Source organism: Gracilibacillus ureilyticus (genome assembly GCF_900111195.1).
GTDB lineage: Bacteria > Bacillota > Bacilli > Bacillales > Amphibacillaceae > Gracilibacillus > Gracilibacillus ureilyticus.
Map to the genome: position 1 here is coordinate 60,987 of NZ_FOGL01000012.1, position 57,671 is coordinate 118,657.

A 57,671-nucleotide genomic window follows, 5' to 3' on the forward strand; every position below is an offset into this window, starting at 1 on the left:
GGCTTTCAGATCACCTCCGAACCACTTCGCTCAAATTTTTCCGGGCGCCACGGCTTTCAGCGACCCTCCGAACGACTTCGCTCAAATTTTTCCAGACGCCATGACTTTCAGACCTCCTCTGAACGACTTCGCTCACACTTTTCCGGGAGCCATGGATTTCAGACCACATCCGAACGACTTCGCTCCTGTAGCTGTGTTTTTATTATATTTAAAAAGTTTTCTAAGCTTTTCACATAATCCACTGTTTTAGGTGGTGCATCACAGTGATGTCCCATCTTCTATTCTCTTTATTTATCTTTCAATTTGGCGAGTGCTTCTGCCAATGCATTGTTTGTGAATCCTTCATCTTGTTTTTTCAGATATTTATTAACATCCCGTTTTGTCGCTTTATTTTGTCCCTGTTTGTCTTTTCTTTTCTGGAATGCGGACAGTTTCTCTCGGTAACCACAAGCACAGGAAAATGTCTGCGCCTCCCCTTGCCCACGCATTTCCATACGCTTATGACAATTGGGGCACCTTGCATTAGTTTTCTTCGCTATCATTTTTCGCTCACCGCAATCTCGATCCTGACAAACCAGCATGCGGCCATTCTTCCCATTAACTTCGAGCATTAATTTGCCACAATTCGGGCATTTCGTTCCCGTCATGTTATCATGCTTGTATTTTGCCTCACTTGTTTTCACCTGGTGAACTACTTCTTTTGTATAGGATTTAATTTCCTTAAGAAAAGCCTCTTTTTTCAAATCACCATTTGCAATTCTAGCTAACTTTTCTTCCCACTTCGCTGTTAGAAGCGGTGAACGCAAATCACTTGGTACTAATTCTAATAGCTGTTTTCCTTTGGATGTTAAATAAAGATACTTACCCTTTTTTTCCATATAAAAAGTATTAAAGAGTTTTTCAATTATATCTGCTCTCGTTGCAACTGTTCCAAGCCCGCCTGTTTGCTGTAAGGTTTTTTGAGCATGCTTTTCATCTTTCTCAAGAAATTTAGCAGGATTCTCCATTGCATGCAACAATGTCCCTTCCGTCAATCGCTCTGGCGGCTTTGTTTCCCCTTCTGTTAGAGAAAGCTTCGGATTATTCCATTCGTGTGTTTCTGCAATATTGGAAATGTGCTGTTCTTCCTCCTGATCATCCTCTGATGACTGGTCATATACCGCCTTGAAGCCTTGATCAATAACATTTTTCCCGCTGGCAGTGAATGTTTCCCGGTCTATTTCTGCTCTTAACTGAATATGTTCAAACTGAAATGGAGGTAATAAAACAGCTAAAAATCTTTTAATTACAAGATCGTAAATTTTGCGTTCCTGCTCATTAAGATTGGAAAGATAAACAGGTTGTTCTGTTGGTATAATTGCATGGTGATCAGAGACTCTTTTATCATCCACAAATGATTTATTTGCTTTTATTGGCTGCCTTTTTATCTTCGCAGCAACAGAAGCATACGGCCCCACACCACAGCTGTCAACCCGTTCTTTTAATGTTGGTACAATATCTGTGGAAATATATTTAGAATCTGTTCTTGGATATGTTAAAATTTTGTGCTGCTCATACAATTTCTGCATGATTGATAAAGTTTGCTTTCCGGAATAACCAAAGATACGGTTGGCATCCCTTTGTAAATCGGTTAAATCATATAATGTTGGTGCATAGCTCTTTTTCCGTTTCTTTTCAACCTTTGTAACTTTCAGTGGCTTATTCTTCAATTGATTTAGTAAGCTGTTTGCTTTCTGCTGATCAAAAATTCTTGATTCACCTTTCGCATTTTTCCATAACAGGGTGATTCCGTCATTCGTCCTAGCTTTTATCTGATAAAACGTCTTGGGATGAAACTGTCTGATTTCTTCTTCTCTTGCTGCAATCATAGCAAGAGTTGGTGTCTGTACTCTTCCACTTGAAAGCTGGGCATTAAATTTTGTCGTTAAAGCACGTGTTGCATTCAAACCAACATACCAGTCAGCCTCTGATCTTGCCGCAGCAGAATGATATAAATTATCATATTGCTTTCCTGGCTTTAAGTTTTGAAATCCTTGTTTAATTGCCTGATCCGTTACAGAAGAGATCCACAATCTCTTCACAGGCTTATTGATTCGAACTTTATCTAAAATCCACCTAGCGACAAGTTCCCCTTCCCGACCCGCATCTGTTGCGATGACAATATCTTTTACATCTTTACGGATTAATTGTGATTTAACGGTCTGAAATTGTTTTCCTGTCTTTTTAATAACGACAAGCTTCAACTGCTCAGGAAGCATAGGCAATTCTTCTAATTTCCATGATTTATATTTATTGTCATATGCCTCAGGATCAGCTAATGTAACTAAATGCCCCAGTGCCCATGTCACAATATATTTGGAACCTTCCATAAACCCATTTGCCTTTTTTGTACAGTTAAGTACACGGGCAATATCCCGACCTACCGAAGGTTTTTCTGCGATAACTACTGTTTTGCTCATACTTGACAATCCTTCCTCAATTTGCGATACTTCCTTTTACTTTAACTCATTGTGCCGAAAAAAACAAAAGGTACTTCCCATTGCCTTCTTCATCCTAATGCTACATCCAATATCATCATCACAGTAAAACCTATCATTAAACTCATTGAGGCAAGATCCTTGTTCCCTTCTTCCTGAGATCCCGGGATGACTTCTTCTGCCACAACAAATATCATAGCTCCTGCAGCAAAACTTAGCGCATAGGGCAGCAGTGGTTCAATGGCAGTAACAGCTAAAACACCGATAACGGCGGCAATGGGTTCAACCATCCCCGACAATTGACCGTAAAAAAAACTTTTTCTTCTTGACATCCCATCCCTTCTTAAAGGCATTGCCACTGCAACACCTTCAGGGAGATTCTGGATACCAATCCCTAAGCCTAATGTTACTGCCGCTGTAACAGATGCCGAGGAAAGGTCCGCAGCCACTGCACCAAATGCAACACCAACCGCCAATCCTTCGGGAATATTGTGCAAGGTGATGGCAAGTACCATCAATGTGCTTCTTTTTCGATTTGTCGGCTGATACCCTTCAGCATCTGCAACTTGTGAGGTTGGATGAAGATGAGGGATCAGCTTATCAATCCCCACAAAAAAAATCCCACCGAGCATAAATCCAATTGCTGCTGGTATCCATGCCGCCACATCATCCTCCTGAGCCATTTCGAGTGCAGGCGACAGCAATGACCAGAAACTTGCTGCAATCATTACACCACCAGCAAACCCAAGCATACTGTCCATTAACTTTTGGTGGAAAGCCTTTGCAGCAAAAACTAATGCCGCACCAATTGCCGTCATTCCCCATGTAAATAATGTAGCGATGATGGTTTGTGTTAACGGACTTAGTTCCATAAAGTGATTTAACATAATGATACCCCTTTTATATTTCCTGCATTGTCCATTTATAAAATAGTTTTGCTTGCAACTTCAAATGAAAATGGTATAGTAAATAATTATTAGCCATACTACTTATTCCCCTGTTTCCATCCTTTCAATCTTCCCGACAAATCTCACAATATATTAGAAAATTTCATAACAGGGTGTTACTATGTTTTATAAATGGAATTTTCTTAACCGTTTTTATTATGGTTGGGTTGTCTTAATAATTGGCGGACTAGGTGTCTTTTTCTCGGGTCCCGGCCAAACATATTCTAATTCACAATTTATTGATTTGTATATTCAGATTTTTGGCTGGTCAGGGTCACAAGTATCTTGTGTTTACTCTGCCGTTACATTAGCAGCCGGTTTATTAATGATGTTTGTAGACGATTCATAGACAGGTTCGGTAATGATGGGAAAAATGATAATAAGAGTAATTCTCCTTCCATAGAATCACACGAAGATGACTGGACATTAAATGAAGCGATTAAAACAAGATCTTTTTGGGCGATACTGATTTGTGTAGGTATTCCTGCCATGGTGAATACAGGGATTACGTTTCATATTGCCTCTATTTTTGATACGAATGGTTTGTCTTTAGAGGTGGCATCCCTTGTATTAAGTTTAATGGCATTAGTTGGGATTCCTATTTCTTTTGTATTAAGCTTTGTTCTTGAAAAGGTAAAAATTTAACAAAGCATGATGAGGTGAGTAGTTTTGAATATAAAAAAAATGTTGTTAGGATGTTTTATATTAGGTATCGTTACAGCCTGTTCCAGCAACTCGGATCCATCTTCTTTTGAGCAGGAATTAGACGGGCCTCTGACTCATGTCCATGGCATGGGCTTTAATGAGGAGGGGAACAGATTATTATTCGGTACACATGAAGGGCTGAAATTTTCCGATAATGGCACATGGTTTGAAACAACAGAAAACTTAAACGATTATATGGGATTTACCGTAGTAGATAAGGGATTTTATACTTCAGGACATCCCGGTCCGGAGTCTGATCTGCCTAATCCTTTCGGGATTCAAAGGAGTTTTGATGGTGGAAAGACATTAGAGAGTATCGGATTTACTGGAGAATCAGATTTCCATTTCCTTGCGGTCGGTTACTATAGTCATGATATCTTTCTTTATAATCCGGATACCAACTCTGAATTAAAGCAAGGGTACTATCTAAGTGAGAATAACGGCGAAACATGGTCACAATTAAATGGGGCAAATATTAAAGGAGATCTCTTTAATGTAGCGATCCATCCAAATGACCCGCAGTTTCTTGCTGTCGCTTCGTCTACCGGGATTTATTTTTCTAATGACAAAGGAGAGACATTTGAGCTCATTTCAAACAATCAGGAAAATGGGCTTGGGGTTTTCTTCAATGAGGATACATTGTACTATTCAACATATAACGGGAAACCTTCACTCGTTTCTTATGATTGGGATACCGGCAAAGAAACGATGCTGGGATTGCCTGATTTAGGAGAGGATGCTCCTTTGTTTATTTCCCAAAACCCGCAGGCTGAAGAAGTGTTTGCAATCTATACCTTAAATGGATCGGGCTTTATCAGCACAGATGGCGGAGACTCCTGGCAAATGATTATTAATGAAGAGACTGTGGAAGACGGCCATGCCCATGATCATTCCAATAACAGTAATGAAAGTGCCCATCAGCATCATTCCAGCTCCGGAGAAGTCCCTGAGCAACTGGAAGCTGCTGAAGAACCAACCTTTGAACAAGGGAGTACAGCAATTATCCGGACAGATCATATGCCGGGAATGGATGGAGCATTGGCTACAATTACTGGTGCGTATAGTACGGTCGTATATGCTGTTTCTTATAACCCAACTGATGGAAGTGAACGTGTCGAAAACCATAAATGGGTCATACATGAAGAGCTTTCAGGGGTCGGTGATGAACCATTATCAGCTGGAGATACGGCAGTTATTAATACAGACCATATGCCTGGAATGAAAGGTGCAACAGCGACCATTGACCTTGTTGAAGAAACTACAGTATATATGGTGGATTTCAGCGCAACAGACACCGGTGAGAAAGTCAGCAATCATAAATGGGTTACAGAAGATGAGCTGGAGCCTACTGAATAATCCAGCAAAAAAAAAAGAAGCGCATCTATCAGAAAACAAGATCGCTTCTTTTTGGCTATTTTACTGAAACTATTATGTTAACAATCTATGATGGGATAATAACTATTCCAGCTTTTCATATTCTTCCATCATCCTGTCAAAAGTCAATGGCCCATATGTACGAAATTGGATAATGCCATTAGAATCTATTAAATAGGTAGCAGGTATAGGCACAATGCGGTAAATATCGGCTGCTTTGTTGCCATTATCTAATAATACAGGAAAAGTCAATTCGTTTTCCTGCCGAAAATTCTCAATCACCTGATAACTCGTTTCCGTTTCTACCAGATTGATTGCTAAAATTTCAATATTAGTATTCTGGTAAAACTGTTCCATTTCTGGCATTTCCTCACGACAAGGAGGACACCAGGTTGCCCAAAAGTTAAGCATCACTTTTTTTCCTTTAAAATCAGATAATTGGATAAACTCCCCTCCCATTGACTGCAGTTCAAAGTCTGGAGCTTTATCACCTATATCCAGGCCAATACTGTCATCAACTATTACAGACCCGTCAGCTATTTGAAAACTGTTTTCCAATCCCCTGTTACGGTCATTGATAAAATCATATAAAGCAAAACCCAGCATCCCGGCCAGAATGGCAATAATAAACAGATTTTTCATCGAGAGCTCCTCCTGTTAGTGATCTACTATATAATTATGGTAAGGAATGTCCTCTTATACAAAGCATTTTGGTTTTTAACAGATGTGAAATTTTTCACTATCTGTTATGCCGTTTTTTCTGTATACTATGATGGTAATCAATACACCAACAGGAGAGAGATATGAAAAACATAACATGGCTTCGCTTTAATATGATGATAATAGGAAATTTGTTTATTGGTATTGCAGTTGCACTACTGCGAATTAGCGAACTGGGCACAGATCCTTTTTCAACAATAAATCTTGGTTTGAGTGGGTTTTTAGGAATTTCATTTGGAGTCTATCAGTTAGGATTTAATGCAATTCTCTTAATTGTTATACTTGTTCTTTACAGGAGTTCGATCGGAATTGGAACATTAGTTAATATGGTTGGGATTGGTTTTATATCAGATTTTTTCGTTTACGGATATTTCTTCATCTTTGAGGATCCCGCTTTCTTGTTTATTCGAATAGTAATGATGCTCAGTGCTGTATTTTTTGCCAGTATGGGTGTGGCCCTTTATATCACACCTAATCTGGGGATGGCGCCATATGATGCGTTAGCTTTTGCTATTGAGAAGGTTTCAGGGAACAAAATTCGGTTTCCTGTCGCAAGAATTGCAACAGATATTACCTGTGTTGTAATCGGTTTCTCATTTGGTGCAATTGTGGGTGTGGCTACAGTGATCTTTGCTTTCTTCACAGGCCCTTTTGTACAATACTTTCGCAAAAAAATTGCCGAACCTTTGTTAGCTGCAGATAAGTAAACAGAGACTTTTGCTCAGCCTGGTATTCGTGATAAAACTATATCCAAACAGAAAGCAGGGCAATGTCATCATGCCCTGCTTTCGATTATTGCTTATTAAGGACGAATAAACGGGAAGCATAATCCCCTTCTACATTGTGCTCACCATTTTTCCGGAAACGTTCATGATCTAATGGAATACCAGCTTCCATTAATTCATCACCATTATACTCTCCATCAAAACCTTCAATCGTATACGTATAATCTTCGTTTAATCCTTTCAATATAAGGCGGTTAAAACTCCGGTTTGGTTTACACAGGACATGGTAATCAGCAACAATCGCCTGCGACTTATCTTTTGAAACAACTAGCCAAGTTGTTCGATTGCCATCCTTTTCGAAGGGGCTGTTAATCCGGTAAAAGGTTCCAAACTGGAATAATTCGCGGTGCTTTTTATAAAAGGCAATCTGGTCCTTCATTGCCTGTTTCTCGTCCTCTTCCATTTTTGTAACATCCAACTCATAGCCAAATGCCCCAAAGTAAGCAACGTTTGCTCTTGTTTCCAGACTTGTTATACGTCCAACCTGATGATTTGGCACAGCAGAAACATGCGCTCCCATTGAACTGATTGGATAGACGAAAGATGAACCGTATTGGATTTTTAATCGCTCTACCGCATCGGTATCATCACTTGTCCAAGCTTGCGGCGCATAATACAGCATCCCTGGATCAAAGCGGCTGCCACCACTTGCACATGATTCAAATAAAATATCAGGAAATTCAGATGTTAGACGTTCATATAAGTCGTACACTCCTAAAATATAGCGGTGAGCAACTTCTCTTTGACGATTAGCCGGCAATTGTGCTGATCCAATCTCTGTCATATATCGATTCATATCCCATTTCACATAGGAAATCTTCGCATCTCTCAAAATAGCTGACATCATTTCATATAATGCATCAACAATTTCCTTTCTTGAGAAATCAAGCACATATTGGTTTCTTCCGTGGGATAAATTCCGATCAGGAACATGTATCAGCCAATCTGGATGTTTCTTATATAACTCACTTATTTTTGAGACCATTTCCGGTTCAAACCAGAGGCCGAAGTCCATGCCTAATGCAGTTATTTTTTCTGCTAAGCCGGTAATCCCATTTGGCAGCTTATCATAATCAACAAACCAGTCTCCTAATGAAGTCGTATCATCATTCCGTTTCCCAAACCACCCATCATCTAATACAAACAACTCTACACCTAGTTCCTGGGACTGTTTCGCCATTTCGACGATCTTTTCTTCATTGAAATCAAAGTATGTTCCTTCCCAGTTGTTAGTTAAAATCGGGCGAACCTGATCACGCCATTTCCCTCTCGCAAGCCGTGTCTGGTATAAATTGTGATAACGCTGGCTCATTCCGTTTAACCCCTCATTGGAATAAATCATCACCGCTTCCGGTGTCTGGAAGCTTTCCCCTTTTTCAAGCATCCAGTTAAAATCGAATGGGTTGATTCCAATACTGACACGTGACACCTCCAGATAATCCACCTCTACTTGTGCAAGGAAATTACCACTGTAAACAAGACTGAAACCAAAAACATCCCCATGAAATTCGTTTGTATGAGGTCTTTTTAGCGCAAGAAACGGGTTTTGATGAACACTGCTGGTCCCCCTTGTACTTGAAATATTCTGAATTCCGGTTTCTAACTTCCGGGTTTTCACATGCCGTTCCCTTGCCCATGCTCCAGAGAGCTGGATCATTTCATAGTCAGAATCAAGCAAATCAATGTTCGCACTCATTGCTCTCGTTAAATTTAACTTTCCGTTCCCGTTATTTGTAAACCTGGCACTTCTGGCAATTGCGTCCTGTTCCTCAAAAACCGAATATAAGAGGATTAATTTTGCATCAATCACCTCATCATAAAGAGTGATTTCAAGAGTTTCTGTATTATCTCCATCCTCCACATATGTTGCAGGCAATCCATCCAGTTTAGGCTTACCTTGAAAAATACGATGGCTCTCATATTTAAAATCTGTTATTCGACTGCCATTTTCCTGCAATATTTGAAATGCAGGCTCCCGAAAGTCTGTCGTTCCATAGGATGGATATTCCTGTTTCGTTTGTTCTAATGTAAAGGTCATATCACCTTCCTTTAAGTAAGGGGTGTTTGGCCGATCTCCTTTCTCAAATAAGTGTTCGAAAGAGTTCTTGTGACGAATTTTCTTTCCGTAATATAATTGACCCAGCTGGTCATTTTCTAAAACGTGTAAAATGTAACTGGAGTTTTCTGTTTGTAAATGAAATTCTTTTGTCTGTTCATTGTATAATATAGCCATGTTCATGCTCCTTTTTTGTAAAATGTTTCAGCTGTATGCCGGTAGCCAATCTCCATGCGCTTCAATTAAATCATCACAAAGTGAAATAATATCATCCAGCGACAGTTCCGCCGAAGTATGAGGATCCAGCATTGCTGCCTGGTAGATTTTCTCTTTCTTTTTTGTTAGGGCAGCTTCTATTGTTACAAGCTGTGTATTAATATTTGTCCGATTGAGCGCGGCAAGCTGTACCGGCAGGTCACCAACATACGTAGGAGTAATACCGCTGGCCTCTACGAGACACGGAACTTCCACTACCGCATTCTCTGGAAGGTTACTTATTAATCCTCCTTTATTTGACACATTCCCGCCAATTTTAATCGGTTTATTTGTCTCCATCGCCTCGATAATATAGGAACCATATTCATGGGTTCGCTCATGGGTAAGATTCTGATCGTTTATTAAGTCATCGCGCATTTTTTTCCAGCCTTCAATCTGGTTCACACACCTGCGCGGATATTCATCTAACGGAATATTATATTTATCAATTAATTCCGGATATTGACTCTTAATAAAATAAGGATGGTATTCTGCATTATGTTCAGATGATTCCGTCACATAATAGCCAAACTTATCCATCAGTTCAAATCGGACCATATCGTTATGTTTCTCTTTTTGCTTTTCTTTCGCTCTTTTCTTAATTTCCGGATACAGATCTTCGCCATTCCGGGTAATTTCCAGTAACCATGCCATATGATTAATTCCGGCAATTTTCCACTGAACATTATCTTTTGGCATTTCTAATGACTCAAGTAAATGGTCAGCACATACTTGCACGCTGTGACATAATCCAACTGTCTTTATTCCTTCTTTCAGCATGATGCTGGTTAAGACAGCCATTGGGTTTGTATAATTTAAAAACCAGGCATCAGGGCAAACCTCTTTTATGTCTCTTGCGAATTCCTGCATTACCGGAATTGTTCGTAAATTTCGAAATATCCCGCCAATACCTAATGTGTCAGCAATGGTTTGACGTAATCCATATTTTTTCGGTATTTCAAAATCGGTTATCGTACATGGATCATATCCACCAACCTGAATGGCATTGATAACATATTTAGCGCCTCTTAATGCTTCTTTTCGATCATGATAAGCTGTTATTCTTACGTTTGCATTCATACTATTTCTTAAATTATTTAACATCATTTCTGAATCTTTTAATCTTTCATGATCAATATCAAATAAAGCAAATTCAAATGATTGTAATGCTTCTGTCTTCATACAATCCCCCAGGACATTTTTCGCAAAAACCGTGCTTCCTGCACCTAGAAATGTAATTTTCGACAATTCATACGCCTCCTCTTTCTCGCAAAATATTGCGAAACTAGAAACTCTTATATTATGTATAATATCGGGGATTGTAACCATTTACAATCGTAAATAAAATTGAAATGAGTAAAATATTGCTATTATTTTCAATCAATAAACAACTGATCTACCGGCATATATGACTGGTTATTACGGTACTCACTTGGAGTAATGTTTAAGATACTTTTAAATACTTTACTAAAATAATTCCCATTCCTGTATCCAACTTGCTTTGCTATATCCTCAATAGATAAGCTGTTGTCCTGTAATAATTCTACCGCTTGCTTCATTCTAATCTTTGTTAGAAACTGAATCGGTGTTACTTGCATTGTTCTGGCAAATAGACGGGTAAAGTGATATTTGGACAAACCTGAAACCTTCACAATATCATCCAATGTCAGGTCATCAGCATACTTTTTTTCTAAAAAACTAACAGCCTTTGCTATCGCTAGCGGTAGTTCCACTTCTTTGCTCTGATCATGTTCAATGTACTGCATAAATTCCATCAGAAATGAATATGCATACCCTGAAGCTTCATAGCCATGCAGAATACCCGTCGTTTCTATTTTTTCAAGCAAGCGAAAGATCTGTTTAATCGGCCGGGAATTTGTTGGAAATTGAAAAATATGGCCATATTTTTCCGTTATTAGCGTATAATAATGAAGAGCTTCTGTACCAAATAGAGTAATGTAAATAAATTCCCATTGATTCGATTCAGCTGGTAGGTAGTAACAGTGATCACTGGGGAGTTTCACTAAAAAGGCTTGTCCTTTCATCAAGGAGTAAGTTGTGTCTTCAATTCGAATTGCCCCATTTCCATTTAACGTATATTGAAAGACCACTTTCCCCTCTTCAGATCGTTTCAATCCGTCCCATATATACGTATGCTCTGTTCTTATTTCCTTCCCAATTGTATAAATTCCTGCTACCCGTTCCTGATGTTCACCTTTAAAATGGAAACCATATGCTTTATGCGAGTTATTACGATTCAATTTGGAGTCCCCCACAAATAATATTTAATATGAATTTTACCATAGGAATACTTGTATTATGGTAAAATAAGGTTTAGATAAGAAAGTTATTAAAAGGAGTGAGTTGATGATTGCATCAGGTGTTTTAAAATTGATTGGAGCAGTATTTGAATTTTTTCTGGGAATTCCGCTTATTGGTGGTTCATTTATTTTAAACTTGTTATGGACTCCGCTTATATTTATGCTTATTTACCATATCATTACGCTTGCAATTTCCAAGTCAGGTCGAGCACCGATTTGGGGTCCTGCAGTCGGTATTATCGCAAGTACAGTCGGAATTATTCCAGGTGTCGGAATGCTGCTTCACTGGGCTGCATTTTTCTGTTTATTAGTTGACGGGATACTGACATTAATGAAAAAAGAGGACTCCTCTACAATAAATCTATAGCTATCCAGGATTGACTTCCACCTGCAAATTGTTTAAGCTTGCAATATGATGAGATAATGGAGGAATTATGACAATATGCTACAAGCTACAAATGTAAGTTTACGTTTTGGTGATAAAAAATTATTTGAAGATGTGAATATTAAATTCACCGCAGGTAATTGTTATGGATTGATCGGGGCAAACGGTGCAGGTAAATCAACTTTTTTAAAGATTTTATCAGGTGAATTAGAACCGCAATCAGGCCATGTTTCATTAGGCAAAGATGAACGTCTAGCTGTATTAAAACAGGACCACTTTGCTTATGAAGAATATGAAGTGTTAGAAACAGTCATTATGGGCCATGCACAGCTTTATAAAGTCATGAAAGAAAAAGACGAAATTTATGCAAAAACCGAATTTACTGAAGAAGACGGTATGCGTGCGGCTGAGCTGGAAGGCGAATTCGCTGAGATGAACGGTTGGGAAGCTGAGTCAGATGCCGCTATTTTGTTAAAAGGTCTGGGAATTGGAGAAGACCTTCATACTAAGAAGATGGCAGAATTAACAGGTTCCGAAAAAGTAAAAGTATTATTAGCACAGGCTTTATTCGGCAACCCGGATATTCTTTTACTTGATGAGCCAACAAACCACTTGGATATTCAGGCAATTCAATGGTTAGAGGAATTTCTAATCAATTTTGACAATACAGTAATCGTAGTATCACACGATCGTCATTTCTTAAATAAAGTATGTACCCACATTGCTGATGTGGATTACGGGAAGATTGAATTGTTTGTCGGAAACTATGATTTCTGGTACGAATCAAGTCAGTTAGCGTTACAGATGGCGAAAGATCAAAATAAGAAAAAAGAAGAGAAAATAAAAGAATTACAAAACTTTATCGCAAGGTTCAGTGCCAATGCATCCAAATCCAAGCAGGCAACTTCACGTAAGAAAATGCTTGATAACATTTCACTGGACGATATTAAACCATCATCCCGCCGCTATCCATATGTTGCCTTCCAGCCGGGACGCGATATCGGGAATGACTTACTGCGGGTAGAAGGAATCTCGAAAACGATTGATGGAGAAAAAGTATTAGATAATGTGAGCTTTATTTTAAAGCCATACGATAAAGTTGCTTTTGTCGGAAGAAACGAGTTAGCGAAAACTGTGTTATTCGATATTCTAATGGGTGAAATGGAACCAGATGAAGGAACGTATACATGGGGCGTAACAACTTCCCAATCCTATTTCCCTAAAGATAACTCGAAGTTTTTTGAAGGAAATAATATGACACTTGTAGAATGGCTCCGCCAATTCTCACCAGACGACCAGACAGAAACTTTCTTACGTGGATTCCTTGGACGTATGTTATTCTCTGGAGAAGAAGCTTTAAAGAAAGCAAACGTATTATCAGGTGGAGAAAAAGTGCGCTGTATGCTTTCTAAAATGATGCTCAGTAATGCGAATGTGTTAGTATTAGATGAACCTACAAACCACTTAGATCTGGAGTCCATTACATCTGTGAACAATGGACTAATCAACTTTAAAGGCTCGATTCTTTTCACATCACATGACCATCAGTTTATTAACAGTATCGCAAACCGCCTAATTGAAATTACACCAACAAAGGTTATTGATAAAGAAATGAGCTATGACGAATATGTAGCAGACCAGAAATTACAGAAAGAGATTGCCGCATCATACGCTTAAAGATGAAAGAAGTCAGCCAGGAGCTGACTTCTTTTTTAATTCCGCTTTTTTTGCAGATTTCTGCTTCTTATTTGCAACTTCTGCTCCCTTCTTGCAACTTTTGCTCCCTTCTTGCAAATTCCGCTCTCTTCTTGCAACTTTTGCTCCTTTCTTGCAACTTTTGCTCTCTTCTTGCAAATTCCGCTCCCTTCTTGCAACTTTTGCTCCCTTCTTGCAAATTCCGCTCTCTTCTTGCAACTTTTGCTCCTTTCTTGCAACTTTTGCTCTCTTCTTGCAAATTCCGCTCCTTTCTTGCAACTTTTGCTCTCTTCTTGCAAATTCCGCTCCCTTCTTGCAACTTTTGCTCCCTTCTTGCAAATTCCGCTCTCTTCTTGCAACTTTTGCTCCTATCTTGCAACTTTTGCTCTCTTCTTGCAACTTTTGCTCTCTTCTTGCAAATTCTGCTCTCTTCTTGCAACTCTGCTCTCTTCTTGCAACTCCGCCCGCTCTTTTCATAGAAAAAATCCCCGCTCCATATCGGTGCAGGGACTTCTGATTAATTAATTATTCACTTTAGAAATTTGTGCTGATTGAATTAACTCACGAATCGTATCTCGTTCACCTTTATACAGTAAATCTACAATTCTGCTTCCTACTACAACACCATCACAATGTTCTGTTAATAAGGTGACATGTTCTGGCGTAGAGACACCGAACCCTGCCAATACAGGTACATTACATGCTTCACGCAACTTTTCAAGGTGTTGTCCCAAATTTTCTTTAAAGACTGAACGCACTCCGGTTGTACCAGTAACGGTAACTGCATACAAGAACCCTTCCGTGCGCTTCGCAATTTCTGTTAATCTGTCTTCTGTACTAGTTAATGCTGCAAGCCGGATTAATGCTATCCCGTTTTCCGCCAATGAATCTGTCACTAATCCTTCTTCCTCTAATGGCAGATCTGGGATGATCAGACCATCAACTCCTGCTTCTGCACAGCTTGAAGCAAATTCTGTTACGCCATATGCATGGATCGGATTAATATAAGTCATCAAAACAATAGGAATATTCCGCTCATCTTTCTTCTCTTTTAATTTATCTAAAACAGATCTTAGCGATACACCATTTGCTAATGCCCTTAGTCCAGCTTCCTGAATAGTTGGACCATCTGCCACAGGATCAGAAAAAGCAATCCCTAATTCTACTGCAGTTGCTCCTGCTTCCTCTAAAAAAGAAAGTTGATCATCTAATTGATCAAGCCCGCCATCACCAGCCATAATATAGGGAACAAAAGCTTTATCTCCTCGTTTCTTCACTGTTTGAAAAGCTGCAGCTAGTTTTTCTTTACCCATTTGCTTCACCTCCGAGCGCCTCACGTACTGCTTCCACATCTTTGTCACCGCGGCCTGATAAACAAATTACCATTATTTCATCTTCTTTCATTTCTTTCGCCAATTTCATTGCGTAGGCAATCGCGTGCGAGCTCTCTAATGCCGGGATAATACCTTCCGTTCTGGAAAGTACCTGCAATCCTTCTAATGCTTCATCGTCCGTTATATTAACATAATTCACTCTGCCAATATCCCGGAGGTGGCTATGCTCCGGACCTACTCCAGGGTAATCAAGACCTGCAGAGATAGAGTGTGCTTCCTGAATCTGGCCATTTTCATCCTGTAATAAATATGTCATTGTCCCATGAAGAATCCCTTTCCGGCCATATTCGAGTGTGACAGCATGCTTGTCTGTATCGACACCTTTTCCTCCAGCCTCAACACCATATAAACGGACTTCTTCATCCTCCACAAAAGGATAGAACATTCCCATTGAGTTACTTCCACCGCCAATACATGCAACAACCGCATCTGGCAGGCTTCCTTCTTTATCTCTTATTTGTTTCTTCGTCTCTGTTCCGATCATACTCTGGAAGTCACGGACAATTTGCGGGAATGGATGCGGCCCGACAACAGAACCGATAATGTAATGCGTATCCTCTACGTTGCTAACCCAGTAACGTAATGCCTCATTTACTGCATCTTTTAATGTTCCGCTACCCTGATCTACACTCTCGACACGAGCTCCTAACAACTCCATGCGGAATACATTCAACTTCTGGCGGCGAACGTCCTCTTTACCCATAAAGATGACACATTCCAAGCCGAGCAATGCACAAACTGTTGCCGTTGCTACCCCATGCTGGCCTGCTCCCGTTTCTGCCACAACTTTTTTCTTACCCATCCTTAGGGTTAAAAGTGCCTGGCCAAGAGCATTATTAATTTTATGGGCACCAGTATGGTTTAGATCCTCACGCTTTAAATAAATCTTTGGTCCACCTAATTTTTTTGAAAAACGTTCTGCATAATATAATGGCGTTTCGCGTCCGACATATTCCTTTAAGTAATAGTTAAACTCATCCAGAAATGCTTCATCATTGATTGCTTCATTGTACGCCTTTTCTAATTCCAGCACTGCAGGCATTAACGTTTCCGGAACAAATCGTCCGCCAAAATCGCCGTAATGCCCTGTTTCATTTGGTACATTATATGATCCCATTTGTCTCACCTTTCTTTGCAGCTAATATAAATTCTCTTATTTTGTCCAGATCTTTCACACCATCTGTTTCTACACCACTTGATACATCGACCCCTGCTGGATTCACTTCATCAATTGCCGCTGCTACATTGTCCGCATGCAAGCCTCCGGCAAGTAAAATTTTCTTATTTAAAAAATCCCGTTCCTTTACAATCGTCCAGTCAAATTTTTCTCCATTGCCGCCTCTGTATTTGCCAGCTGGACTGTCTAATAAATAGTAGTCACAATCATATCGGGCAACTTTATCAAGATCTTCTGGCGATGCTACATGAAATGCTTTAATTACCGGCAAACCAATTTCCCTGCAAAAATCAGGGCTCTCATCACCATGAAGCTGGACATAATCCAATCCGGCTTCCCGGGCTATCTCCTGAATGACTTCCATCTCTTCATTAACAAATACCCCTACCTTCTTCACATTTGGCGGAATATATTTTGCCAAATCTGCCGCTTCTTCCTTCGTAATACGTCTTTTACTTCTGGCAAAGACAAAACCTATCAAATCTGTCCCTGCATCAACCGCTGTTAAAATCGCTTCACGATTCATTAATCCACAAATTTTCACCTGTACCATGATTACTCTCCTAACGGAATGCGTAATTGATCAAATGTTGTCTTTAAATCGTCCGAGCGCATCATTGTTTCTCCAACCAGAATCCCTTTAGCCCCCGAATGCGCCACTCTCTCTACATCTTCTCTGACTTTCATTCCACTTTCACTGATCAGTAATGTTTGATCAGTATCCACCATTTTCGCTAACCTCTCTGTTACTGCCAGATCCACATGAAAAGTTTTTAAATCCCGATTGTTTATTCCAACAATTTTGGCACCAATTCTTTTCGCTGTTTCCATTTCTTCTTCATTATGGACTTCAAACAAAATTTCGAGGCCTTTTTGCTCCGCATAGTTGTACAGCTGTTGCAATCTGGCTTCAGGAAGCGCTGCTGCAATTAACAGAATTAAGTTGGCTCCTGCATCGTACGCTCTGTCAATCTGTATTTCATCGATAATGAAATCTTTGTTTAGAACCGGAATATTAACAACTTCCCGTACATCCTGCATATCTCTCATAGTTCCCTTAAAAAAGGGCTGGTCTGTTAAAACAGAAATTGCTCCTGCACCACACGCTTCATATAGCTGTCCTTGATCGGCAGGTTCTACACCATCATTAATTAATCCTTTTGATGGTGAAGCACGCTTCATTTCTGCAATGATGCTCATTTTTTCTGATTTCATAAAGCTGTCATATAAAGAGATATTGACTCTTTTCGCTTGGATTGAGCCCTGCACATAATTCTCTTTTAATTCAGCTACTTCCTTTTCTTTTTCAGCTAAAATTTTATCTAAAATCGTCATATTACACCTCTTGCTTAATCTTTTTGCTTATCGTAATAAGATTCTCTAATTTCGCTAATGCTGCACCAGAATCAATCGATTCACGGGCCATCTCTACACCTTTTTGCACCGTTTCGGCTTTTCCATCAGCAAAGATCCCTAATCCGGCATTTAATAATACGGTATCACGATGCGGTCCCTTTTTTCCTTCCAGAACAGCGCGGAGTATTTCGGCATTTTCCTTCGCATCGCCACCTCTGATGAGATCATTTTCAACTACGGGTAAATTCACTTCTTCCGGTTTTAAAGTAAATCTCATAATTTCCCCTCGTTCTAATAATACCAAATGATTCTCCCCAGCTAAAGAGGCTTCATCCATATACCCGGCACCATTAATGATCAGTGCGCGTTTGCGTCCTAATTTATGCAATACACCTGCCATTGTTTCTAAAGAGTCACGGCGGTATGTCCCCATTAATTGGGAGGTTAATTTCACAGGATTTGTTAATGGTCCAATCACATTAAAGATCGTGGGAACTCCCAGCTCTTTTCTTACCTTCATCACCCGTTTCATTGCAGGATGAACATTTGGTGCGAATAAGAAAGCAATTCCGTTCTCTTTTAAAATTTCATACGTTTCCGGACGAGTGAACTCCAGCGGAACTCCAAGATGTTCTAATACATCTGCACTGCCTGTTTTACTGGAAATACTTCGGTTCCCATGCTTCGCGACAGTAATACCTGCACCCGCAATTACAAAAGCAGACGTTGTACTGACATTGAAGCTTTGCGAACCATCTCCACCTGTTCCACAGTTATCCATCGCATCTGTCAGTTCATCTGGTAAGGCAAGCGGAGAAATCTCCAGCAGGACGTTAACAAGAGCCGTAATTTCATCAACTGTTTCCCCTTTTGTCTTTAATGCGGCTAAAAACGCACCTATCGCTGTGTCACTAGTATCCTCCGAAAATATAAGCCTTGCCGCTTCTTCCATTTCGGTTAAAGTTAAGTTCTCTTTTTCCATTACCTTTTTTAAATATGCTTTCATGCTTTTTGCTCCTTTCTTATTGCTTCAAAGAAATTGTTTAGTAGTTTTTTTCCTTTTCCTGTTCCGATCGATTCTGGATGAAATTGCAATCCATATACAGGTAAATACGTATGTTTTACTGCCATGATTTCACCGTCGTCCATTGCTGTCGCTGTAATGAGAAGTTCTTCCGGGATTGTTTCCCGCTCAATTACTAATGAATGATATCTCATGACTTCTAAAGGTTGTTCCAAATAACTGAACATTTCATCATTATTATGGCGAATCATCGATGTTTTCCCATGTTTGATTTGCCCTGCATGAATGACCCTTGCTCCAAACGCTTCTCCTATTGCCTGATGACCTAAACATATACCAAGAATGGGGAATTTCGTTGCAAGCTGCTTCACTACATCAATGCAAATCCCTGCTTCATCCGGGGTTCCAGGTCCCGGTGATAAAATAATGGCTTGAGGATTCATCTGTTCAATTTCTCTAATGGATATTTTATCGTTTCTGATAACTTCTACTTCTTTTCCTAGCTCTGATATATATTGATACAGGTTATATGTGAAGGAATCATAATTATCTATTAATAAAATCATTTTTTGCTTACCTCCAATAATGATTTGGCTTTATTTAATGTTTCCTGATATTCCGATTCAGGATTCGAATCATAAACAACTCCTGCACCTGCCTGCACATATGCTGTATTGTCTTTAATCACCATTGTGCGGATTGCCAGTGCTAAATCTAAGTCACCGTTCATATTGATATAGCCGACTGCTCCTGCGTACACACCACGTTTCATATCTTCCTGATCATTAATAATTTGCATTGCCCGGATCTTCGGTGCCCCGGAAACCGTACCCGCCGGCAATGTGGAGACCAATGCATCCAATCCTGTATACTCGGCTGTTAACTGTCCGTGAACCTCTGATACGATGTGCATTACATGCTGATATCTTTCAATTGTCATATATTTCGGTATGGCAATCGAACCTGTCTCACATACCCTGCCTAAGTCATTTCTGCTTAAGTCAACTAACATTTTGTGTTCTGCAAGTTCCTTTTCATCTGCCAGCAGTTCTGTCGCTAATTGCTGATCCTCTTCGACTGTTTTTCCACGCGGCCTTGTTCCTGCAATCGGGTTTGTGACAACATGCTTGCCTGTTGTTTTAATCAAGCTTTCAGGTGATGCACCTAGCACAATATAGTCATCAAAATCAATAAAATACATATATGGCGAAGGATTAGCTACCCGTAATTTTCTGTAAAAAGTAAACGGATCTGCATCGAATGTTGCTCTCATCCGTTGTGACAGCACTACTTGAAAAATATCTCCATCCACAATATGCTGTTTTGCTGTTTCTACCATTTCAAGAAATCTCTCTTTTTTAATCGATGTCTCAAAGTGAATATTCAATTCTTCCTGCTGACTAACTGCCTCTGGTGTTGCTATTTGTTCTGTTAAGGATTCCAGCTTACCTGCTAATATGCTGTCACTTCTTGTTCCATCTAGATCGATAGTTAGCAGGGTTACTTTTTGCTGCATATGATCGAATACGATAACATCCTGATAGAAAAGCATATGAACATCCGGCATATCAATTTCATCTTCCAACAGTTCGCCTATATACTCGTATTGCCTGATCGCATCGTATCCGATATAACCAATTGCTCCTCCATAGAATGCAAAAGGTAAATCTAACGCTTCATTTGGGATATGGTCTTTTACAACTTCCAATGGTAATTGCTCAATAGTTTCTTCCGTTTTAGTCGTATGGTCTACTACTTTAGTATATTTGGATGTACCAATAATTTCTTTATAGGGATTTAACCCAATGAAAGAAAAGCGACCTTTTTCGTTATGGTTTCCAGAGCTTTCTAATAAGAACTTTTTCTTTCCGTTAATGCGATTGAAAACAGATATCGGTGTCAATGTATCTCCATTTAATGTTTTGCTTTTAAAATTCACCATTTTGCCTGACTCCTTTTAAATTAATTTCATGTATTCTATATAAAAAATCCCTACATATACCACTGGGATATATATAGGGACGGTAATTTCTAACCGCGGTGCCACCACTATTTGAAGTAATCACCTGTATTGATGATATACTTCCTCTCTTCATCTGTTAACGGGGATAAGCCGTTCCTCTGTACTTACCTTCCAGAGCACTCTCCAAGGTCCATTCAGCCTATGATGTATACTGGTTTCCAGCAATCCCAGCTCTCTTCAATACATTACATAAACTTACTCATCCTTATCAGCGATTTTTCTATAATTTCAACTAAACAAAAAGGGTCTCCTGTCCTGAAAAGGACGAGGAAACCCGTGGTACCACCTTTATTAACTGTAAAAATTAACAGTTCACTGTTCACGTCAAGCTATGTCGCTTATAACGCTACCCCTTTGCAACGAGCGGGTCTCTCGCCAAAGCCTACTTAGCTTAAGCTGTTCGGTTTGGAGCTCGGAAGTCCATTCACTAATTTCCGCACACTGGTTTTCACCTGCCACCAGCTCTCTTCAGTGCTTCCCTTTAGTTACTCTTCTTCGTCTTAGCTAACGTTTATAAATGTTGTTACTATCATAGTACGGAAACATACTGTTTGTCAATGCCTTTAATTAAATTTTCAGAATATTTACAACTCCGTTATCTCTTCCTCGATTTTTTCGCCAAGGTGTCTCCCCGGCTGATCCGTCTTAACCATAATTCTGTCACCAGGCTGTAACTGAAGGACCTGCTTTTCGGCACCTTCCTCCCCCAATACATGGACACTGTCAGCTTTCTGTACAGTAGCCGATATTTCTTTCCCGTTTACATTCACCACAAGACGAAGGAAAGGTCTTTTCTCTATTTTGATTCTTCCTATTGCAACTTTTCTTATCTTTCCATCTGCTGACATGACCATCACACGCTCACCAGGCTTCAGTTCAGCTAAATATGCCGTTTTCTCTTCATCCACCATCGTATAATGATGAACAGCTCCGACATTTACACGAAATGGACGAGCCGGATAGGTTTCCGTCGTTCTATTTTCCGCAAGCATAATAATATATCCATTACCAGTATTACCAACGAGTACCCCTTCTGATGGTTTTAAATTATCAATAAAATCTAAACATACACGTGTACCCTCTCCTAACGGTTCCACGCTAATTACTTCCGCATATTGTAAGGTTGTCTCCATCTTGATCTCCCTTCCAGCTTACCCCATTGCTAAGCATCCTGATAAGTTCGCTAACGACCAGACTAGCGTCAATAACCACCGCTGATCATAAGTCTCACTTTATACAGTTTTTCCATAATTTTTTCATAGCTATTTACTGGACAATCATATACAATAAAACTTGATTTTTCAAATGGGAGGGATACTCATTGCGGAAGTTTTTAGTAATGTTATTTCTTCTATTAATAGTAAGCTTTAGTGTTATTGGCTATAGCAATTCAAGTCAATCCGCCGGTGAGGAAACCATCGAGATTGAGGAATAGAAGAAAATAATGATGAAGAAACAAAAGGAGATTCGAAACTACGAATCTCCTTTTTGATACAGACCTGCAGTCCGCCTTACCTCTTTAAATTTACCAGTTCGTCTACTTTAACCGCCTGGCCTGTTTGCAGTGATTTATTTCCAGCTATTCCTGTAAGAATAGAGATTGCTCCATCGATATGGGAGGCAGCTCTGTTAAATTCATCTTCTTTCGGCACACCGAACAGATCATTTAATAATTCCGGATCACCGCCGCCATGACCGCCTTCTTTTTCTTCCACTTCTACTTCATACGGCTCGCCAAACATTGGGATAACGCGGAGAACTTTTTCCTTTAACTTACCTTCATCCCCTTTTTCTCCACCAGAGTTGATATAGGATTGTTCTCGTACTTGCACTTCAATCCGTCCTTTGGAACCATTGAAAGCAATCTGGAACCCTTCCCACGGTAAGTAGGCATTTAATGAGTAAGTTAAAATGGCTTTATTTTTATAGGTTACGACAACACCTAATGTATCTTCAATATTAATTCCATCACCAAAAACACTCTGGTCACGCTGGTAACCATCTTCCTTTTCCGCTTCTAAGTACATTGATTTTAAATGTTCATTTGCTTCTAAATCAATTGCGAACGGGTCATTCTTAGCATGTTCACTGCCATGTGCTCTCTGATAAAATTTCGTTTCCCCGCGGCGTTCCGCATTTTCTTTGCCATAAAAACGAAGTCCGCCTGTTGCATAAACAGTTTCGGGTTCCGTATTTAACCAGAAATTCACTAAATCAAAGTGGTGAGTTGATTTGTGAACAAGAAGCCCTCCACTGTTCCGTTTATCCCTGTGCCAGCGACGGAAATAATCTGCACCATGCTGAGTATCTAATGCCCATTCAAAGTGAACAGAATTTACTTCACCAATTACCCCGTCACGGATTAATTCCCGAATTTTTGTATTATGAGGGGCATAACGGTAATTAAATGTCACACGAACTTGTTGTCCTGTTCGTTCAATTGTATCTATAATCGCCTGTGTTTTTTCCGCATCAACTGTCATAGGCTTTTCAGTGATAACATCGCAGCCTAATTCCATCGCGCGAATAATATACCGGTGATGTGTTCTGTCCACAGATGTAACAATGACAATATCCGGTTTTTCCGTTTCAACCATTTCATCAAAGCGATCTGCAGTATATGTGTTAATTTTCTCCACATTGTACTTTTCTTCTAATAATTTATTCGCATAATTTAATCTCGTCTGGTTTGAATCGCAAAATGCAACTAATGAACATGTTTCCTGGAAGTCCCGTACCATTGCTCCATAGAAAAATTCTGCTCGACCGCCAGTACCAACTAATACATATTTTTTCTTCAAAGAAAACACTCCCACCCATTTTGTAATCGTTTGCAAAAATATAAGGATAATAACAACGTTGTTATTATTATAAATCATCTATTCTAAAATAGCAACTACTAATCTTTGAATTTGTTTGTCTTTTTTTGAATATCTTTGATTTTGGAGAAGGATAATGCGGGGTTATTAGTATTAAGGAAGATTATCATTTTAGATGATTACACTTATGTGAAATGGGTAAAAGTATTATAGGAAGCCGAAAATCCGCTTCCCTAAAACAAATAAATAACCCTCTCAAAATTGAGAGGGCGTTACAGCTAGTCCAATATAGTTACTTGTACTTGTCTTCTGCCCCAGTTGAGCGCATCTTGCTTAGTTGGAACATGAAGGTCAATTTTATTACCGTTAATTGCACCACCGGTATCGCCAGCAATTGCCTCACCATAACCTTCGACATATACTCTCGAACCGAGCGGAATGACGTTTGGATCGACAGCAATTACTTTCATATTTGGATTTTCCAGCAAGTTAATTCCTGTTGCTGTCACACCTGAACATCCAGCACATTTCGCTGTATAGGCAGTTGCTGTTACATTAATTGTCTGGCCTGATTGTTCCTGATCGTTTGATGACTGTGCAGCAACTTCAGCTGTTTTTATTTCGGCTGGGTCTGTAGCCACCGGTGTAGCTTCTACCGACGCTTCACTGTTATTTTCAGTTTCCTTTTGCGACTCTTCCCCATCCGTTTCTTTAATTGATAATTCTTCACCGACAATAATTAAATTAGTCTCAAGGTTATTCCATTCTTTGATATCGTCTACAGTTACATTATGTTCTATAGCAATCTCACTTAATGAATCACCTTTTTTCACTGTATAAGTAATTTCATTTTCTATATTTATAATTTGCTTAGGGATAATGATATCAGATTCTAAGCTGTTCATTTCTCTTAATTTAGCAACAGATGTATTATGTTCCTCCGCAATATCCCATAAACTGTCACCTTGCTTTACCTCGTATTCAGCTGCAGACAATGTCGTTAATGGAACGATAGTTAGAAAACTAGTAGCGATAAACGCTGTGGACAATAATAATTTTTTCATCCATGTTGCCTCCTTTCATGTTGACAAGCTACAATATAACATAAAAGAATACCCTTTGTGGTTACAGAGAAATTAAGAGTCTGTAACAAAGATTACGTTATAATCAGATGCTTGTCACATTTGTCATTATGGGGCAACATTTCCTGTTTTTATACGTCAAGATGTAATATTTTCTACTTTTTTACTAAATTTCTAATCTATTATTTACCAGTTAATCACTAACAACAGAATAATTCTGATTACATGAAGCTGTTAACTTTCCCTTTTTAAGTAAGTTATCAGCAATTAGTTCTGTCATATCAATCGGAATATCTTTGACTATCTCTTTTCCCTGGAACATAAAATAGTTTCCTCCGCCACTTGCACGGTAATTATTCATTACTACGTCAAATTCTTTATCTAATTCCAGCGTTTCTCCTTGGTAATTGAGCTTTGTTACACGTTCGCCTTCAGGGCGTGATATATTTAATTCGTACGTAATTCCTTCCCACATGTCATAATTATAATGTTGCGGTTTCGGTTCAATGAATGCTGGGTTTACCGTTATTTCTCCATTACTGTCTATTGTGAAATAACTTGCTGATAATTCCAATGCATCTTTTATATCTTGCCCTTTCAAGCGTAATACCTTCAGTGTGTTCGGGTAAATATAGTTAGAAACAATATCTCTCATCGTAACTTTTGCAGGAAAACCAGGGGATTGGTCATGAAAGAGTGCTGTACAGGAGATATTTACTCCCGCTGCTTCCATTTGCAATAAATTGATATATTCAATAAAAGGGTGTTCTTTCACCCGAGCCTGAAAAGTGCTATGGATACGCATATCTCCATCTACAGTTGTTATTGGCTGATCGAGCCACTCTTGTACTCTTGCTTCCTCGTTTTTTATTAATTCTATAATCTCGGCATCTGCCTCAATCTCGTCTGTCACGTAGTGAAGCTTACTGTCGATAGTAGTTACTGCCCCACCGTTCCACTCAACAGACACTTCTCCAACTGCCTGTCCTTTACTACCTGGCTGGATAACTGTGACACCGTTTATTTTAGTCGTAATTAACCTGTGCTGGTGTCCGGTAATAAGTATGTCAATTCCATCCACCTCCTGGCAAATCTGATAACCCTGATTTTCACCAGTAAGCGGCTCAGTCGGTTCTCCATTGTCAGGATCTCTTTCTAAACCACCATGATAACAAACAACCACGAGATCAGGTTTTTCTATTTCTTTGACTTTACTTACCCATTTTTTTGCTGATGTGCAGGCATCCTCAAAAACTAATCCTTTTATATGGTCAGGATCCTCCCAATTAGGAATATAGTGTGTCGTAATTCCGATAAATGCTATTTTCTGTTCATCAATTTCTTTTATAACATACGGTTTTCCAAAATAGGGTTCATTCGTTTTGCTATTTAGAATATTAGCTGACAGCCATGGAAATTCCGCCTGCTCCACAGTCGCTTCTAAATAATCCAACCCATAATTAAATTCATGGTTTCCGAAGACAGAGAAATCGTAGGGTAAACGGTTCGCAATATCAACTAATGGACTCGTTTGTTCTTTATGATATTTTGCAAAGTAATATGTAAATGGACTTCCCTGAATAAAATCACCATTATCCAATAAAACAACCTGGTTCTCTGCTCTTATCTTTTTTATAATAGCTGCTGTTTTAGCAAGTCCCTGGTTTTCCTCTTTTGTATCCCTGTAATTGACCGGCGCAATATAACCATGTATATCACTAGTTATACAAATTGACAGTTTCTGCATGTGATCACTCCTTTCTCTCATTATAGCGAAGAAATAGGCTGATAAGGAAAAAGTTTACACTATCTTTACTTAGTTTTAACACCAGGTTTTCATTCATTTGATATATTAAGAGTGTTCCAAATTGAGCAATGCTGCAAAGATTGCTTTCTCACAAAATGATAGCCCCTTTTTCTTGTTTGCCGATGAATCTTTTCATCGGCATCTTTTTATGTATATCTCAAGATTCACCGTTCTTTTTCCCCACTGACCAAAATTATTAATCAATAAAAAAATAGCCACACCTTTGATAAGATGTGGTTATTGTTACGGTAATTCTGTAATTCGTTCTGTTGCGGGTATTCTCGGAACAGGTGTCTGGTCTTTCGCAGGATATCCTACCTGCAATAATCCTACCACACGTTCATCGTCTTTTAAGCCAATTAATTCGGCTGTCTCTTCACAAAAAGTCAATTTGCCCGTTTTCCAAAATACACTCATGCCTTCTTCCCATGCTAGTAAACTAAAATTTTGAATGAGACAGCTGGCAGAGGCATAATCTTCCTCAATTAATTTCTGAATTGGATTAATCTTATTAATAACAAAAATAATAAAAGGTACCTTCATTATTTTTTGATAGCCTATTTCTCCTATTTCATCCAGCTTCTCTACTGGAGCAGTATTCGCTTTCTCTTTTGCTATTTCACGGTTAATTTCTGCAAGTTTCCTCTTTGCTTCTCCATTGACAAAAACAAAACGCCAAGGTTCCGTCATTTTGTGATTCGGTACCCAGACAGCAGTATTCAGTAATTCTTTCATAAGGTCTGCGGATACCGGTTCTTCTTTATATATAGAAATTGAGCGACGTTCTTTAATCAGCTGTTTGAGATTCATACCCATTCCCCTTTCCGACTTTAATTGAGAATCATTTTCAATGGTAACATATTCTTTTTTTGAAAACAAGATATTAATATTTTTAGGTGAAATATTCAAATTTTTTCAAAAATATCTTGATAAACATTTTCAAATCATGTAATATGTTGACAGCGAAAACTTTATAGCATTCTCTTATCAAGAGAGGTGGAGGGACTGGCCCTGTGATACCTCAGCAACCGTCTATTTAAAGACAAGGTGCTAATTCCAGCAAGCAAATGATGCTTGAAAGATGAGGAACAAGGATTATTCCCATTAAGGGCCTTCATCAATCAAGGATGAAGGCCCTTTTTAATTTATTCGGAAATAGAAAAGAGGTGAAAAGAATGAAAAGTCTCCAGAAAGAATTACAGGAAAAAATCCTGATTGCTGATGGGGCAATCGGGACATTACTTTATGCACATGGCGTAGATCAATGTTTTGAATCATACAATGTTTCAAAGCCGGAAGAAGTTCTGCAGGTACACCGTTCTTATATCGAAGCAGGTGCGGACATCATACAAACAAACACATATGGTGCCAACTATATTAAACTCTCACGTTTCGGTTTAGAGGAACAGGTTCACCAGATTAACGTTAAAGCAGTGCAAATTGCTAAACAAGCAGCAAGGAATAATACATTTGTATTAGGAACAATCGGAGGCATCCGGGGTGTACAGAAATTAATTACATCAAAAAAAGAAATCACCCGCAGTTTTAAAGAACAGTTATTTACACTACTATTGGAAGGTGTAGACGGAATCTTATTGGAAACGTATTATGATCTGGAAGAATTACGTACCGTTTTAGAAATCGTTCGAAAGGAAACCGAACTTCCTGTCATAACCAATGTGTCCATGCATGAGCCCGGAATCCTGGAAAATGGCACCCCGTTAACAGATGCATTCTATCAATTAGAGGAATTAGGAGCAGATGTTGTTGGGATAAATTGCCGTTTAGGACCACATCATATGATTGAATCACTAGAAAGTGTCCCATTACTTGATAAAGCTTACTTATCCGCTTTTCCAAATGCCAGCTTGCCTGCATATGAAAATGGCAGACTTGTTTACAGTGAACAAACTGATTATTTCAAACAATGTGCTATAAAGTTTCGCAATCAGGGAGTAAGGCTTATTGGCGGATGTTGTGGGACGACACCAGAACATATTAAAGCACTAAAAGAAGGAATTAACGGACTCGATCCAGTTACAAGGAAAGAAATTAAGGAAGAAAATCCGCTTATTATCACGCGAGACGAACCTCAACAAGAAGATCATAACCCTACCATACTCGATACTGTTAAGGAAAGACAGACAGTTATTGTCGAATTGGATGCGCCTAAACATTTAGAAATTGATGAATTTATTGAAGGTGTGAAGCAATTAGAGAAAGCTGGTGTCGATGCCATTACTTTAGCAGACAACTCGCTTGCAACACCAAGAATTAGTAACTTTGCAATGGCTATGAAAATGAAAGAACTGAATCTTAACGTGAAACCGCTCATTCACCTAACCTGTCGCGACCGTAACTTAATTGGACTACAGGCACATCTCATGGGTCTGCATACATTAGATTTCCATGATATTTTGGCGATAACAGGTGACCCAACCCGAATTGGCGGATTCCCTGGTGCATCTTCTGTTTTTGATGTCACTTCATTTGAATTAATCCGCCTGATCAAACAATGTAACCAGGGTCTATCCTTTTCTGGTGCGTCATTGCGGAGAAAAACAAACTTCCAAGTTGCTGCAGCATTTAACCCGAATGTTGCCAACTTAGAAAAAGCTGTAAAGCGGATGGAAAAGAAAATCGAACATGGTGCAGATTACTTCCTAACCCAGCCAATCTTTAACCATGAACAGATTATCGCTTTATACCGTGAAACAAAACACTTAAACACACCGATTTTCATAGGAATTATGCCATTAGTGTCGCATAAGAATGCCGAATTTCTTCATCATGAAGTTCCTGGCATGAAGCTTTCTGATGAAGTAAGGGCAAGAATGCAAGCACATTCCAATCGCAATGATGCAATACAAGAAGGTATACAAATTGCTAAAGAATTAATCGACACAGCTATTAACTATTTTAATGGAATTTACTTAATTACGCCATTCATGCATTATCAAATTACGACAAAATTAACCAAATATATTATAAAAGTGAATAATGAGAGAAAAATTCTACATTAAATTACAAATTATAGGAGTGTGTTATCATGACAACATATATCAGTTCGAATTTAGGATACCCTCGTATCGGGGAAGACAGAGAGTGGAAAAAAGCGCTGGAATCGTATTGGAAAAGTGAAATTACAGCAGATGAATTAAAATTGCAAACAAAAAAATTAAGGCTTGCCAGTTTGAAGAAACAGCAGGAACTTAACATTGACCTTATCCCTGTTGGAGATTTCTCTTTCTATGACCATGTACTTGATACTGCCTTTTCTTTCGGTATCATTCCTAAGAGATTTCAGCATTTAGATGAACAGTCAATTGATACTTATTTCGCTATTGCCAGAGGAAACAAAGAGGCTGTAGCTGCCGAAATGACGAAATGGTTTAATACCAACTATCATTATATTGTTCCTGAATTAAATGATGTAACACCTAGATTAGTAGAGAACCGTGCATTAACTTATTACAAAGAAGCTAAGGAAGAACTAGGCATTGATGGGAAGCCTGTACTTGTCGGACCCGTTACTTTAGTAAAATTATCAAAAGGATATGATTCCGGACATTTGGAATCAATTGTTGATTCATTTATTCCGCTATATATCCAGGTTCTCCAGGAACTTGTGGAAGCTGGAGCAGAGTGGATCCAAGTCGATGAGCCTGTCCTTGGTACGAACCTGTCAGAAAATCAAATCGCGCTAGTCGAAAAAGTATATCAGAAAATAACCGCTGAGGTTCCTGAAGCGAAAATTATTTTGCAAACCTATTTTGAAACAGTACAGCATTACGAGAGAGTCGTTAAATTGCCTGTCACTGCAATCGGATTAGACTTTGTTCACGGTGACCATTTACCGGCAATAAAAAAATGGGGCTTTCCGAAAGAAAAGATATTAGCTGCAGGTATTATTAATGGCCGGAATGTGTGGCGCTCAGATCTTGACAGCAAATTATCATTAATTCAGGAGATTCAATCCGTTACAGATGCAGATACAATTATTATCCAGCCTTCCTGCTCTTTACTGCATGTACCTGTTACGAAGAAAACGGAAAAGAAAGTGGACCAGGTGATTCTTGATGGATTGAGCTTTGCTGATGAGAAGTTGGCGGAAATTCAAATATTAGTTAAAGGAACGAACGAAGGAAAAGCTGCAGTAGAAAGTGAGCTGAATGAAAGTAAAACAGCAAGAACCGTACTCGCTGAATCACCTTACCGCCAGAACCATCAGGTGGCTGAGGAACTGAAGCAGATTGGTGACGAAGAAGTAAAACGAGCATTGCCTTTTGCAGAAAGAATAAAACTGCAGCAGAAACAGTTGAATTTACCTTTACTGCCAACAACGACAATCGGCAGTCTCCCGCAAACGAGTGAAGTAAAAGGAACTCGTACAAAATGGCGGAGAGGTGATATTACCGATCAAGAGTATAATAAATTCATTGAATCAGAAACGAAGAAATGGATTGAAATTCAGGAAGAGTTAGAAATAGATGTACTTGTTCATGGTGAATTTGAACGTACCGACATGGTAGAGTTTTTCGGTGAGAAACTGAACGGTTTTGCTGTCACAGAATATGGCTGGGTACAGTCTTACGGGTCACGCTGTGTGAAACCACCATTAATTGTAGGCGATGTTTCGTGGGGCGGACCGATGACAGTAAAGGAAATCGTTTTTGCCCAAACACTTACAGATAAACCAGTAAAAGGCATGTTGACAGGACCGGTAACTATTCTGAATTGGTCATTTGTTCATGAGGAATTACCTCGATTTACTATTCAGGATCAAATTGGCTTAGCATTAGAGAAAGAAGTTTTAGCACTTGAAGAAGCGGGTGTAAACATTATTCAGGTTGATGAGCCTGCATTGCGTGAAGGCTTACCACTTGATCACTTAAAATGGCCGGAATATTTTGATGCTGCAACGAGGGCTTTCAGAATATCTACTTCATCAGTAAAACCATCTACACAAATTCATACACATATGTGCTATTCAGAATTCAGTGAAATTTTTGAAGTTATTGATTCACTGGATGCTGATGTGATTTCCATCGAAACATCAAGAAGTCATGGGGAATTAATTGATACTTTTGAGGTGAATGATTATGACAAAGAAATTGGTTTAGGTGTTTATGACATTCACAGCCCACGAGTTCCTAGTGTAGAAGAAATTAAAGCGAATATCGATAGAGCTTTGCGTACGATCGATGTAAAACAGTTCTGGATTAATCCTGACTGCGGGTTGAAAACAAGGGGGAAAGAGGAAACTGTTGCCGCATTACGCAATATGATTGAAGCCGCAAGGCAAGTCCGTGAAGAAGTTACTGCAAAGGTTAGCGGATAATTTATCTGCTATACCTGGTGCCATCCCTTGTATTGTATAGCAAGCCGGGTACTACAATAACGTGACCCCTAAGAACGAACAAGAAAAACCGAACTACTCGAATGTCACAGACATTCGATCATAGTTCGGTTTTTACTTTAGCTTAGGCTCATCTTTTGCATTTATCTTGGGAAGCGAGACCAATCTAACAATCCAAAAATGTAATCAGTCAGTTCATCTACAAAGGAATCTATTTCTTCCTTAAACGGATTTTCGCCAATCCCCCAGTCTGGGTTTCCTCTTTTGGCTGATACAATAGCTGATGAATTTGTTGGTTTCAACTGATAGGTGTCATTAAATTTGCTTGCTATCCCAGTAACATCAACCTTGTCACCATTTTCATACTCAAAGTCCTCATAACTCAAGCCTGTACGATTGTCCACACGTACAACTGCTGATTTATTGCCTTTTTTTGCAATAAACTCAAATGTTCCGTAAGTCCCAACTTCTGTTAATTCAGTAATAGTAACACCTTTCAATATTACAAGTTGACCCTGGTTACTTTCATTTAATTTACCTGGGTGTATAATTTTCGGTTTCGGGAGGTCATCCTGTCCAATAACTTCAATGGAGGAAACCTGACCTAATTGTTTTTCACCATTATACTCTCCAGTAATTGCAGTGACTTTTACTATATCTCCTGGTGATACCTTATCATCACCAAACACATAAATTCCTGCCTTTTTGTCCTGGATGTAAAAGCCATTTCCTCCCCAGGCACCAGGTGTTGTAGTCACAACTCCTTCAACAGTTACTTTTGTTCCGATTGCTGCATTTCTTGCTTCAGCTATTGATACTGCCCCTAAATCCTCTTCATGTTCATCTCCAGATTCAGTGATTCTCCCTTGCGGGCCGATCACAAGAGGATTCCCTTCTGAAGTATTTAAATATTGGACATAATCAACGAATGCATCTAAATCAACAGGTCCCATCTCTTCATTTTCTCCAAGTTCCCCTATTGGGCGGTATTTATCACCTGATGATGTACCCATAAAGTTATTTACAACCAACGTATAAGTTGCGGTCTTATCAATCGGTGTTCCATCAGGTAATGTGATTTCTGTTACTTTTGATGTTGCTGTATCCCACTTATAATGTAAGCCAGCAACACTGTAATCTGGACCATATACTGGTGAAAGCTGTGCATCCAGAATGGTATACAGGTCTTCTCCTGTTACTTCAAACTTCATAAGTGTATTACCAAACGGCATAATATTGTAAAGATCACCCCATGTAACTTCACCTGCTAATAAATCGTCACGAATTCCTCCACCATTCATCATAGCGAAATCTGCATCCATTGCCCATTGCATTCCGTCTGCAATTAAATTCCCTAATCCATGATCACCATCATTTGTATAATCACCTGTTAAATCTTGTGCATTATATCCCAATACCTGATTCATTTTCGGTTCAATCAGTTCCTGATATTTATTAAGAATCGCACCAGCTGCGGAATCTGGCTCTATTTGACTTTGATCAACCCATACGATTTCTGCTTCCTTCTTAACAATATCACCTGTTTCCCTGTCAATTTGAATATCAATATCCGCAAATGCTTTTCCGTATTCACTTGCCTGGACTATTAATTTATTATCGACAACGCCATTTACTACCTGATGGTTATGTGCCGCAAAAATGATGTCAACTGCATCATTTACATTTCTGGCAAGGTCGGCCGATTCCCCTGAAACACTGTCTCCATCCTGCTCAGCCGGCATGTGTGCGAGGACCACAATAGCTTCCACACCCTCTGCCTGTAATGCAGCTGCAGATTCATTAACCGCTGTTACTTCATCCGTAAATTTAATGTCTTCAATACCTGCAGGCATTACCATTCCTGCAGATGCCTGTGTATTAATCCCGATAAACCCTATTTTTTCTCCATCAATTTCTGTGACGGCATACGGCGGTAAAACCGTTTCACCTGAGTCCTTATAAACACAGTTTGCACAGAGATTAGCAAAATTCATGCCATCATAATTTTCTGTCCCTAAACCTTCCGGATGTTCTCCGCCATTTACCATTCTCAACAATTCGGCAGTACCTTCGTCAAATTCATGATTACCTACTGTACCAAAGTCAAAACCGATCTCTTCCATCATTTCTACTGTTGGTTCATCCTGGTACAGGCCGGAAACTGGTGAGCTTCCGCCAATCATATCCCCTGCATGGACAATAAGAGAATTAGGATGTTGCTGATCACGAGCCTTTAAATAGGCTGCGACATAATCCATCCTGCCGTATACTCCGTCAATTTCTCCGTCACCATTAATATCTAATTCATACTGCTGATCAATTTTGCCATGAAGATCATTCATACTAAGCAATTGAACATCAAGCACTTCTCCGACCGGTTCACCAACAGCTGCTGTATACCCCTGTGCTTTTGCTTCTTCAGCACTTGCAAAGAAAATGCGGTGTTCTACTGGAACTTGGTTATATTCTGCTGGCTCAACATATTTCTTTGTATCAGAATTACCGACATACCGGTGGAAATCCCCACCTTCGGTAATTGCACGGTATTCAAAAGGTAATTCTTTTAGTGGATTCTCTGAATTCCAAATCCCCAACCCTGCATCAATCGCTGTTTTCACTGTATTTTGGTAAGTTTGGTATGTTTCCTCATCACCAATTGGCCAGATGAAATATGTTGTTGCCAAACCTTCTTCGACAAGCTGAAGATTCGTATTCACTCCATCTTCATTTATTACTTCTGCTAATAATCTTCCATACGCATCGGCAGGTTCCTGACCAATTTTCAAAGTGACTTTTGAACCTTCAGGTAACAACTCTTTTAAACGGTTGGTCGCATTTTCACCATGTTCTTTCTGATTTGCTTCATCTGCCCCATTCGCACCAGGGACACTTGTTTCTGGTGTGTCAATGTTAACAAAACGAACGCGGTCCGCGCCTAATACTGGTGTTGTTAAACGAATGGTATCACCATCTGTGACATACTCTACCGTGGAAGTATATTCCCCGCTGGCATCCGGAGCTTCAGGCTGATCTTCGGCCAAGACAATATCACCAGCATTCCGCGGCAGCAGCTGGTAACTATTATACTGGCTCAAAATCGCTGTAATATCATACCACTTTCCTTCTTCCAGGCTTTCTACATCCATTGTTCCTTCCATTACTCTTAATGTCGTTCCATTGAAATCCTGATCCATTAATGAGATATTATAACCGCCACCCGCTGGACTTTCCGGGATATTTTGGATGTAACCAGCAAGCGAAACAAGCTGGCCTTCCAGAGGTTCTACTGTTGCCTCATTGCTGAGATCAGCAAGTGTTATTAAGGCTGGTTCGGGCAACTCTGTGTTATTTGCCAAAACTTCCACATCTTCCGGACTCTGTGGAATGATTTCTGTTAACCCATTATAAATATCTATCTCCCCTGTCAATTTAACACGGTCACCTTCTTGTAATTCCGGGAAGCCAGCGCGGTCAAAAACGAAAATATTTATACCGGCTGTTCCATCCTGCAAATAAACAGACAATTGGCTGCTGGCTGGATTTGCCAGGTTGTCCGAAGTAATGACACCTTCGATCGTAGCTATACTTCCTTTTGAAAATTGGCGTGCTTCCGCAATGGTTGTTACATCACCAGGTTCTTCCTCTTCCGGATTTTCAGAAGGTGATTCGCTTGCCTGTATGTCACTTGCTTTGGTTGGCTTCAACTGATAAATCCCATTATAAATACTTGCAATACCTGTTATATTAATGGAGTCTCCTGACTGATATCCAAACTCCTGATAAGTTAAACCAATCCTGTTATCCACTCGGACAAGAACCGATTCGCCATTTTTCGTTGCCTTAAATTCAAAAGTTCCGTAGCTGTTCACTTCTTGCAAATCAGATATTTCCGCATCTTTCACCATTACTAATTGCCCCTGGTTCGTTTCATTTACCTGATTCGGCGATATTTCCTTTCCTTCAGGAATTTCTGATTGTCCAATAACATCAAGAGAAGCAATCTTACTTAACTGAATCTCTCCATTATATTCCTGTACCTCTGCTGTCACTCTGACTACATTACCTGGCGTCACAGAGTCATCCTCAAAAACATAAATGCCCGCCGTATTATCCTGGAGGTAGAAACCACTTCCGCCCCATGCTCCCGGAGATGTTGTAACAACGCCTTCTACTGTAACTGTTTCACCAACTAATGATCTTACTTCACGAATGGTAGAATCATTATCCACCGGTTCTTCAACAGCTGCTTTATGTTCACCCAGATTTTCAAAATAATCTTTCCCCTGATCTGTCCACTCTGCGGCATCATAGGCTGGATTAGGACTTGTGACATTATCATTTCTGATTAATGTTTTATCCTTTCCAAAATTATTACGGAGCCCAATTTCTCCTATGACATCAATGATGGTATCACCTTTTATTAAGGCAAATGCATCATCCCCATTAAAATTTATTACCGTACTGTTCGTTTCATCCGCCACTGCAAGTATTGGCTCATCAGCCTGGTTGTGTGATATAACGAACACTTCCCCACTAGCGAGATTACCTGATAATGTGGCAGATTGAGATACTTGTTCAGCCCCATTGGAATATAGTGCAATACTGTAATTAGATAAATCGATGTCAGTGCCTGTCCCATTGTAAATCTCTATTGCTTTGTTGTAGCTGCTCCCCTCGATATACTCCGAAATAAACAATTCATTTGTGTTTGCCCCGGATTCTGCAGCTTTCACACTAATGAATGGAATAAATGCATTCGTTATTTGTGTAAACATGACTACCAAAGCAATGATCAAAAAACCAACTGATTTCTTCTCTCTTTTCATCAAAATCCTCCTTATTATTACTTAAAATAGTTTATACCTACATTCTAACAGCTAAAATTTGTTATATTATTAATTAAATGTAAATAGTATGTAAGTTTACTTTCACATTAATTTCTGAAAATACTCTTGTTATTTTTAAAATAATCCGATAATATTAAGTTAGTAAATTAAATTAATTAAGTCTTTAACTTTTATTAACAGGAGGATATAAAGAATGAATCTATCTGCATTAATTAGCAAGTTTCACGATGTGTTCCGTACAACATCTTCACCTAGAGCTTTTTTTGCTCCAGGTCGAATTAATTTGATTGGTGAACATACAGATTACAATGGTGGTCACGTCTTCCCTGCAGCAATCTCCTTCGGGACTTATGCCGTTGCCGTTAAAAGAAAAGACCGGAAAATGCAGTTTTACTCCGAAAATTTCCCTGAAAGAGGAATAATTCAAGGATCATTAGATCAGCTAGAATACAGGAAAGAAGACGACTGGGCGAATTATCCGAAAGGGATGGTCGATTATTTTATTAGGGAAGGATATGCCATTGATCACGGTTTTGACGTATTATTTTACGGTAATATCCCTAATGGCGCAGGGCTGTCCTCTTCTGCATCGATTGAACTGGCAACAGGAGTTTTACTGGATGGTTTATTCTCATGTAATATTGATCGTGTCCGTATGGTACAACTAGGACAAATGGTGGAGAATCATTATATTGGTGTGAACAGCGGAATTATGGACCAGTTTGCAATTGGTATGGGGAAAGCGGACAATGCCATGTTATTAAATTGCGACACCCTGGATTTTGAATATGCACCAATTATGTTAGAGGATCATGACATTATCATAATTAATACTAATAAACGACGGGAACTTGCTGATTCGAAATATAATGAACGAAGAAGCGAATGTGAGCAGGCATTAGCTGACCTTCAGAAAGAACTGTCCATCAACAGTCTTGGGGAGCTTACTCCTGAACAGTTTGAACAGCATAAAGCATTGATTCATAACCCGACTCATCAGAAGCGGGCAAAACATGCCGTCTATGAAAATGCAAGGACGATAGAAGCGTTAAACCGACTTAAAGCAGGTAAATTAAAAGAATTTGGTGAATTAATTAACCAATCCCATATCTCTTTACGAGACGATTATGAAGTGACGGGACTTGAATTGGATACAATTGCTGAAACAGCATGGCAACTTGATGGTGTACTTGGATCCCGGATGACTGGTGCAGGATTCGGTGGATGTGCAATTGCGATTGTCGAAAAGTCAGAATCAGAGATATTTCAAGCAAGACTAACAGATATTTATAAAAAGAAAGTAGGTTATACGCCATCCTACTATATTGCAGCAATTGGCGATGGTGCAAAGGAATTAAACATTGGGGAGGCTGAATAATATGAGAATTTTAGTACTAGGGGGCGCAGGTTATATTGGGTCACATGCTGTATACCAGCTGCAAGACCAGGGGCATGAAGTGATAGTTATTGATAACTTGGAAACAGGCCACGCTGAAGCGATTCATCCGGAAGCTGCTTTCTATCAAGGTGATATTCGGGATATCGAATTTTTGCGGGAAGTATTTTCACACGAGCAAATTGATGGAGTACTCCACTTCTCTGCTAATTCTTTAGTTGGAGAGTCAATGGAAAACCCGCTGAAATATTTTGATAACAATGTTTATGGTACCCAGGTTCTATTAAAAGCGATGACAGAATTCCATATCAAACATATTGTTTTCTCATCAACTGCCGCAACATATGGCGAACCGGATCAAGTACCGATTACAGAAACAATGCCGACACTGCCTACAAATGCTTATGGTGAAACAAAACTGACAATGGAAAAAATGATGCGCTGGTGTGAAGCCGCACATGGTATCCGCTTTGTGTCACTTCGTTATTTTAATGTCGCCGGTGCCAGAAGTACTGGTGAAATTGGTGAAGACCATCGTCCGGAAACACACTTGATCCCGATTGTTCTGCAAGTTGCACTTGATCAGAGAGAACATATTTCTATATTCGGGGATGATTATCACACTCCTGATGGAACGTGTATCAGGGATTATATCCATGTGGAGGACCTAATTGATGCACATATTCTGGCACTTAACTATTTAATAGACGGTGGGGAGAGTAATATATTCAATCTTGGCAGCAGCCAGGGGTTCTCTGTTAAGGAAATAATTGATACAGCACGCGAGATTACCGGCCATGACATCCCGGCAAAAGTTGCACCAAGACGTGCCGGAGATCCTAGTACATTAATTGCATCTTCGGATAAAGCAAAAGACGTGTTAGGCTGGAAACCATCCAGAACTGATATTAAGAGGATCATTTCAGATGCATGGAACTGGCATAAGAAAATGCCACACGGTTACAGTGAGGAGGCATAATTCATGACAGATATCTCTCAACTGGTAGAGTCCCTTGTAGCCAAAGCACTTGAGAAAGAACTGATTCAACCTAGTGACGCCATTTATACCAGGAATCAATTACTCGGAATACTGGAAATTAACGGCTTCGAAGAAAATGTCTCTCCAAATTTCGATAGAGATATTCCTGATTTGCTGGACGCATTGACAGATGATGCAGTTCACAGAAAAATTATTGATAATTTATTAGATGAAAGAGAGAAGCTCCAGGCGCTTTTGATGAATGTTTTCTTATCAAAACCGTCTGAAGTTAATCACTTATTCTATCAAAAGTATAAACAGGCACCCGAAAAAGCAACAGACTATTTTTATCAGTTAAGTAAAGACAGCAACTATATTCAAACGAAAAGAATCGAGAAAAACATTCAATTTAAGACAGAATCTGAATATGGGGAACTGGATATCACTATTAATCTATCTAAACCCGAAAAAGATCCTGAACAAATAAGACGCGAACGTGAACTAAAACAGGACTTCTCCTATCCAAAGTGCCTTCTTTGTGCGGAGAATGAGGGGTATGCAGGAAGGATTGGCCATCCTGCACGCTCCAATCACCGAATCATTGAAGTACCGTTGGAAGGAGAAAAGTGGTTCCTGCAATATTCTCCATATGTTTATTATAATGAACATAGTATTGTTTTTGCGAGAGAACACCGGCCAATGAAAATAAACCGTGATTCCTTCTCAAGGTTAACTGCATTTGTAGAAAAGTTTCCACATTATTTTATCGGTTCAAATGCAGACTTACCTATTGTTGGGGGAAGTATCCTTTCACATGATCACTATCAGGGAGGGAATTATACGTTCGCCATGACGAAAGCGGATGATGAATTCACCTTTAATTTAGAGTCATTTTCCGATGTGGATGCTGCTGTAATTAAATGGCCTATGTCTGTTATTCGTTTACGCCACCGTGATCGCCAAAGATTAATCGAGGCCGCTGATCATATTTTAAAAAATTGGCGTGAATACAGTGATGAAGATGCTGATATTTACGCATTTACAGGGAACACCCCGCATAACACTATTACACCGATTGTCCGTAAAAGGGATCAGCAATTTGAAATCGACTTAGTATTGCGTAATAACAGGCAAACAGATGAACATCCGATGGGATTGTTCCACCCTCATGAAGATGTTCATCACATTAAAAAAGAAAATATTGGATTGATTGAAGTAATGGGTCTCGCTGTTCTTCCTCCACGCCTGAAAGATGAAATGGATGATATTAAGAAACATTTACTTGATGAAACTGTTAACATTGCAGAATACCACTATAATTGGGTACAATCTATAAAGGAGAGGTATTCCAATATAACGGATGAAAATGTCCAACATATTATAGAAAAAGAACTAGGGCTCAAGTTTGCTAGAGTATTAGAGGATGCTGGCGTTTTTAAAACATCTGCAGAAGGAAGACAGGCATTTAAGCGTTTCCTCAAACAATTATAAACTTAGCCGGCAGTTGATCAGGAGGAATGACAAATGGAAATGAAAACAGAAGTAATTACAGTAAATGACCAAAAGTGGAAAGAGTATACACTTGTGAACAACAATGGAATGGCAGTGTCTATTCTTGATTTTGGCGGGATTATTACAAAAATTCTCACACCAGATCGTGATGGCAAGTTAGAGAATGTTGTCATTGGTTTCGATAACTATAAGGATTATCTCGATAATCCCGGGTACTTCGGGGCATTAATCGGCCGGGTAGCGGGACGAGTGGAAAACGGTCAATTCGAAATTAACGGCAAAACTTATCAGCTCCCTAAAAATGAAGGAGAAAACCACCTGCATGGCGGAGAACCGGGTTTCCATAAATCTATCTGGTCAGTCGTACCATTTGAAAATACCGAAGAAATCGGATTAACGTTAACATTAAACAGCCCTGATGGAGAAAACGGCTATCCTGGTAATCTTCGTATGACAGTTACTTACACTTTAACAAATGATAATGCACTGTCCATTACCTACGAAGGTGTGGCAGATCAGAAAACTGTTTTAACATCAACGAACCATTCTTACTTTAACTTAAGTGGAAATCTGGAATCAGACATTCAAGAGCATGAGATTACCCTTGACAGCAGTAAATTTGTAGAATTAGATGAGCAATTAATTCCAACTGGTGACATTGTAAATGTTGATAACACAGCATTTGATTTCCGCCAGGGAAGACAAATGAAAGATGGTGTTTCTTCATCATATAAGCAAAATCTAGTAGCAAATCACGGTTATGATCATTATTTCTTATTTGATCATTCCAAGGATGTGAGCGCGGTCGTTCGCGACAAAGAAAGTGGACGTGAATTAAAAGTTATTACAGACCAGCCTGGTGTGGTGATGTATACTTCTAATAATCTGCCGGAAGGATTGAAATTGCGCGAACGTGAATCTGCGCAGTACTTAGGTTTATGCTTAGAAACACAAGCATCTCCTGCCTCTATTCACCATGATGGTTTCCCATCGGTCTGGTTAGAAAAGGATGAGAAATACTTCGCTAAGACTACTTTTGTATTTGGTGTATCTGAATAAGGATAGCTTGTTAATGTGAGGATTATCATTTTAATCGTTCACTACTCAAGTTAAGAATTTAAGAAACCACCCTGATTCTATATCAGGGTGGTTTACATTTGCAAAAAGGAGGGTAATAGTTAAATATTATTCTCTGGTCTGTCTTTTAATAAATATTTGTCTAAAGCTTTTTGCAGGGTTCCCAGTTTTTCTGTCTCTACACCAAATTGTATTCCAGATTCTGTAATTTCTTTAACAACTTCTTTCCGTAATCCCGTAAGGACTGTCGAACATCCCATCATCGAAATCCCATTAATGATATTTAACAGTTCGAGAATAACTTCTTTTTCTAAAGTTAAAATACCTGATAAGTCAATTATTAATGTTTGAATTCTTACATCTGATACCTCTGTTAGAACTTTCTCTTTTACAAAAGAAATGCGACTATTGTCAATCGAGCCGATTAGCGGGAGGATACTAATACTGTCATCGATAGGGATAATCGGTACCGAAAGATTTTCAACTAACTTTTTCTGCTCCTGTATTAAAGCATCTTTATATGTAGAGTAATTTATGAAAAATGTATTTAAAAACATATCTACTCTATTATTGTAATCTGTTTCTAAAGTGAATATTTCGTCAATATTTAATTTTCCGGATAGATCCTGATATTTCTTTATATAGATCCATAGTGCTCTACGAATAGCCTGAATCCATTCTAGCTTAAAAGTTAACTCTATTGACTGGGACGCCCATGCTATCCCTTCTTTTTTTGCAAAGCGCTTCAGATCATCTACTTCCCCATTAATTATATAAGCAACTACCTGATGTGCATTATTAACTAAATCTATATTTCCAATTGTTAAAATCTCATCGATTTTATCTTTTACATTTACGGCTTCGGTAAGTAAAGTTTCTTCAAAATTATTCTTATTGGCATTAAAAAAATCCTTTAAATGAAATAAAGAATCGTATGCAATATCCATTCATAACGCCCCCTGTATTTATAATTTTCCTAAAAATATAAATAATAATACCCTTTATTGGCAATGCCTAAACTTAATTCTTTCATTATTGACGTTAAAAAGCAAATGAACTGCAGACTTTAATATATATAAAGGCAAATTCCTTCCTTTTCCATTCTAACTTGAGAATAAATAGGAGGAGAGAGGTGTTATCCTCTCTCCGGTAACCTGATTTCCGTTTTTGCTAATTCCGCTGCACTTATTTCATTTTTTTGATAGGGAACTAATCTTATCGAAAACCGGAAATCTTCTGTTTTTAATTGGTACTTCTCTAAAACATCTGGTCCACAACTTGCTGAACCAATACCATGTTGTTTGTAGTCAAGATTTAGTGTAATACAACCATCTTCCAATAATTCATACGTATGTTTAGCATGATCTAAATTTCTCATATCAAATGGATGTGCGCTGAAGTCAAATACAGGGGCACCAATAACCATAAGTCCTGTACCACTTTCCTCGTAAAGGGATGCCCATTTAACTTGGTGGCGATTACCGAATTCCTGTGGATACGCATAAGGAGTATACATCTCCTCAACTGTTCTTTTCCATATACCGAACCTGCTCGCCTGCTTACTGTCAAAGTATGCTTCTCCCGGTCCTCTGCCAGACCATGTCACCTGATTCATCTTATCAGGAATCTTTAACTGCAATCCAATTCTAGGTAGGGTTTCAGGTATATTACCGTGAAAGGACCCTTCCGTATTTATTACAATATCACCACTGGAAAAAATCTGATAGGAATAGAATGCTTTTAATCCCCAGTCCAGCTTTGGCGGTGCAATTCTTACCTGGACTTTAACTGTTATACTTTTTTTATCATTACTTATCTCATACTGAAAACGATCTAACCGTTGCGTGAGCCAGTGTAAACCAAATTGCTGCCAATAGGATTTATTACTAACAGGCTTCCATTGACCGGTTGTATAGATATCATTATCAATTAACGCTCGCCAGAAGTTTAATCTTGGTGGCTGCTCAATTAATTTGCGTCCACCTGCAGTCCAATCAGTCAGCTCCCCAGTAATCTTGTTAAATACTACGTTGAAATTATTTCCAGTAACGCTCACCGCTAAGCTGTCTTCGTCAATTTCTATATAACCTGACTGTGGCCGCTCAACAGCCAATGACTTCTTCTCTGTAGATATTAATTCAAACTGTTCCCAGGCTACTTCATGGCCTGCATTTGCCCAATCTGTTTCTTTTGCTGTAACAACTCTTAGATTGAGCCAGTAATCTGTGTTTGCTTCTGCCTCTCCTTGCAGACAGCATGGAATCTCCAGTTCCTTTCTATCTCCTGGACCAGCCTGAACGAGAGGGGTAACTCCACTATTCAATATTTCCCCATCGGCTTCCACACTCCATACTAGTTGAAGATGGTCTAATGATACAAAATCATATCGATTGGTAACTTGCACTATGCCTTTACACAGATCAACTTCTTCCAATTTAACAGGTTCCAACACTTTTTTATACTCATATAACGAGGGCGATGGCGAATGGTCGGACATAACAAGCCCATCCATTACAAAGTTTCCGTCATTTGGCTGATCACCAAAATCACCACCATAAGCAAAAAATTCAATGCCATCCTCAGTAACGGCCCTTATCCCATGGTCCATCCACTCCCAGACAAATCCACCCTGTAATCTTCTATACCGGTAAATGGTGTCCCAATATTCTTTCAGTGCCCCAGGGCTGTTCCCCATCGCGTGCGCATATTCGCATAGGATGTGCGGAGTGGATAGCATATCCTTTTTCCCTAAACGTTCCAGTATCGCAATATCTGTATACATTGTCGTAAATACATCGGAAGATATCGGATCTTCCTGAGGATCCATCCCGCTTTTGTTCATAATTTCGCGGCATTCTCCTTCATAGTGTACAAGTCTTGAAGGATCACGTTCTTTAGTCCACTGATACATCACATCCTGGTTTCTACCGTAACCGGACTCATTGCCAAGTGACCACATAATTATAGATGGATGGTTTTTATCCCTTTCCACCATGCGAATGATTCTGTCCAAATAGGCTTCTTCCCATTCAGGGTCCTTGCTGATCCGGTGCCAGTCCCCCAAATAATCAAATCCGTGACATTCTAAATCAGCCTCATCAATTACATATAAACCATATTCATTACACAGATCATAGAATCTGGGATCATTTGGATAATGAGCCGTTCTAACTGCATTAATATTAGATTGCTTCATCAGTTTTACATCTTCTTCCATCCACTCATAGGGAACAGCTTTTCCAAAGTCGGGATGATGATCATGGCGATTTACACCTTTTAATTTAATTGCTTTCCCATTAAACAGAAAGACTCCATCTACTAATTCAACAGCTCGGAACCCGACCTTTACAGGGATCACTTCAATTATTTTTTCGTCCTGCTTTAATGTAATCAGTAAATGATAGAGATATGGATCTTCTGCACTCCACTTTCTGGGGTTGGTCACCGCTATCTTTTCTTTGATTTCCATGCTGGCAGCTCTTCTGCTCTCATGGATCATTTGCCATTTATGATCATAAAGAGAGAACTCCACAACGTAATCAGCATTTATTTCCTGATTAAACACTGTATTGATACTTAAATAGGCATCCTTGTATTCTTTATCCATGGCAGTTTGTATGAAATAATCATAAATATGGGTTTCCGCCCGTGATAATAAGTAGACATCACGGAATATCCCGCTTAACCACCACATATCCTGGTCCTCAATATAGCTCGCATCAGACCACTGATAGACTTTCACTGCTATTATATTTTTACCTTCCCGAACAAAATCGGTGATCTCAAACTCTGACGGTATTCTGCTGCCTTGACTGTATCCAACCTCCTGCCCATTAACCCATAAATGAAAAGCACTATCCACCCCTTCAAAGCGCAGAAACAATTTTTCTGTTAACCATGATGGATCGATTATAAACTCCCTGCGATAAACACCTGTGGAATTTTCGGAAGGGACTCGTGGCGGATCGACCGGAAAAGGATACTGCTTATTTGTATATTGCGGAATCCCATATCCATTCATCTGCCAGTTAGATGGAACCTCAATCCTATCCCAATCCTCACAAAAATATTTTTCCTTATAAAAGTCATCAGGTACTTCTTCCGGTGCAGAATAATATGCAAATTGCCACATTCCGTTTAAGAGCTGAAAACGATCAGAATTAGCCCTTTGGTAAGTCTTTGCTGCAGACGTATTAGAAAAAGGAACATAGTATGCACGTGCAGGCTGTCGGTTTCTTTGTAAAACGGCAAGGTTTTCCCAATCTCTTTTCTGTTGTTGAACCATTATTCCCAACTCCTTATTAACTGCGGATTTTTGCTAATTTATCCACATATGCTTTTGCCCGTTTTGTTAATTCTGCTAAATCCGATTTACTGTATTTATCCTTCATTTGGACAAGTGAACCTCCCAATCCTGCAGCAACTGCCCCAGCTTCAAAATATTCAGTTAAATTATCCAGTCCTACACCTCCTGTTGGCATAAGCGGTATATGTGGCAGCGGACCTTTAATATCTTTAATATAATCAGGACCAGCCGCCCGTGCAGGGAATACTTTAATTACATCCCCTCCCGCTTCATATGCTGTCAGTATTTCTGTTGGCGTCATTGCACCGGGGATACTTACAATGCCATAACGTTTTGTTATCCGGATTGTTTCTGTATTTACAACAGGGGAAAAAATAAACTGTGATCCAGCCATAATGGCTGCTCTGGCTGTTTCCGCATCTAATACTGTTCCTGCACCGACAATCACTTCTTCTGGTAGTTCATTTCTTAATTGTTCAATCACTTGTAATACTGCTGGTGTATCTACAGTTATTTCTAACGTGTGAATACCTCCATCGTGAAGTGCATTTGCAACAGATAAAATATCTTTAGGGTTTACACCCCGGATAATTCCTACTAATCCATTCTCATATATCTCGTTTAAAACATTCACTCGATTCACTCCTTTATCTGCTTACATCTTCTTTTTCCGGCTTAATGAACCGTTCAATTTCTTCTTTTTCCGGTAATCCTTCGACATCACCATTAACCATTGTCACCATTGCACCGACTGCGTTACCTCTTTTTACCGCTTCTTTCAATTCCAGGCCATCTAATAATCCGGAGATAAAACCAGCTGCAAATCCATCCCCTGCACCTACTGGATCAACAACATGTTCAACCGGAAAACTTTTCACAAATCCAGAGTCTTCTTTTGTAAAGTAATGAGTTCCTTCTTTTCCTGCTTTTAAAATCACCATATCAGACCCTGTTTGAAAGAAATCAGCTGCATAGCCATCCGGCTCTTTATCACCAAAAAGAAATGCTGCTTCACTTAACCCCGGCAATACAATATCTGATTGTGAGGCAATGTGAAGAATAACTTGACATGCCTTTTCCTTATCCTGCCACAGCTTCATTCTTAAGTTGGGATCAAAGATAATCTTCACCTTATTCTTTTTCGCCAGACTGATTGCCTCCATCACTGCTTCATAGCAATTGTCACTTAATGCTGGCGTGATTCCGGTAATGTGTAAAAATTTAGCCTGTGAAATGTATTCCTCGCTAATATCTTCCTTTTCAATCATACTTGCAGCTGACCCTTTACGATAGTATTGCACCCGTACATCTGAGCTATTGCGCAGTTCTTTAAAATAGATGCCTGTAGGAGCATTATTATCTGTTTTCACATACGAGACATCCACACCTTCACCTCTTATAAATGAAGTCGTCGCCCTGCCAAATTCGTCATCGCCAACTTTACTGATCCAGCCTGTTTGATATCCGAGTCTTGCCAGACCAATCGCCACATTGGATTCAGCACCGCCAATTTTTCTCGAAAAAGTTGCAGCATACCTCATCAGTCCATTTGATTGTGGAGTTAACAAGATCATTGACTCCCCTAACGTCACTACATCCATTTACGCTTCCTCCTCTCTACCATTCAGCAACTGTCCCATCCTTGTGGCGCCATACCGGGTTCTTCCAGTTGTGTCGTTTTTCAGCCATTTCCTTTACTCTCTCTTCATTAATTTCTATTCCAAGGCCAGGACCTTGCGGAATTTTAACATGACCGTCCTTATAGTCAAATACAGACCTGTCTAACATATAATCTAATAAATCACTGCCCTGGTTGTAGTGAATACCAAGACTTTGTTCCTGAATAAATGCATTGTGAGCGGTTGCATCTACCTGTAAACAAGCTGCTAAAGCAATAGGCCCCAATGGACAATGTGGTGCGATTGCAACATCATAAGCTTCTGCCATTGACGCAATTTTCTTTACTTCAGTAATCCCACCGGCATGGGATAAATCCGGCTGGATAATATCCACATATCCATCAGATAATAGCTTTTTAAAATCCCATCTTGAATACATTCTTTCACCAGTTGCAATCGGAATACTCGTATGATTGGCAATTTCTCTAAGTGCTTCATTATTCTCCGGTAAAACCGGCTCTTCAATAAACATTGGTCGAAACGCTTCCAATTCCTTTGCCAGTATTTTTGCCATCGGCTTATGGACTCTGCCGTGGAAATCAATACCGATACCAACATAATCCCCTACCGCTTCACGGATTGCTGCAACACGTTCAACTGTCTGGTCAATTTTTTCATAAGTATCTACATATTGTAATTCTTCTGTACCATTCATTTTCACTGCCGTAAAACCTGCATCAACAACAGCCTTGGCTGCTTTTCCGACGTCACTTGGTCTGTCTCCGCCAACCCAGGAATAAACACGGATTGAATCACGGCATGCACCGCCAAGCAATTGATAAACAGGTGCATCAAAGTACTTTCCTTTAATATCCCACAATGCCTGGTCAATTCCTGCAATTGCACTCATCAAAATAGGACCTCCGCGGTAAAAACCTGAGCGGTACATTACATTCCAGTGATCCTCAATACGAAGCGGGTCTTTACCGATTAGATAATCAGCTAATTCAAGTACCGCAGCTTCCACCGTAGCAGCACGACCTTCAACTACCGGCTCCCCCCATCCGACAATCCCTTCATCTGTTTCCACTTTGACAAAACACCATCTTGGTTCAACTAAATAGGTTGTTAGTTTTGTAATTTTCATTTGTTACACACCTTCCTATTTTAGATATCCTAATTTTCTTGAAATCATTTGACTTTGTGCTAAAATTTCTTTTGCAAGTTCACCATTGACCCTGTCTTTTGTCACACGGTCTGCTGGGCCGGCAATACTGATAGCAGCGACTACATTTCCTTCATGATCGAAAACCGGTGCGGCAATACAGCGAATTCCCAGTTCGTGTTCCTGCTCATCAATGGCATAGCCCCTTTCCCGTATCTCTGTTAATTCTTTTCTCAATGCATCTTTTTCTGTAATAGTATAATCGGTAAATTTTCGAAGTCCTTTTTCATCAATTAAATGATTTAGTTTCTTATCAGTGAAACCTGAGAGTAACGCTTTTCCAACTCCTGTACAATGCATAAAGGCCCTTCTTCCAATCTGGGAATACATACGAAGTGTCTGGTCACTTTCCACTTTATCAATGTAAACGACTTCATTTTTATCTTCGATACAAAGATGGACAACTTCACCCGAAGAGACAGCTAAGCTGTTCAGAGATTCTTTTGCTACTGTTCTTATATCGAGATTATTAAGCAATGAGCTTGCAATTACGAGACATTGGATACCTAACTGGTAATGTCCATTTTGCTCATTCTGCTGAACATATCCTTTAGAGACGAGAGTACTAAGCAAACGATGGACCGTACTTTTTGCCAGCTCCATCGTCTTAGACAGTGCTGTCACACTTAACCCTTCAGGAGAATCAGCTAATATTTCCAAAATCTTTAATGTTCGTTCTACTGATTGTACATGAGACATCATCATTCTCCTTCGTTCCATAATACGGAACATGATTCTTCTTTGTGGAACAACTTTATTTTACCGCTCATGACTGATACTCGTCAAGATTTTTATATAGAACGTAAGTACAATTTTGGCTGATAAACAAAAAGGTATTGCGAGCTCCTCTTAAAGGAAGTCCCTCAATACCGGTAACATTTCTAAAAATTCAACCTAATCTATTTAATAAGATAGGTGAAACGGTGCTGGCTAATAACTTAAACTTTTGAACGGTGGCTATTACATACATTGAGCGCTATAAAAAATCCACCTCATTCCATCTTGTGTATTATATATATCTATCTATAAAACTCCAAATAGTTTCCCAATATAATTTTGGATTAACTAATACCGCTTCACCATGCCCTGCCCCTGGAATAATCAGCTTTTCCTTTTCAGTGTCAGCTGCTGCAAACACTTCCTCTACCATCTTAAATGGAACAAACCGATCGGCATCTCCATGAATAAATAACATGGGTAACTCACACTTTCTAAGCTTTTCTAACGCAGAAGCTTCACTCAAATCAAAGCCTGCACGTATTTTAGTAACCATGTTTGCAGCATTAAGTACTGGGAATTTTGGCAACTTAAATAGATCTTTTAATTGGTAAGCAAATATATCCTGAACTGAAGTATAACCACAGTCTTCCACAATGACTTTGACATTAGCTGGCAGATTCTCTCCAGAAGCCATCATTACCGTCGCTCCACCCATTGATATACCAAACAATGTGATCGTCGCATTTTGATTTTTTGCTAAAATCTCATCGATCCATTGCAGAATATCTAAACGGTCGTGCCAGCCCATACCAATATAATCCCCTTCACTTTCTCCGTGTCCACGCAGATCTGGTGCAAGCACATGATAGCCCTTCTCGTAAAAGCCACGAATCCATCTAGTCATAACCGAAGCCCTCGCTCCATAGCCGTGGACGACAATAGCCCACTTATCCGTCATCTGTTCCTGCTCATATATATTCGCATGTAACTTCAGCTGAAGTTTATCTCTGGAAAGAATAGAAATACTTGATGAGGGAACTTGCTTTCTAAATGCATCATCATTATAATTTTCCAACTCAGCAACATCTGGCATCACTGCTTCACTTCTCGCTAAGTTGGGATTGTCCTGAATAAATTTCTTTTCCTTACGGGCATTTAATGCAAAATTGTAAAAATAGTTACCTAGCCAGAAAAAAGCTGCTGTTATTATTACAATAGCTAATAATATGTACACTACTATCATATATTAATCAACCCTCCACCTCTTAATCATCAGATTCATTAAAAGGATAGATATCCATCCCTTTATAAATTCATTTCAAAATACCTCTGTATTTCTCCACATAATTCCATTTATTTCTCTGATTATATCTTACTTTCATTAGAAGCATTTTACCAATAGAAAGATTTGCAATGGTGATAGATTGCAGAAAATTATATAGTATAAGAGCTGGCAGACAGAGATGAATAAGGAACCAGCATTTGGCCAAGTGACCTTTTTCATCTTCGATCCTTTAATAATCAGTTATAATTAGTTATAATCAGTTATATTTACTTATAAAAAAGGGGCATCAATATGTCGAAAAAAATAGTTATCTTCGTCATTACAGCATTCTTCTTTCTCACTAGCTTAGCAGGGTGCACTCAAAATTCAGTATCTCCAGAAGAAAAGGTGGAAATTACTGTGTCCGCTGCTGCAAGCTTACAGGATGCACTAATAGAAATAGCAGCATTATTTGAAGAAAATAACCCTAATATAGAATTGAACTTAAATTTCGGTGGTTCCGGTTCCCTTCAGCAGCAAATATCACAAGGGGCTCCTGTCGACATCTTCTTTTCAGCAGCTGAAGATAAATTTAATAAGTTAATAGATGAAGGGCTGATCGAACAAGAAAACAGTATAAAATTGCTGCAAAATGAACTAGTTCTAATCATTCCTTCCAGTTCTGGTGTCCCTATGACTAGTTTTGAAGATCTATCTTCCGCAGATAAAATCTCAATTGGAACACCTGAGTCCGTACCTGCAGGAAAATATGCGAAGGAAACATTAGAAAATCTGGGAATATGGGATAAACTAGAAAGCAGAATGGTATTTGCAAAGGATGTTCGTCAAGTGCTTACATATGTAGAAACAGGCAATGTGGATGCAGGTATCGTCTATCAAACAGATGCAATGATTTCAGATAGCGTTAAAATAATTACTGCAGCGGAAGCAAATTTACATACTCCTGTTATTTATCCTGCAGGACTTGTCAAAAGCAGTTCGAAAAGAGATGAAGCTGAGCTTTTCCTTACCTATCTTCAATCCGAAGAGACGTTGAAGATTTTTGAAAAATACGGTTTTAAAGGATGGAAACAATAACATGCCGTCGGATTTTTGGTCACCTGTCAAATTATCATTAGAAGTAGCTTCCGTTTCGATCCTCATTGTTCTAATAACAGGTTTATTATTAGGAAGGTTTATGGCCAACAGGAGGTTCAGAGGAAAGTCAGTTGTCGAAACTGTATTTCTGTTGCCATTAGTGTTACCCCCCACAGTAGTCGGTTTCTTATTAATTATTATTTTCGGCAGAAACAGTCTGGTTGGGCAAATGATTGAGGCGGTATACCAGCAACCTGTTATGTTTACCTTTTGGGCAGCAGTGATTGCTTCTACCGTTGTTGCTTTTCCATTGATGTATCAATCATTTAAAACCGGATTGGAAGCAGTCGATCAGGATATTGAGAACGCTGCACGTGTGGATGGTGCAGGAGAATTCAAATTATTTATGTATGTTTCTATCCCGCTAGCTCGCCGGTCAGTGATTTCGGGGGCAATATTAAGTTTTGCTAGGGCATTAGGTGAATTCGGTGCAACACTTATGTTTGCAGGGAACATTCCCGGAAAAACACAAACCACACCGACTGCCATTTATATTGCGATAGACTCCGGTAATATGCAAATGGCATGGTTATGGGTAGCTTGTATGATTGGAATATCCTTTATTATGCTGTTACTGGTTCAACAAACGAAAAGTTAAAAAAGAAATCGAGGCAGAAGTACTAGACTAGTGAAAACTCCAATGCATATAATATGGATTATGTGCAGTAAATGTGTAGAATTGATGTGTGGATATATTGTCGCTCCGGTCTAGTATCCCTCTACAATACTTGTGATAAAATAACCCTTTGTAACATCACATAAGATCTAATATCACCTTTTATCTTGCATTGGAAAGTTATACTTAAAATTAAAATACTCATGAACAGGCCACGTATAAAATGTTCATGAGTATTTTGATATGTTGCTATAATCTTAACTTTCTTACAACAATTGTAGAGTATCATTCCAGCGTAGGCCGATTGTGTTGACTCCTATGGGAACAGGACGAGCTGAAGATCCACTTGGTGAAGCGGGTTTCTTCATCAAGTTAGCTGAAGCCGTCCTCATGGTAAAGAAGACACTGCGAAAGCACATTTTGCTTGAGTAGATGTCGCACTTATGCCCTTGGGTGAAAGCGAAGCAATCGGACGTAGCGTCATACTTGCAATTTAGATATTCCAAAGTTACTGTATTCGTGTTACTGCACATAATCCATATTAGGTGCATTTCATTATTCTTTTTTAGTGTGAAGGCGTGGGGATGCCTTGCTTCTTTATTATTTTTCTACTTCTCTGATCCATACTGTCATTTCGTTTTCGCCTCTGTTACTCCATGCATAGTAAGGGATAGCTTTTACTTCTTTTTCTACCACTGGGACCACTTCTGTTGTATACAATTGATTTTTCACTTTTGTTTTATCTGTCGCTAAAGCTTTTGCCTTAATCGTTGTCACACCTTTCAGTAAATCTGGTTCAAAGGCCGCCTGGAATATTTGATTGGTAAAAATCCGAATATCCTGTAAATTCGCCCCATTATCAGCTTCCTCCATACAGTAAACAAGCGGTCCGCGTTGCAATGCCACTTTACCTGCGTTAACACGAACTTCAGGGTGGGATCGAACAACTTCCACAGGCATGTCAAACAACACTTCCACCACATCGCCATTTTTCCACTCTTTTTCTAATTTGGCATACCCTTTTACAACAGGTGCTTCCATTTCTTGCCCATTCACCTGGAACTTCACTTTATTACACCAGCCGGGAATTCTTATTGCAACAGAGAATTCTGTTGGCTTATCCAGTGACAGTTCAAATTTCACATCCCCAAGCCAAGGATAATGGGAAGTTTGATTAATATTTATCTCCTGATTATCGATTACAAAGGATGTTTTACTGCCAATAAACAAATGAACATATATTTCTGAATTGTTAGCAGAATATATATATTGGCCGAGTGATGCTAAAAGTCTTGCTATGTTCGGCGGACAACAGGCACAGCCAAACCACTGCTGTCTAGTCGACTTTACAGTTCCCATATCATGACGGCAATTAGCAGTGTGAGGCCATACCTCTAATGGATTTACATAAAAATAACCTTTTCCATCAAGTGATATCCCGCTCAGTGCTCCATTGTATAATGCCCTTTCCAAAACATCTGTATATTGATGATCTGCCTCAATCTGTACCATTCGGTGACTCCACATAATCAACGCGATTGCCGCACAGGTTTCCGTATATGCACGATCATTTGGCAAATCATAATCAACTGTAAAACGCTCTTCATATGCCGAAGATCCAATTCCAGCCGTAATATACATTCTTTTATTCACAGTATTCTCCCATAAAGTCCGGCAAACTTCCAGCATTTCATGGTCATTCAATTCATTCGCTAAATCGATCATGCCACTGTATAAATAAGTCGCTCTTACAGCATGCCCTTCTGCTGTTGCCTGCTCTCTTACAGGGAGATGTGCCTGATAGTAATCATATGTTCGTCCACTTGGGTTATCAGGTCCACTTCTCTCTTCCAATTCCCTGTCATAATAATGAACAGGATTTCTTTTCCCTCTTTCCTCAATAAAAAACTGGCATAGGTCGATATATTTTTGCTCTTTCGTAATTTTATATAATTTCATCAATGCTAATTCAATCTCCGGATGACCAGGATAACCCCGTTTCTGACCTTCTCCATCACCCAATACTGTCCGGATATGATCAACCAGTTTACTAACAACCTCCATAATTGCCATCTTCCCTGTTGCTTCGTAATACGCCACTGCTGCTTCAATCAAGTGTCCGGCACAATATAGCTCATGGTCATCTTTTAAGTTGGTCCATTTTTTATCAGGACGGTTGACTGAGAAATAAGTGTTCAGGTAACCATCTTCTTCCTGCGCTTCCTGAATTAATTCTATTACTTCATCCAATATTTTCTCCCATTTCTCATCTTTTTCTATCGACAGAGAGTATGCAACGGTTTCCATCCATTTGTACAAATCACTATCCTGAAAAACCATTCCATAATGCTTACCCTCTTTCCTGCCTGCAGCTATTTCAAAATTTTCAATTGTATGGCTGGGATCAGCACCAGGAATTCTGTCGTTCAGTGCATCCCACTGATATGGGATAATGGATTCCTTGACAAGACCTTTCCATGGGTTCCAAAAGGAGTCATTGATTTTTACATTTTTGTGTGACACAGGATCCATTTTTGCCAACCTTTGTTTCATTTCGATCATTTTCCATACACTCCTCTTTTCGATTAAATTTACTCTTCCTATGATACTATCATTAAAGCCTCACACTGTAAGTAGTGTAAACGTAAGAATAGGTGGACTTTTCTGACATACCCTCATTCTTTGAACTTTAACAAGTTAGCAAAAAGTGATATGATAAATGAAAATATATAGCTAAAGGACTGTCTAAATGGAATATCTGAAATTGAATATCGAAAAACCTGTCCAGTATATTTCAGGTGGACAATTCATTACGAACAAAGAATGGAAACATGAAAAAAGAGTGATTGACAGTTATGAAATGATTATTGGGGTGAATGACACATTATATATAGAACAGGATGGTATAAAATACGAAGTGAAGCCAGGTGAAGTATTATTTATTCTTCCGCATACGATACATAAAGGCTATAAGATTTGCAATAAATTCATTTCATTCTACTGGTTTCATTTTATTAGTGATACCATCTACAGAGGAAAAGAAATTAATGATACTACAGTTTTAAAGATTCGGACTACCCCTGAAATAAGTCACTTAATAAAAGATATATATCTTCCCAGATACGGTTCTCCCATAGCTGTTCAGCGGCTCAATATTTTAGCAAACCAGTTACTGGACGTGGATAATTCCAATTATTACACAAGGATGAGTCTGAACTATTTAATGACTTCTTTACTTATTGAATTGTCCGAACAAACCTTTCTCCATTCCATTAACAGACAAGATAGTTTATCAGAAACTGATATAAACATTCATTTCATACTTGAGTGGACAAGAATCAATGCCTTTGACGGGATTACGGTTTCAGACATAGCAGAACAATTCAGCTACAATAAAGACTACCTTTCCCGGCACTTCAAGCAAAGGACAGGAAAAACACTGCAATCATACCTTCATTCATTGCGAATATCCAAAGCAAAAGACTTACTTACAGGGAGCAGGCAAAATATTAAAGTTATTGCTAACAGGGTTGGTATTGATGATGAAAAATATTTTATGAGATTATTTAAAAAGTATGAGAAAATAACTCCTACAGAATATCGGAAAGCATTCAGCAAAACACACTTAAATAATAAATAAAGAATATTAAACCCCCGTTTCTTCAAGAAGCGGGGGTTGTTTTGTATTATTTTTTTATTACTTTTACATCATAGCTATTCAGCATAACCGATTTAGTAACCTTATCACCAGTAAGCATATCCTCATATTCTTCATCGGACAGATTAATTACTTTCGATTGTTTAGAAAAATTCATCAGGAATACATAATCATTCTCACCATCTGTTCTGACTTGTGCGCTGACATCTTTCGGCAGCAATCCGCCTAGTGCTTTTTTCAACTGTAACTGGTTAGCTAACTCTCCGTAGAAAGCCTGATGAAAGGCGTGATTATTTCTTGAGGCAATATAATAAGCTTTTCCGTCACCTACGTTATTCACAGTTAATGCAGGTCTTCCAGCATAAAAATCGCTCTTGTAGTATGCTAATGCCTCTGCACCTTCTAAATGGATCAGATCACATAATTCCCTTGCTTCATACTCACCTTTTAAGCCAAATCCGTTATTTCCGACAGCTTCAATTTTATTTACTTCACTATCGTAAAGACCATCAATCTCTTCTGACCAGATTCCCAGGGTTTTGCGTAATGGTCCAGGGAATCCACCTAAGAAGCATAAATCATTTTCATCAACAATACCTGACCAGTATGTTGCAACAAATGATCCGCCATTTTGAACAAAATTATCGATCTTTTCCCCAACACCAGGTCTGACCATATATAACATTGGCGCTACAACTAACTTGTATTTAGAGAAATCTTTTTCCATGTCAATGACGTCCACACTAATACCTTGCTCCCAAAATGCCTGGTAATGTTCCCTAACTGTTCTTTCATAATGTACACCGCTATTTCTCGGACCTTGTGCATCCTTCACTGCCCAGCGATTTTCTGTATCAAAAATAACCGCAACTTCAGCTTTAACAGTCGAACCAACTACGGCATCCAGTTTTGAAAGGCCATCCCCTAATTCTTTCACTTCATTGAAAACCCGTGTATCACCATGTCCTGCATGATCAACAACCGCTCCATGGAACTTCTCGCTTGAACCGCGGCTTTTTCGCCATTGGAAATACTGAACAGAATCAGAACCGTGTGCCACTGCCTGTAATGAGGAAAGTATGTGCATCCCAGGCTTCTTCAATTTACTTATTGGCTGCCAGTTTGTCAGACTTGGTGTACTTTCCATTAATAAAAACGGCTTGCCATCTTTTAATGAACGGAACCAGTCATGATTCATCGCTGTCCATGCTGCCAGGGCAGATGCTTCTTGTTCGTCATGCCATGTTGGATAAGAATCCCATGAAACAATATCTAAGTCATCCGCAAATTTGGCATAATTCAATCCTTCAAATGCCTCCATGAAGTTAGCGGTTACTGGCAAATCCGGATTCTTCTTCTTTAGAGGTGAGACCTCATGACGGTAGAAATCCAGTGTCTGATCAGTTACAAAACGCTTCCAGTCAAGATTCTGCCCATGCACCATTGTTTCTCCATGCGGGGCTGGCGACTCCACTTGTGACCAGCTTGTATATGTGTGACTCCAGAAAGTTGTCCACCATGCGTCATTTAGCG

Annotated in this window: 45 protein-coding genes, 1 riboswitch and 2 other annotated features (1 of these 48 only partly in view); of the genes, 16 read left to right on the forward strand and 29 right to left on the reverse strand. The window is 39.2% G+C overall.

Going from position 1 to position 57,671, the window contains the following annotated elements; genetic code table 11:
* A partial coding sequence (locus BMW36_RS20490; RefSeq protein ID WP_217640961.1) for a hypothetical protein occupies positions 1-250 on the forward strand: 250 nt, incomplete at its 5' end.
* Positions 251-287: 37 nt separating this feature from the next.
* On the opposite strand, the gene BMW36_RS12280 is transcribed toward BMW36_RS20490, so the two are convergent.
* Both BMW36_RS12280 and BMW36_RS12285 read right to left on the reverse strand, forming a co-directional pair.
* Positions 288-2,459 carry a DNA topoisomerase III gene (locus BMW36_RS12280; RefSeq protein WP_089741530.1) on the reverse strand — a complete coding sequence of 724 codons (2,172 nt, stop codon included), beginning with the start codon at positions 2,457-2,459 and terminating at the stop codon, positions 288-290.
* 89 nt (positions 2,460-2,548) lie between these two features.
* Positions 2,549-3,364, reverse strand: a complete 816-nt coding sequence (locus tag BMW36_RS12285) for a ZIP family metal transporter (protein ID WP_089741531.1) — start codon at positions 3,362-3,364, stop codon at positions 2,549-2,551.
* 181 nt (positions 3,365-3,545) lie between these two features.
* On the opposite strand from BMW36_RS12285, the gene BMW36_RS20385 reads away from it, so the two are divergent.
* From BMW36_RS20385 to BMW36_RS20800, 3 genes are read left to right on the forward strand one after another with little or no spacing between them, the layout of a single operon-like run.
* Complete coding sequence (locus tag BMW36_RS20385; RefSeq protein ID WP_175480449.1) at positions 3,546-3,773, forward strand: hypothetical protein; 228 nt, start codon at positions 3,546-3,548, stop codon at positions 3,771-3,773.
* Complete coding sequence (locus BMW36_RS20390; RefSeq protein WP_175480450.1) at positions 3,710-4,069, forward strand: hypothetical protein; 360 nt, start codon at positions 3,710-3,712, stop codon at positions 4,067-4,069. Before BMW36_RS20385 ends, BMW36_RS20390 begins: the two co-directional genes overlap by 64 nt.
* Before the next feature lie 24 nt (positions 4,070-4,093).
* Positions 4,094-5,485: a F510_1955 family glycosylhydrolase gene (locus BMW36_RS20800; RefSeq protein WP_342707264.1), complete on the forward strand. Its 1,392-nt coding sequence runs from the start codon at positions 4,094-4,096 to the stop codon at positions 5,483-5,485.
* A gap of 102 nt (positions 5,486-5,587) precedes the next feature.
* Here BMW36_RS20800 and BMW36_RS12300 read toward each other — a convergent pair whose 3' ends face one another.
* Entirely contained in the window at positions 5,588-6,145 is a 558-nt protein-coding gene (locus tag BMW36_RS12300; RefSeq protein WP_089741533.1) for a peroxiredoxin family protein, read from the reverse strand.
* 161 nt (positions 6,146-6,306) lie between these two features.
* Here BMW36_RS12300 and BMW36_RS12305 point away from each other — a divergent pair, with 161 nt between their 5' ends.
* Positions 6,307-6,930 carry a YczE/YyaS/YitT family protein gene (locus BMW36_RS12305; RefSeq protein WP_089741535.1) on the forward strand — a complete coding sequence of 208 codons (624 nt, stop codon included), beginning with the start codon at positions 6,307-6,309 and terminating at the stop codon, positions 6,928-6,930.
* A gap of 85 nt (positions 6,931-7,015) precedes the next feature.
* On the opposite strand, the gene BMW36_RS12310 is transcribed toward BMW36_RS12305, so the two are convergent.
* From BMW36_RS12310 to BMW36_RS12320, 3 genes are all read right to left on the reverse strand, one after another.
* Positions 7,016-9,241 carry an alpha-galactosidase gene (locus BMW36_RS12310; protein ID WP_089741537.1) on the reverse strand — a complete coding sequence of 742 codons (2,226 nt, stop codon included), beginning with the start codon at positions 9,239-9,241 and terminating at the stop codon, positions 7,016-7,018.
* Between the two features lie 27 nt (positions 9,242-9,268).
* Positions 9,269-10,567 carry an alpha-glucosidase/alpha-galactosidase gene (gene melA / locus BMW36_RS12315; protein ID WP_089741539.1) on the reverse strand — a complete coding sequence of 433 codons (1,299 nt, stop codon included), beginning with the start codon at positions 10,565-10,567 and terminating at the stop codon, positions 9,269-9,271.
* Positions 10,568-10,695: 128 nt separating this feature from the next.
* On the reverse strand, positions 10,696-11,580 hold the full coding sequence (locus BMW36_RS12320) for an AraC family transcriptional regulator (RefSeq protein WP_089741541.1): 885 nt from the start codon (positions 11,578-11,580) through the stop codon (positions 10,696-10,698).
* 106 nt (positions 11,581-11,686) lie between these two features.
* Between BMW36_RS12320 and BMW36_RS12325 the strand changes: the two genes are divergently transcribed.
* On the forward strand, positions 11,687-12,007 hold the full coding sequence (locus BMW36_RS12325; RefSeq protein WP_089741543.1) for a hypothetical protein: 321 nt from the start codon (positions 11,687-11,689) through the stop codon (positions 12,005-12,007).
* A gap of 75 nt (positions 12,008-12,082) precedes the next feature.
* A complete protein-coding gene (locus BMW36_RS12330) occupies positions 12,083-13,702 on the forward strand; it encodes an ABC-F family ATP-binding cassette domain-containing protein (protein WP_089741545.1) in 1,620 nt (539 codons plus the stop codon).
* 12 nt (positions 13,703-13,714) lie between these two features.
* Here BMW36_RS12330 and BMW36_RS12335 read toward each other — a convergent pair whose 3' ends face one another.
* The 13 genes from BMW36_RS12335 to BMW36_RS12395 form a co-directional block, all read right to left on the reverse strand.
* On the reverse strand, positions 13,715-14,197 hold the full coding sequence (locus BMW36_RS12335; protein WP_089741547.1) for a hypothetical protein: 483 nt from the start codon (positions 14,195-14,197) through the stop codon (positions 13,715-13,717).
* A gap of 44 nt (positions 14,198-14,241) precedes the next feature.
* Positions 14,242-15,033 carry a tryptophan synthase subunit alpha gene (gene trpA / locus BMW36_RS12340; protein ID WP_089741549.1) on the reverse strand — a complete coding sequence of 264 codons (792 nt, stop codon included), beginning with the start codon at positions 15,031-15,033 and terminating at the stop codon, positions 14,242-14,244.
* Positions 15,026-16,231 (reverse strand): tryptophan synthase subunit beta, encoded by a 1,206-nt coding sequence (gene trpB / locus BMW36_RS12345; protein ID WP_089741551.1) that lies wholly within the window; start codon positions 16,229-16,231, stop codon positions 15,026-15,028. The genes trpA and trpB overlap by 8 nt, the downstream gene beginning before the upstream one ends.
* On the reverse strand, positions 16,218-16,844 hold the full coding sequence (locus BMW36_RS12350; RefSeq protein ID WP_089741553.1) for a phosphoribosylanthranilate isomerase: 627 nt from the start codon (positions 16,842-16,844) through the stop codon (positions 16,218-16,220). The genes trpB and BMW36_RS12350 overlap by 14 nt, the downstream gene beginning before the upstream one ends.
* A gap of 2 nt (positions 16,845-16,846) precedes the next feature.
* Positions 16,847-17,626: an indole-3-glycerol phosphate synthase TrpC gene (trpC, locus tag BMW36_RS12355; protein ID WP_089741555.1), complete on the reverse strand. Its 780-nt coding sequence runs from the start codon at positions 17,624-17,626 to the stop codon at positions 16,847-16,849.
* Between the two features lies 1 nt (position 17,627).
* The gene (gene trpD, locus BMW36_RS12360; RefSeq protein ID WP_089741557.1) at positions 17,628-18,653 is read right to left on the reverse strand and encodes an anthranilate phosphoribosyltransferase; all 1,026 of its coding nucleotides are present in this window, start codon (positions 18,651-18,653) and stop codon (positions 17,628-17,630) included.
* Positions 18,650-19,237 carry an anthranilate synthase component II gene (locus tag BMW36_RS12365; protein ID WP_089741559.1) on the reverse strand — a complete coding sequence of 196 codons (588 nt, stop codon included), beginning with the start codon at positions 19,235-19,237 and terminating at the stop codon, positions 18,650-18,652. The genes trpD and BMW36_RS12365 overlap by 4 nt, the downstream gene beginning before the upstream one ends.
* A complete protein-coding gene (gene trpE / locus BMW36_RS12370; RefSeq protein WP_089741560.1) occupies positions 19,234-20,613 on the reverse strand; it encodes an anthranilate synthase component I in 1,380 nt (459 codons plus the stop codon). The genes BMW36_RS12365 and trpE overlap by 4 nt, the downstream gene beginning before the upstream one ends.
* A 72-nt stretch (positions 20,614-20,685) precedes the next feature.
* Positions 20,686-20,915, reverse strand: a binding site (T-box leader).
* A gap of 36 nt (positions 20,916-20,951) precedes the next feature.
* Positions 20,952-21,205, reverse strand: a binding site (T-box leader).
* A gap of 73 nt (positions 21,206-21,278) precedes the next feature.
* Positions 21,279-21,827 (reverse strand): 3-dehydroquinate synthase II domain-containing protein, encoded by a 549-nt coding sequence (locus tag BMW36_RS12375; protein ID WP_089741562.1) that lies wholly within the window; start codon positions 21,825-21,827, stop codon positions 21,279-21,281.
* Positions 21,828-22,205: 378 nt separating this feature from the next.
* Positions 22,206-23,495 (reverse strand): Gfo/Idh/MocA family protein, encoded by a 1,290-nt coding sequence (locus BMW36_RS12380; protein WP_089741564.1) that lies wholly within the window; start codon positions 23,493-23,495, stop codon positions 22,206-22,208.
* A 296-nt stretch (positions 23,496-23,791) separates the two neighbouring features.
* Positions 23,792-24,577 (reverse strand): LysM peptidoglycan-binding and 3D domain-containing protein, encoded by a 786-nt coding sequence (locus tag BMW36_RS12385; RefSeq protein WP_089741566.1) that lies wholly within the window; start codon positions 24,575-24,577, stop codon positions 23,792-23,794.
* A 211-nt stretch (positions 24,578-24,788) separates the two neighbouring features.
* A complete protein-coding gene (locus BMW36_RS12390) occupies positions 24,789-26,363 on the reverse strand; it encodes a bifunctional metallophosphatase/5'-nucleotidase (protein ID WP_483866644.1) in 1,575 nt (524 codons plus the stop codon).
* Positions 26,364-26,645: 282 nt separating this feature from the next.
* Positions 26,646-27,212 carry a nitroreductase family protein gene (locus BMW36_RS12395; RefSeq protein WP_175480451.1) on the reverse strand — a complete coding sequence of 189 codons (567 nt, stop codon included), beginning with the start codon at positions 27,210-27,212 and terminating at the stop codon, positions 26,646-26,648.
* Positions 27,213-27,383: 171 nt separating this feature from the next.
* Positions 27,384-27,490: riboswitch (SAM riboswitch) on the forward strand.
* A gap of 87 nt (positions 27,491-27,577) precedes the next feature.
* On the opposite strand from BMW36_RS12395, the gene BMW36_RS12400 reads away from it, so the two are divergent.
* Positions 27,578-29,425: a bifunctional homocysteine S-methyltransferase/methylenetetrahydrofolate reductase gene (locus BMW36_RS12400; RefSeq protein WP_089741572.1), complete on the forward strand. Its 1,848-nt coding sequence runs from the start codon at positions 27,578-27,580 to the stop codon at positions 29,423-29,425.
* Positions 29,426-29,451: 26 nt separating this feature from the next.
* Positions 29,452-31,743 carry a 5-methyltetrahydropteroyltriglutamate--homocysteine S-methyltransferase gene (gene metE / locus BMW36_RS12405; RefSeq protein ID WP_089741574.1) on the forward strand — a complete coding sequence of 764 codons (2,292 nt, stop codon included), beginning with the start codon at positions 29,452-29,454 and terminating at the stop codon, positions 31,741-31,743.
* A 161-nt stretch (positions 31,744-31,904) separates the two neighbouring features.
* On the opposite strand, the gene BMW36_RS12410 is transcribed toward metE, so the two are convergent.
* Entirely contained in the window at positions 31,905-36,587 is a 4,683-nt protein-coding gene (locus BMW36_RS12410; protein ID WP_089741576.1) for a 5'-nucleotidase C-terminal domain-containing protein, read from the reverse strand.
* Between the two features lie 214 nt (positions 36,588-36,801).
* Here BMW36_RS12410 and BMW36_RS12415 point away from each other — a divergent pair, with 214 nt between their 5' ends.
* From BMW36_RS12415 to BMW36_RS12430, 4 genes are read left to right on the forward strand one after another with little or no spacing between them, the layout of a single operon-like run.
* On the forward strand, positions 36,802-37,986 hold the full coding sequence (locus tag BMW36_RS12415; RefSeq protein WP_089741578.1) for a galactokinase: 1,185 nt from the start codon (positions 36,802-36,804) through the stop codon (positions 37,984-37,986).
* Position 37,987: 1 nt separating this feature from the next.
* Positions 37,988-38,983 (forward strand): UDP-glucose 4-epimerase GalE, encoded by a 996-nt coding sequence (gene galE / locus BMW36_RS12420; RefSeq protein WP_089741580.1) that lies wholly within the window; start codon positions 37,988-37,990, stop codon positions 38,981-38,983.
* 3 nt (positions 38,984-38,986) lie between these two features.
* Entirely contained in the window at positions 38,987-40,474 is a 1,488-nt protein-coding gene (galT, locus tag BMW36_RS12425) for a UDP-glucose--hexose-1-phosphate uridylyltransferase (protein WP_089741582.1), read from the forward strand.
* A gap of 33 nt (positions 40,475-40,507) precedes the next feature.
* On the forward strand, positions 40,508-41,554 hold the full coding sequence (locus BMW36_RS12430) for an aldose epimerase family protein (RefSeq protein ID WP_089741584.1): 1,047 nt from the start codon (positions 40,508-40,510) through the stop codon (positions 41,552-41,554).
* A 119-nt stretch (positions 41,555-41,673) separates the two neighbouring features.
* Here the strand turns inward: BMW36_RS12430 and BMW36_RS12435 are convergent, their stop codons facing one another.
* The 7 genes from BMW36_RS12435 to BMW36_RS12465 form a co-directional block, all read right to left on the reverse strand.
* A complete protein-coding gene (locus BMW36_RS12435; protein WP_089741586.1) occupies positions 41,674-42,519 on the reverse strand; it encodes an STAS domain-containing protein in 846 nt (281 codons plus the stop codon).
* Between the two features lie 188 nt (positions 42,520-42,707).
* Positions 42,708-45,857: a beta-galactosidase, LacZ type gene (gene lacZ / locus BMW36_RS12440; protein ID WP_089741588.1), complete on the reverse strand. Its 3,150-nt coding sequence runs from the start codon at positions 45,855-45,857 to the stop codon at positions 42,708-42,710.
* A gap of 16 nt (positions 45,858-45,873) precedes the next feature.
* Positions 45,874-46,512 (reverse strand): bifunctional 4-hydroxy-2-oxoglutarate aldolase/2-dehydro-3-deoxy-phosphogluconate aldolase, encoded by a 639-nt coding sequence (locus BMW36_RS12445; RefSeq protein ID WP_089741590.1) that lies wholly within the window; start codon positions 46,510-46,512, stop codon positions 45,874-45,876.
* Between the two features lie 13 nt (positions 46,513-46,525).
* Positions 46,526-47,479 (reverse strand): sugar kinase, encoded by a 954-nt coding sequence (locus BMW36_RS12450; RefSeq protein ID WP_089741592.1) that lies wholly within the window; start codon positions 47,477-47,479, stop codon positions 46,526-46,528.
* Positions 47,480-47,495: 16 nt separating this feature from the next.
* The gene (dgoD, locus tag BMW36_RS12455) at positions 47,496-48,644 is read right to left on the reverse strand and encodes a galactonate dehydratase (RefSeq protein WP_089741594.1); all 1,149 of its coding nucleotides are present in this window, start codon (positions 48,642-48,644) and stop codon (positions 47,496-47,498) included.
* A 15-nt stretch (positions 48,645-48,659) separates the two neighbouring features.
* Complete coding sequence (locus tag BMW36_RS12460) at positions 48,660-49,427, reverse strand: IclR family transcriptional regulator (protein ID WP_245711671.1); 768 nt, start codon at positions 49,425-49,427, stop codon at positions 48,660-48,662.
* A gap of 304 nt (positions 49,428-49,731) precedes the next feature.
* Positions 49,732-50,685 (reverse strand): alpha/beta hydrolase, encoded by a 954-nt coding sequence (locus BMW36_RS12465; protein WP_089741597.1) that lies wholly within the window; start codon positions 50,683-50,685, stop codon positions 49,732-49,734.
* Between the two features lie 333 nt (positions 50,686-51,018).
* On the opposite strand from BMW36_RS12465, the gene modA reads away from it, so the two are divergent.
* Entirely contained in the window at positions 51,019-51,804 is a 786-nt protein-coding gene (gene modA, locus BMW36_RS12470; protein WP_089741599.1) for a molybdate ABC transporter substrate-binding protein, read from the forward strand.
* A 1-nt stretch (position 51,805) separates the two neighbouring features.
* On the forward strand, positions 51,806-52,462 hold the full coding sequence (gene modB, locus BMW36_RS12475) for a molybdate ABC transporter permease subunit (RefSeq protein WP_089741601.1): 657 nt from the start codon (positions 51,806-51,808) through the stop codon (positions 52,460-52,462).
* A 618-nt stretch (positions 52,463-53,080) separates the two neighbouring features.
* On the opposite strand, the gene BMW36_RS12480 is transcribed toward modB, so the two are convergent.
* Positions 53,081-55,042 (reverse strand): glycoside hydrolase family 127 protein, encoded by a 1,962-nt coding sequence (locus BMW36_RS12480; protein WP_089741603.1) that lies wholly within the window; start codon positions 55,040-55,042, stop codon positions 53,081-53,083.
* A 187-nt stretch (positions 55,043-55,229) separates the two neighbouring features.
* Here BMW36_RS12480 and BMW36_RS12485 point away from each other — a divergent pair, with 187 nt between their 5' ends.
* Positions 55,230-56,120, forward strand: coding sequence for an AraC family transcriptional regulator (locus tag BMW36_RS12485; protein ID WP_089741605.1), 891 nt, complete (start codon positions 55,230-55,232; stop codon positions 56,118-56,120).
* Positions 56,121-56,166: 46 nt separating this feature from the next.
* Here BMW36_RS12485 and BMW36_RS12490 read toward each other — a convergent pair whose 3' ends face one another.
* Positions 56,167-57,671, reverse strand: the 3' portion of a protein-coding gene (locus BMW36_RS12490) for a beta-galactosidase (RefSeq protein WP_089741607.1). It continues 547 nt past the right edge of the window; the window shows 1,505 of its 2,052 coding nt (coding positions 548-2,052); its start codon lies beyond the right edge, outside the window — the gene reads right to left on this strand; it ends in the stop codon at positions 56,167-56,169.

What these genes read in the sequence shown, in the direction of transcription:
- BMW36_RS12460 (WP_245711671.1), bottom strand. Translation starts at nt 49,427, where the DNA reads ATGATGATGTCTCATGTACAATCAGTAGAACGAACATTAAAGATTTTG.
- lacZ (WP_089741588.1), bottom strand. Translation starts at nt 45,857, where the DNA reads ATGGTTCAACAACAGAAAAGAGATTGGGAAAACCTTGCCGTTTTACAA.
- BMW36_RS12375 (WP_089741562.1), bottom strand. Translation starts at nt 21,827, where the DNA reads ATGGAGACAACCTTACAATATGCGGAAGTAATTAGCGTGGAACCGTTA.
- BMW36_RS12330 (WP_089741545.1), top strand. Translation starts at nt 12,083, where the DNA reads ATGCTACAAGCTACAAATGTAAGTTTACGTTTTGGTGATAAAAAATTA.
- BMW36_RS12485 (WP_089741605.1), top strand. Translation starts at nt 55,230, where the DNA reads ATGGAATATCTGAAATTGAATATCGAAAAACCTGTCCAGTATATTTCA.
- BMW36_RS12350 (WP_089741553.1), bottom strand. Translation starts at nt 16,844, where the DNA reads ATGGTACAGGTGAAAATTTGTGGATTAATGAATCGTGAAGCGATTTTA.
- BMW36_RS12390 (WP_483866644.1), bottom strand. Translation starts at nt 26,363, where the DNA reads ATGAGAGAAAGGAGTGATCACATGCAGAAACTGTCAATTTGTATAACT.
- BMW36_RS12430 (WP_089741584.1), top strand. Translation starts at nt 40,508, where the DNA reads ATGGAAATGAAAACAGAAGTAATTACAGTAAATGACCAAAAGTGGAAA.
- BMW36_RS12450 (WP_089741592.1), bottom strand. Translation starts at nt 47,479, where the DNA reads ATGGATGTAGTGACGTTAGGGGAGTCAATGATCTTGTTAACTCCACAA.
- modA (WP_089741599.1), top strand. Translation starts at nt 51,019, where the DNA reads ATGTCGAAAAAAATAGTTATCTTCGTCATTACAGCATTCTTCTTTCTC.
- dgoD (WP_089741594.1), bottom strand. Translation starts at nt 48,644, where the DNA reads ATGAAAATTACAAAACTAACAACCTATTTAGTTGAACCAAGATGGTGT.
- BMW36_RS12395 (WP_175480451.1), bottom strand. Translation starts at nt 27,212, where the DNA reads ATGAATCTCAAACAGCTGATTAAAGAACGTCGCTCAATTTCTATATAT.
- BMW36_RS12305 (WP_089741535.1), top strand. Translation starts at nt 6,307, where the DNA reads ATGAAAAACATAACATGGCTTCGCTTTAATATGATGATAATAGGAAAT.
- BMW36_RS12285 (WP_089741531.1), bottom strand. Translation starts at nt 3,364, where the DNA reads ATGTTAAATCACTTTATGGAACTAAGTCCGTTAACACAAACCATCATC.
- BMW36_RS12435 (WP_089741586.1), bottom strand. Translation starts at nt 42,519, where the DNA reads ATGGATATTGCATACGATTCTTTATTTCATTTAAAGGATTTTTTTAAT.
- trpA (WP_089741549.1), bottom strand. Translation starts at nt 15,033, where the DNA reads ATGGGTAAAGAAAAACTAGCTGCAGCTTTTCAAACAGTGAAGAAACGA.
- galE (WP_089741580.1), top strand. Translation starts at nt 37,988, where the DNA reads ATGAGAATTTTAGTACTAGGGGGCGCAGGTTATATTGGGTCACATGCT.
- BMW36_RS12280 (WP_089741530.1), bottom strand. Translation starts at nt 2,459, where the DNA reads ATGAGCAAAACAGTAGTTATCGCAGAAAAACCTTCGGTAGGTCGGGAT.
- trpC (WP_089741555.1), bottom strand. Translation starts at nt 17,626, where the DNA reads ATGACGATTTTAGATAAAATTTTAGCTGAAAAAGAAAAGGAAGTAGCT.
- trpE (WP_089741560.1), bottom strand. Translation starts at nt 20,613, where the DNA reads ATGGTGAATTTTAAAAGCAAAACATTAAATGGAGATACATTGACACCG.
- trpD (WP_089741557.1), bottom strand. Translation starts at nt 18,653, where the DNA reads ATGAAAGCATATTTAAAAAAGGTAATGGAAAAAGAGAACTTAACTTTA.
- BMW36_RS12365 (WP_089741559.1), bottom strand. Translation starts at nt 19,237, where the DNA reads ATGATTTTATTAATAGATAATTATGATTCCTTCACATATAACCTGTAT.
- BMW36_RS12410 (WP_089741576.1), bottom strand. Translation starts at nt 36,587, where the DNA reads ATGAAAAGAGAGAAGAAATCAGTTGGTTTTTTGATCATTGCTTTGGTA.
- BMW36_RS12335 (WP_089741547.1), bottom strand. Translation starts at nt 14,197, where the DNA reads ATGAAAAGAGCGGGCGGAGTTGCAAGAAGAGAGCAGAGTTGCAAGAAG.
- BMW36_RS12300 (WP_089741533.1), bottom strand. Translation starts at nt 6,145, where the DNA reads ATGAAAAATCTGTTTATTATTGCCATTCTGGCCGGGATGCTGGGTTTT.
- galT (WP_089741582.1), top strand. Translation starts at nt 38,987, where the DNA reads ATGACAGATATCTCTCAACTGGTAGAGTCCCTTGTAGCCAAAGCACTT.
- metE (WP_089741574.1), top strand. Translation starts at nt 29,452, where the DNA reads ATGACAACATATATCAGTTCGAATTTAGGATACCCTCGTATCGGGGAA.
- BMW36_RS12310 (WP_089741537.1), bottom strand. Translation starts at nt 9,241, where the DNA reads ATGGCTATATTATACAATGAACAGACAAAAGAATTTCATTTACAAACA.
- BMW36_RS12325 (WP_089741543.1), top strand. Translation starts at nt 11,687, where the DNA reads ATGATTGCATCAGGTGTTTTAAAATTGATTGGAGCAGTATTTGAATTT.
- BMW36_RS20385 (WP_175480449.1), top strand. Translation starts at nt 3,546, where the DNA reads ATGTTTTATAAATGGAATTTTCTTAACCGTTTTTATTATGGTTGGGTT.
- BMW36_RS12465 (WP_089741597.1), bottom strand. Translation starts at nt 50,685, where the DNA reads ATGATAGTAGTGTACATATTATTAGCTATTGTAATAATAACAGCAGCT.
- BMW36_RS12480 (WP_089741603.1), bottom strand. Translation starts at nt 55,042, where the DNA reads ATGATCGAAATGAAACAAAGGTTGGCAAAAATGGATCCTGTGTCACAC.
- BMW36_RS12400 (WP_089741572.1), top strand. Translation starts at nt 27,578, where the DNA reads ATGAAAAGTCTCCAGAAAGAATTACAGGAAAAAATCCTGATTGCTGAT.
- trpB (WP_089741551.1), bottom strand. Translation starts at nt 16,231, where the DNA reads ATGGGATCATATAATGTACCAAATGAAACAGGGCATTACGGCGATTTT.
- BMW36_RS12415 (WP_089741578.1), top strand. Translation starts at nt 36,802, where the DNA reads ATGAATCTATCTGCATTAATTAGCAAGTTTCACGATGTGTTCCGTACA.
- BMW36_RS12385 (WP_089741566.1), bottom strand. Translation starts at nt 24,577, where the DNA reads ATGAAAAAATTATTATTGTCCACAGCGTTTATCGCTACTAGTTTTCTA.
- modB (WP_089741601.1), top strand. Translation starts at nt 51,806, where the DNA reads ATGCCGTCGGATTTTTGGTCACCTGTCAAATTATCATTAGAAGTAGCT.